Raw genomic sequence first — 57,671 nt, 5'->3', positions numbered from 1 at the left:
GTTTAAAATGTTCGACTTGCTTAGAGTGTGTTTAAAATTTGACTATTGCGCGGCAAACGGCCATAAAGAGAACCTGCCTTCGCACTTTTCTCACCTTCGTAGCGCTGCCACGGGGCCCAAAAACTGCTTGGCAGAACCTTGCTCTAGCCGTTTTCGGCCAGTAAACCCAAAGTCTAAACATGCTCTTAAAAACGGTCACTTGCGCCACAAAGTTACCGCCGTGAAAGGTACTGGATAAATGCTCTTCGTTGCCACGTGAAACGGCTGCCTGTTGTGTTGTACAGGCAGCCGTTTTACGTGGGTTTTTAAGAAAACAGCCTTGAAACCGAAGCGTTAGTCAAGATAACCTTGCGCCCGCATCCAGTCATCGTTGTAAATCTTGGCCAGGTAACGGGTACCATGGTCGGGTAATACCACTACCAGGGTATCGTTTTCGGTGAGGTGCTCGCGGGCGTATTCCAGTGCGCCGTGTACCGCAGAGCCAGAAGACCAGCCCACAAAAAGACCTTCTTCCTTGGCCAGGCGGCGGGTCATCACCGCACCGTCTTTATCGCTTACTTTGATGAAAGTATCAATTAAATCGAAGTTCACGTTTTTGGGCAGAATGTCTTCACCAATGCCCTCGGTGGCGTACGGGTAGATTTCGGCCTCGTCAAAAACGCCGGTCTCTTTGTATTTCTTGAACACCGAGCCGTAGGTGTCAATACCCACCACTTTGATGTCTGCCTTCTGCTCTTTCATGTATTTGGAGATGCCGCAGATGGTACCGCCCGTGCCCACGCCAGAGGCGAAGCAGGTGATTTTACCATCAGTCTGTTTCCAAATCTCGGGCCCGCTGGTATCATAGTGGGCGGCGGTGTTGGAGAGGTTGTCGTACTGGTTGGGGTAGAACGAGTTGGGAATCTCCTGGTTCAGGCGCTTGGCCACGGAGTAGTAGGAATCTGGGTGCTCAGGGGCCACGTTGGTAGGGCACACCATTACCTCGGCCCCTACGGCTTTCAAGATGTCAATCTTCTCCTTGCTCTGCTTGTCTGACATGGTGAAGATACATTTGTAGCCTTTGGCGATGGCGGCCAAGGCCAATCCCATCCCGGTGTTGCCCGAAGTACCTTCAATGATGGTTCCGCCCGGTTTCAGGATGCCCGCTTTCTCGGCGTCTTCCACCATGCGCAGGGCCATCCGGTCTTTCACTGAGTTGCCCGGGTTGAAATATTCTACTTTCGCCAACACAGTGGCTTTTACTCCGTCTGTGACGCTGTTCAGTTTTACCAATGGCGTGTTGCCAATGGCCTCTATAACATGATTGAAATACATACCTTATCTCTTGGTGGTTGACTCTTGGAATCAGGCACAAAGGTAACCAAAAATTTAAGACCTGCCGGACAAGGTGGCTGCCAACTGATTACCACCGCGGATCATAGAAACTGGTGGTGTCTCTGAAGAAACGATTATACCGCAGGCGCGCCTGCCGGATGGAATCTTGCCGCATCATAATGCGCTCCAGCTCTTTCTGGCGCTCGCGCTCTTCCATGAGCTTGGCCACACGGGTGCGCTGCCTGCCTTCCTTGGAGAACTGCTCATACAGGAAACTGAGGGGACTGGTAATAAGGTCTGGGGGCGTAGGCGGCCCCGGCGGAATGATGATGCGCGGCACGGTCACGTTCATTCTGGGTTTGGGCGGCGCAGGCCGGGGTTTCATGTTCCGGAGCACCCGGTCAACTTTCTCGGGCGACAGCGGCGACACCCTCACTTCCCGCAGTTGCACGCTTTCCTGTTGCAGCAAGATGTTCACCCGCAACTCAGTGACGCTGCGCAAGGCGGGCACGTAGATTTTCTCGGCAAACCCCAGCGCCCTGAACACCACCGTATCTGCCGATGAAATCCTGATCCGGAAGGCTCCTTTTTCATTGGTGGCCTGGCCTTCGCCGGTGCTTTTAAGGTACACAGACGCGCCCGCAATGGGGGCTTTGGTATCTTCCCGCAACACCTGCCCGCTCACCCAGATATTGTGGCCCGTGGTTTGGGCAGCGGCCTCTTGTAGCCCCAGCAGGCTTACCATCAAAAAGAATATAAAGCAGAAACGCTTACTCATAGAATACCAGAAGGGCAGAAAGGGCCATGAAAAAGGCTTGCCTTTCTTACGGGCAAGCCTTTCAAAGATAATGAGAGAACGGTTAGTTCTCCAGTTTTATTTTAGTATCGCCGGACTTGTACTTTACCTCGTCCTTCTCGCGCTTCAGTTTGGCGTCATCGGTCTTTATCTTAGACTCACCAGGCTCTTTCTTCACTTTAACATTGTCAGTTTTGAGTTTGGATTCGTCCCCGTCTTTCTTCACTTTGATGTTATCGGTTTTGAGTTTAGACTCATCCCCGTCTCTTTTCACTTTGGTGTCGCCGACTTTCAGTTTGGCCTCATCGCCGTCTACTTTCAGCTTAGAACCGTCCTGCGCTTTGTATTTGGCCTCGCCGCTGTAATATTTCTGACGGTTGGCCTCGTACATTTTGAATTGCGCCGGAGTCAGGAAGCCTTTTACTTCCATGTCTACGTTGGAGTTGATGGACTCTATCTCACTATAATATTGCGTGGGATAGTCTTCGGGGTAGCCGGTTACCTCTACCGAACCTTGTACGGCCATGCCGCTGTCTACCACGTTCTCTTCGTCCACCAGCAAGTCATTGCTGTCTGCGGCCATACCGGCACTCTGGTTGGTGCTACTGAAACGGGTTTCCAGTTCATCCATCATGCGGGCGCGGTTGTACATCACGGTTCTAATGCGGGCCTGGGTAGCCTCGTCTAAGCTCAGATCCTGCGAGATTTGGGAAGACACGCGGGTTGCCCTCTCCCGTGACTCCTGCTCATAGTTGTAAACCGTGGAAGAATCATTGGTTTCGCCGGAGGCGTTGTCTGGCGTGCTGCTGTCGTTTTCGTTGGTTTCAGTGGAGGTGCCTCTGTCTTCACTGCAAGCGGAGAAAGCCAGGGCTCCTGCCGCCATCATCATGAACATGTACTTTTTCATAGTCTTATTTTTTGTTGGAACAGCGCGGCCAAGTAACTTGGCTTGTTCCCACCGTTTTACGGCGCCGTTTATGGCAGGTTTTTACCAAATTGCACTTAAACCATAGAACCCTGCGCAACAAAGCCGCTGCCTGCTGCTTTCTGAAATGAAAGATTCCTGCTTTTGGGCTGTTTTCGCAAAAACAGCCCAAAAGCAGGAATTGTACTCTGACTGAAAAATTCTGGGAAAGAAATTTAAACCATCCGCCACAGAATGGCTTATTAGCCTCTCTTGAATTCAAATACCGTGATCTCCGGCAAGAAGCCTACGCGCCCGTGGTAGCCCAGAAACCCGAGGCCCACGTTCACATACAGTAGCTGCCGCCCTTTTTTGTAGAGCCCGGCCCACTGTTTGTACACGTACTGCACCGGGCTCCATTTAAAACCGGGAATGTTCACGCCAAATTGCATGCCGTGCGTATGGCCAGAGAGCATCAGGTCAATGTCAGGATATTTAAGGGTTACTTCGCCGTCCCAGTGCGAAGGGTCATGCGAGAGCAGAATCTTCACCGGGTACTGCTCTGTACCGGCGTAGGCTTTGGACAGGATTCCGTACTTGGGGAAGTTCATGCGATGGCCCCAGTTCTCAACGCCCAGCAACGCAATCTGCTGCCCGTTCCGTTCCAAGACGCGGTGCTCGTTCAGGAGCAGATCCCAACCGGCGGCGCGGTGATGTTGCTTAAGGGTGTTCAGGTTCTGGATTTTCGCCTCACGGCTGCCCCAGTTTACATAGTCGCCGTAGTCGTGGTTGCCCAAGATGGAAAAGACACCGCTGGGCGCTTTGATTTTCGCCAGCGTTGGGATATACGGTTCCACCTCAGAAGCCACGTTGTTGACGATGTCTCCGGTGAACACCACCACATCGGCGGCTTGTTTGTTAATGAGGGCCACCGCTTTCTCCAGCGGCTCGCCAGAATGGAAACTCCCCGCGTGCATGTCGGTGATCTGTACCATCTTGAACCCGTCAAAGGCGGGCGGCAGATTGGGAAGCCTGATGGTCACTTTCTTTACCTGGTAGTCATACGCGCCCTTCACCATGCCCCAGATAAGCGACGCGAACGGAAGCGCGCCCATCACCAAGGCCAGTTGGCTCATGAATTTATGCCGAGACACATCAAACTTAGGTTGCTCCGGCCCGCGCACGGTGTTGGAAATCCACTGCACCAATCTTACCAGGTCATCCAGGAACAGGAACAGCACCACCACCAGTTTAGAGACAAACAAGATGAACAGCACATTGGCTACCTGCATGCGCACCGGGTTTGGGGCCGAGCCTCTAGTAAGCAAGGCCAGCAGCAGCGTACCTAGGGTAAAAAGGCTGACGGCCCAGTAAAGCACATAAACCGCCTTTCGGGCACCGGGCGCAAAACTGGTCGTCGCGGTACGCACGGCCTGGAAAACATAGATATCTATTACTAAAACGAGTACTAACGTGACAACCAGTCTGAGCATATATTTTTTAAGGCTGAAGGAAGGCAGCAAATGTATGTTGCTACAACGGAAGGTTTACGGGAAATTGTAAGGCTCAGGTGAACTTATTCTTACCCATGGCACTTGTATCTCAAAAAGTAGCCTTATTCCCGGAAAATAACCCTAAAACGCATGTCTGTTGCCTACGCTCCCGCACCGCTTTCCATCAAGTCCTGGGCCGAAGAAGACCGCCCGCGCGAGAAACTCCTTCTAAAAGGCCGCGCCGCCCTCTCAGACGCTGAACTGATTGGTATCCTGATTGGCTCTGGCACGCCCAAGCTCAGCGCGGTGGACGTGGCCAAGTTAATCCTGAACGCGGTAGACAACGACCTAAACGCGCTGGCCCGGCTTACGGTAAAGGAGCTGCAAAAGCACAAAGGCATCGGCGAAGCCAAAGCCATTTCTATTGTGAGCGCCCTGGAACTGGGCCGAAGACGCAAAGAGGCCGCGCCCGCCGTAAAAACCCGCATCACCTGCTCCACAGATATTTACGAGTACATTCGGCCGCACCTGCTGGACTTACCGCACGAGGAATTCTGGATTATCCTCCTCAACCGGGCCAACACCATCATGAAGAAAATCCAGATCAGCAGTGGCGGCGTGGCCGGTACCGTCGCCGATCCCAAACTGATTTTCAAGCACGCCCTGGAGAATCTGGCCAGCGCCATTATCCTGGTGCACAACCACCCCTCGGGCCAACTGAAACCCAGCGCCGCTGATATTTCCCTCACCAAAAAGCTTCAGGAAGCAGGCAAGGTACTGGACTTACCCATTCTGGATCACTTAATTTTCACCGACAACAGCTACTACAGCTTCGCCGATGAAGACTTGCTTTGATGGTTGGTTGTAGCGGCGTTACCCTGTAACGACGTTACGGTGGCTCGTTTTTGGCCTACTTTTAGAAAAAGAGGCCTAAAATGCTTCCTTTCTTCATCTTATCAATTTCTTTCCGACCTTTGCGGGCTCAAAGCCTTAGTTCATGAAAGGATTCAAATACATCATCATTATTGGCGTGCTGCTCATTGTGGGGTACTTAATGAAAGACCTGTTCTTCAACGATGAGAGCTACAACCAAGCCGTCCTGAAATACCGGGAAAACAAAGACCTCACGTTTAGAAGCCTCACCCGCTCTCCCCTGCCAGATTCGCTGCGGCGCGCCTTCAACAAACTCACCTATTTTGCCCCGTCGCGGGATTTTGAAATCGCCGCCGATTTCACGCCCGAGGAACACGCCGAGCCGGTGGCCATGCCCATGACCACCGGCACGCAGGAACCTTACTTTGTAAAAGGGAAAGCCTCCTTTGAACTGAACGGCCAGGAACACACGCTCACCTTGTTCCAGAAAGCCGGTTCGGTGTCAGACACGCTGTTCATTCCTTTCACTGACCAAACCAACGGCTTCGAAACCTACGGCGGCGGCCGCTACCTAGACGCTATTCCCAACGGCCAGACCATTGTGCTGGACTTCAACAAAGCCTACAATCCCTTCTGCGCCTACAACCCCGAGTTCGCCTGCCCCATGCCCCCCGCCGAAAACCGCCTGAAAATGAAAATTCCGGCCGGAGAGCAAGCGTTTGCGAAGTAAACTTCGCGAGTCCTGAGTCTTGAGTCTTGAGTTCTGAGTGAATAAAGAATAACAAAAAGCGCTGGCACGAGTCAGAGACTCGCGCCACGCAGCGAAAACGGGATAGCTGATTGGTGAAGTCTGCTACTCCGTCAACCGCTTTCCCACCACCCCGCCCTTCGGGCACCCGTCCTAAACCAGGAGGGGAGTTTCTTTATCCGCCATCGCTATACCGCTTGCACGGCAAGCGTTTTAGGGCTGTTTTTCCAAATTCAGGCCGAAATCGCGTTTCTTTCCTTTTCGGGAAGTTCTGCTGCCGCCTACAAAAAATCACTCCTTTCCGCCCATGTTTACCAGTTTTTGGTAATTTTGAAAATTGTAGCCGCAAAACGGCTTCGGGTGCGGCGTGGCTGCACCTGTCCTTACTTTGATTTAACACCATGCGCATTTCCCTTGATTGGCTGAAGACCTTAATCGCGATAGATAAACCCGCCCCGGAAGTGGGCCAACTCCTCACCAATGCCGGTCTGGAAGTGGAAGGCATTGAAACGGTAGACGTGGTGCCCGGCGGCTTGCAGGGCATGGTCATTGGCGAGGTACTCACCTGCGCCAAACACCCCGATGCCGACAAATTGAGCGTCACCACCGTAGACACCGGCGAAGGCGAACCCAAGCACATTGTGTGCGGCGCGGCCAACGTAGCAGCGGGCCAGAAAGTAGTCATTGCCACCGTTGGCGCCACCTTGTACCCGGCCGGCGGCGAACCGTTCCAAATCAAAAAATCTAAAATAAGAGGCGCGGTTTCAGAAGGCATGATTTGCGCCGAAGACGAAATTGGCCTGGGCACCGACCACTCCGGCATTCTAGTGCTGGACACCGATTTGCCCAACGGCACTCCGGCGGCCCAGTATTTCGGGTTGGCGTCTGATGAAGTGTTTGAGATTGGCTTAACCCCTAACCGCGCCGATGCGGCCTCGCACCTGGGAGTAGCCCGCGATTTGCAGGCTTTATTGAAGACCCCGTACCAACTGCCTGACCTTTCCGGGTTCACCGTAGCCAACACCAACCTGCCTATCTCGGTGGAAGTGGAAAACACCGAGGCTTGTCCGCGCTACGCGGGTGTGAGCCTCTCGGGCGTGACCGTGCAGGAATCGCCGAAGTGGTTGCAGCAGAGATTACGGGCTATCGGCTTGTCGCCGATTAACAACGTGGTAGACGTGACCAATTACGTACTGCACGAGCTAGGCCAGCCCCTGCACGCCTTTGACGCGGCAAAAATCAAGGGCGGCAAAATCATCGTGAAGAACGCCGAAGCCGGAGCCAAGTTCACCACCTTGGACAGCGTAGAACGCACCCTGCGCACCGAAGACCTGACCATCAGCAACGCCGAGGAACCGATGGTATTAGCGGGCGTATTCGGAGGTTTGCAGGCGGGTATGACCGAGGCAACAAAGAACATCTTCCTTGAAAGTGCTTACTTCGCTCCGGCCGGTATCCGGAAAACCTCACAGACACACGGCATCAAAACTGATTCCTCTTTCCGGTATGAGCGCGGCACTGACCCTAATATGGTCATCACAGCTTTGAAACGGGCAGCGTTGCTCATTCAGGAAGTAGCGGGCGGCGAAATCTCTTCGGAGATTGTGGACGTGTACCCTACGCCAGTAGAGCCTACGCAAATCAGGGTGAGTTACGCGCGGGTGCACCAATTAATCGGGCAACACATCGGCGAAGCCAGAATCAAAGAGATAATGACCGACTTGGGTATTGGCATTAAAGAGGAAACCTCTGAGGATTTATTGCTTTCTATTCCGCCGCACAAGGTAGATGTGACCCGTGAAGCCGATGTGGTGGAAGAGGTGCTGCGTATCTACGGGTACAACAACATTCAGCTGAGCGAGAATTTGGCGGCGAGTTTCCTGGCTAAATTCCCGAATCCTGACCCCGAGGTAATCACCAAGCGGATTGCTGATTCTCTGGCGGCCAACGGGTATCTGGAGACTATTACCAACTCGCTCACCAACTCCAACTACTACAAAGACGCGGAAGGCAACACCCCGGCCGAAATGGTGCCTATTCTGAACTACAACTCAGAAGATTTGGATGCCATGCGCCTGACGCTGGTGTATTCGGGCTTGGAGGTACTGCGCCACAACATCAACCGCCGTCAGCGTGACCTGAAGGTGTTTGAGATTGGCAAGACGTACCGCAAAGACGGCGAGAAATACAAAGAGAACAACTACCTGGTTCTGTTCCTAACGGGTAACCGCGCCGCCGAAAGCTGGCAACAGGCTACGGCCAAGGCATCTTTCCATGACTTGGCCGGACAGGTGCAGCAGGTCTTGACGCTTTGCCGTCAGCCTACCTTCACTACCCAACCCACCCAGCATCCGTACCTGGCCGGGGGCGTTACTTACCAGAAAGGCGATGTGACCTTAGGCCACATCGGGCTGCTGAAAGAGAGCGTGTGCAAGCAGGTAGATGTGAAAGAGCAAGTGTGGTACGCCGAGCTGAACTGGGACTATCTGCTGCGCAACTACAAAGAGAAACTGGTGTTTGAAGAACTCTCCAAATTCCCGGAAGTGCGCCGCGATTTATCTTTGGTGGTGGAAAAATCCGTATCTTTTGACCAAATCAGGCAGGTAGCCCAGCGGGTAGAAAGGAAATTGCTGCAGGAGGTGAACGTGTTTGACGTGTACGAAGGCGACAAGATTGAAAGCGGCAAAAAAGCCATTGCCATCAGTTTCACGCTACAGGACAAGAACCAGACCCTCACCGACAAAGTGATTGATTCTACCATGAGCCGCCTGATGCAACAGTTTGAGCACCAATTAGGAGCCGTAATCCGGAAGTAAGATGTCTGACCAATCCTATCTGCAACAGATACAGTCCATTGAGGGCAAAGTGCACCAGCTGGTACAACAGTTCCAGGCAGAGCAAGAACGGCTTCAGGCAGCCCACCAGGAAATAGCGCGCCTCCAGCAAGTGATTCAAGACAAAGATGCTGAGATAAAAAACTTTCAGAATCAAGATAATATTAGTAAAATTGTACAAACCATAGCAGTAGACACCACCAATTCAACGGAGTTGAAGCTAAAAATAAACGAGTACTTGCGCGAAATTGACAAGTGCATCGCTTATTTAAGAGATTAGGAAACGGGCTGGCTGGTTGCGGTTGTTTGTTCTCATTAATTTATAGCGTGCTTGCACGCGCATATACCAATTTAGAACCTTAGGCTTGTGATGCGGATTTTTTACATTTTCACTACAACGCACGGCAACCTGTCAACAAACAAACGCGCCACGGCAGCACTAAAAGCATTTGGGCATGAGTGAGTTATCTATACGAATCAAGATAGCCGACCGCGAATACCCAATGCGGGTAAACGAGGACGAAGAAGAAAGGCTACGGCAGGCCGGGAAATACCTGAACGAACGCATCAGAATGTTCAGAGAGCAGTTCGGGATTCATGACAAGCAGGATTTGCTGGCCATGATTGCCCTGGAAACCGCCGCCGACAAAATAAAAACGGAAGATACTTCCGTTGAAACCCAACAAACGTTGGAACAGAAACTCTCTTCTTTGAACCAACTGCTCTCATCTCTGCAGCTCGGATAATTCACCGTCCGCTCCGCTTCTTGAGCTTATTTTGGCTTTGCTTTTGTAAGTGAAATAGGCTAGGCAAAGGTTCTGCGGTAGCATTTTTAGAGTCTCGTAGTGGTACTACGGGACGAGAAAAAGGCAAACGCAGGTTCTTTGATTAGCCTGTTGCAGCACAAAATCAAAGGTAAAACAAGCTCTAAATTGGCACGGTGTTATTGCTATACTTAAACCCTTTAAGTTATAGTATATGACTCTTTATATCATTTTAGCAGCCGTAATAGGCGCCGGCATAGGCTTCTATGCCGGCCGCGTGCTGCTCCTGAAGCTGTTCAAGGAACAGGAAGAACAAGCCACTGAGCGCGCCAAGCTCATCATCCGCGAAGCGGAAGTAAAAGCCGAAACCCAGAAGAAAGACAAGATGCTGGAAGCCAAGGAGCATTTCCTGAAGCTGAAAGCAGAGCACGAGGAAGAGGCCAACCGCAAGAAGAACATCATCATCCAGAATGAGAACAAGGTAAAGCAGCGCGAGCAGTTCATTACCAAGCAGCAGGAAGACCTGAAGAAAAAAGAGCAGGAAACCGACGCCCTCAAAGAGAAACTGAACCAGCAACTGGACGGCTTCAACAAGCGCAAAGAAGACCTGGAAGCCCAGTTCCGCGACAAACAAGCCAAGGTAGAGCAAGATCACCACGAAATCCTGAGCCGCCTGGAGCGCATCGCTAACCTGAGCGCCGAAGAAGCCCGCGAGCAATTGGTGGAGAACCTGAAGTCAGAAGCCTCTACCCGCGCCTCTTCCTACATCAAAGACATTGTGGCCGAGGCCAAGCTCACCGCTACCAAAGAAGCCAAAAAGGTAGTGATTGAGACTATTCAGCGCACCGCCGCCGAGCACGCCATTGAGAACTGCGTCTCTATCTTCAACATTGAGTCAGACGATATCAAAGGCAAGATCATCGGTCGGGAAGGACGTAACATCCGGGCCCTTGAAGCAGCCACCGGCGTGGAAATCATTGTAGACGACACCCCAGAGGCGATTATCATCTCTGGTTTTGACCCGGTACGACGTGAGATTGCCCGTCTTTCTTTGCACCGCCTGGTAGCCGATGGTCGTATTCACCCGGCCCGCATTGAAGAGGTTGTTTCCAAAACCAAGAAAAGCATTGAAGAAGAGATTGTGGAAATTGGAGAACGTACCGCCATTGACCTAGGAATTCACGGTCTGCACCCAGAACTGATCAGAATGGTGGGCCGTATGCGCTTTAGGTCTTCTTACGGCCAGAACCTGTTGCAACACTCCCGCGAGGTAGCCAACCTTTGCGCCACTATGGCCGCCGAATTGGGGCTGAACGTGAAACACGCCAAACGCGCCGGTCTGTTACACGACATCGGGAAAGTCACCACTGAGGAACCGGAATTGCCGCACGCCATCATTGGTATGCAACTGGCCCAGCAGTACAAAGAACACCCAGACGTGTGCAACGCCATTGGCGCTCACCACGACGAGATTGAGATGACGGCCATGATTTCGCCCATCATCCAGTCCTGTGATGCGATCTCCGGCTCCCGCCCTGGCGCCCGCCGCGAGATTATGGAGTCGTACATCAAGCGTTTGAAAGAACTGGAAGAAACCGCTCACTCGTTTGACGGCGTGAACCAGTGCTACGCCATCCAGGCGGGCCGCGAGCTCCGCGTGATGGTAGACGCCGAAAACGTCACCGATGAACGCGCCCAACAGCTTTCTTTTGACATCTCCCAGAAGATTGAGAAAGAGATGCAATACCCCGGCCAAATCAAGATCACGGTCATCCGGGAAATGCGCTCGGTATCGTACGCCAAGTAGTTTCTAGTTGTTAGTTATCAGGTGTTAGCTTTTTGTTTCAAGGCTGATTTCTGAAAAATAGGTTAAAAAGCCCCTCTGCTAAAATGTAGAAGGGCTTTTTAGCTTATGGATATTTTATGTAGGGCAATCTCTAGTGGTTGCCCTAACGGTGATAGCAGCAAAGGGCAACCCACCAGGGATTGCCCCTGCAGGAATTTAGGAAATTGCCTCAAACTAAAAACGCCCCTGCACTTAAAGTGCAGGGGCGTTTTTAAGCTCATTTCAGGAAAACAGGTTCAAAACCGTTTACCTCTTTATGATCTCGCCTGGAAGGCGTTCAGCATCCAGAGGGTTTTCTCCAGGGTATTCAGGTTATCGCTGATGAGGCTTTGGGTTCCTTCGTCGTCATGCTCGGCGGCCAGGGCCATTACCTCGCGCTCCAGTTGAATAATCTGCCCAATGTTCTCTACGGTGGCGCCAACGGTGTCTACATCAGAGGAAAGGTTCTTTCTCTCCTGCACGGTAGAGGTTGCCAGAAAGTCTGAGAAACTGTGCAGGGGTACGTGGCGCAGGGTTAAGATGCGCTCGGCAATCTCGTCAATGGTTTCAAAGGCAGCGGTGTACAGTTCTTCAAATTTCGCGTGCAGCGCGAAGAAGTTGCCGCCTTTGATGTTCCAATGGAAGGCCCGCAAATTCTGGTAGTACACGTGGTAGTTGGCCAGCAGTTCATTGAGTTTAACCGCCAGCTCTTTGGTGTCTTTGCGCTCCAGTCCAAGTTCGTTATGTGATTCCATAGTGTTTGTATTCTTTTTAAAGGTACGTTCTGCCTTCCCATACGGGAAAACCGGGGCAAATGGTTAAATTGATTGCATTGATAATCTTCTTACAATTATCATCTATATCTATTACCTTAGCCTAAGCTTAGTTTTAGGTCTGTTTTCAAGAAAACAGCTTAAAAACGGCCTGCTCCTTGGGGCCTTACCTCCTTCTGAAAAGGAGCAAAATCTTCGTTTACGAGCCGTTTTCAAGAAAACAACCCCAAAAAGCACCGTACTTCATTCTCTCAATCATTCCTTCCAAAATGACCCTTACCCAACTGGAATACCTGCTTTCCGTAGACACGTACCGGCACTTTGCCACCGCCGCTGAGAAATGCTTTGTGACGCAGCCCACTCTGAGCATGCAGATTCAGAAACTGGAAGAGGAACTGGGCGTGCAGGTATTTGACCGCAGCCGCGTGCCCGTAAAACCCACCGAACTGGGCAAAGAAATCATTGCGCAAGCCCGGGTGGCGGTGGCCGAGTTCAGGAAGATTGAGGAATTGGTCAACGTGCAGCGCGACGGCATTACCGGCGAACTCAGAATCGGCATTATCCCAACGCTGGCACCCTATTTGGTACCGCTGTTCATCACCTCGTTTATCCAGAAATATCCGCAGGTGCACGTGACCATCCAGGAACTGGTCACCCACCAGATTGTGGAGAACCTGCGGCTGGAATTGCTGGACGTAGGCCTGCTGGTAACGCCGCTGCACGACAAAACCATGGTAGAGGTGCCGCTTTTCTACGAGGCGTTTGTGGGTTATATGCACCCCTCGCACCCGCTGTCAAAACAAGAAACCATTACCGCCGAGTCCATTGACCCCGCCGATTTGTGGCTGCTCAACGACGGGCACTGCTTCCGGAGTCAGGTGCTGCAACTCTGCAACCGCGCCAAAGGAATCCGGAACGTACACCTGGACTACGAGAGCGGCTCGCTGGAAACCCTCAAGCGCATTGTGGAAACCCAGAGCGGCATGACGCTGCTGCCCGAACTGTCCGTCCAGGATTTGTCAGACAAAAAGAAAGCCATGGTGCGTCCCTTTGCCGAACCCCAACCCCTGCGCGAGGTAAGCTTGGTGGTGCACCGCAGCTTCCTCAAAAAACGCCTGATTGAAGCCCTGCGCGGCGAGATTGTAACCCACGTGCCAGACGGACTGAAAGAGCGGAACCCGGTGCGGGTGGTGAAGATTAAGTAAACTGTTCTCTCAATGCTCTAGAGAAATTAGGCCGTCTTGCAGATTAGGTTTGCTGAAGTGCACCATCCTTCTCCTTTCAGCTAAATTCATGAGGCATCCAGTCATCACCACTGTTTTAGGCTTGTTTTCAGAAAAACACGCCTAAAACAGTGGCGTGCTATACAATTGTTACCTTAACCCCCATTCCTTGTAAGGTCTTGGACGTGTGCTCAGAAATACCTTTATCAGTAATGATCTCGTCTATTTCCTCAAATCCACAGATGCGCCCAAAACCCCGTTTGCCAAATTTAGAGGAGTCTGCCAGCACAATGGTTTTCTGGGAAACATTGATCATCTGCCGGTTCAGGTGTGCTTCCATCACATTGGTAGTGGTTAAGCCGAACTCCAAATCAATTCCATCTACCCCTAAAAACAACTTACTGCAGGAAAAATCAGCCAAGATGCTTTCTGCGTAAGGCCCTATTACGGAAGAGGAACTTCTCCTCAATATACCTCCTAGCTGCATCACCTCCACTTCAGGGTAACGAAGTAGTTCCTGCGCCACATTAAGTGCCGAAGTAATCACTGTTAGTGTTTTGAGCAAATGTGGCTGAATGTTCTTTGCCAAGGCTAATACCGTTGTTCCAGAGGCAATTAAAATAGAGTCATTGGGTTCAATCAATTTTGCGGAGGCCATTCCAATACGGTTCTTCTCATTGATCTGAATATGCTCTTTCTCGTTCACCGGCCGGTCAATGGTGTAGGGGTTATTCTGGGTTGCCCCGCCATGAGTCCTGAAAAGCAACCCTTTGTCCTCCAGCAGCTTCAGATCTTTCCTGATGGTAACAGAAGAAACGCTGAGCTCGTCACACAGATCTAGCACGTTTACCTGTCCCTTATGCTGCAGCTTAGTGATGATATGCTGGTGCCTTTCGGTTATATTAATCATTTGCAGAAAACTTAAAACAAAACGAAACAAATAAAACCCTTCTACACTGATAAGACAAATTAAAACTAATTAACTACTGAAACCAACTGTTAGAAGAACATCATCCACCAACTTCTACCCCACCTTCACCAACTCTAGCTACAAAATGTTGCAAAGATCTTAATCCTCCTCCATTTTAATGCACTCACGCTCAACAGAACCCCACTCCTAGGAAAACTTTAAAAGTTAGTCACAAAAGTATGAAGCCAATCAATCAACTGGTTAGTGACCAGTGTTCTAACTTTTTCAGAACCTTCTCTTCTCCTCATTCACTCTCCCTTCATGAGACTATATCTTCTCTAAAAGTCTGGATTCAATATGCTAATAATAGCAATTCTACTCTGTTATTTGAAATTTTAACAAAAAGTATATCTCCAAAATAAAATATTTTACCACTTTCATTTGTTTTTAGCAAACAAGTAGCATATCTTTAAAACGAAAGAAAAAGAAACATCATTACCATTAACCGCAAACCACTTGAAAGGAAAAGAATCTAAAAATTTGTTTTTTAAAAGAGATAAATTCCTGCAGGAAGTTGAAAACAAAGCTACTGTATGGGACATGATCGTCATTGGAGGCGGTGCCACAGGCCTAGGAGTAGCCCTAGACGCTGCTTCGCGTGGTTTCAAAACGTTATTATTAGAGCAAGCAGATTTTGCAAAAGGCACTTCCAGCAGAAGCACCAAGTTAGTACACGGTGGAGTCCGGTACTTGGCCCAAGGTGACATCAAGCTGGTATATGAGGCTCTTTATGAGCGTGGGCTACTGCTACACAATGCCCCGCACCTGGTAAATATACAGTCTTTTGTGATCCCTAATTATAGCTGGTGGAATGAGATAATGTACGGGGTGGGCCTAACCGTATATGATTTAATGGCCGGCCGCTACCGCTTCCACAAAACCACATTGCTTTCAGGCAAAAAAGTAGCCAGGCTGTTACCCAACATTCAGGTAAACGGGCTAAAAGGAGGCGTCCAGTATTTCGACGGACAGTTTGACGATGCCCGCCTGGCCCTAAACCTTGCCCAAACCTGCGCCGAACAAGGAGGCGTCTTATTAAACTACATGCCAGTAGTAGAACTCCTGAAAGACAGCAAAGGCAAAGTAGCAGGGGTAAAAGCAAAGGATCTGGAATCTGGGCAAGAGTACCAGCTAAAAGCCAAAACGGTGGTAAACGCCACCGGGGTCTTTGTGAATGAGATACTGCAGATGAATGCCCCAACGCAACAACCGCTGGTACGCCCCAGCCAAGGCGTACACGTGGTATTAGACAGTTCTTTTCTGGAAGGAAACAATGCCCTTATGATTCCCAAAACCCCAGACGGGCGGGTTCTATTTGTCGTGCCTTGGCACAAACACCTGTTAGTAGGCACCACAGATACCCCTCTGAACCAAAATAGTCTGGAGCCTATGGCGCTGGAGCAGGAGATAGATTTCATTCTGGAAACCGCCGGGAAGTATCTGGTTCGCAAACCAAGCAGAGCCGATGTTCTTAGTGTCTTTGCCGGATTACGCCCCTTGGCCGCCCCCACCAAAGACACTAACAGCACCAAAGAGATCTCCAGAAGCCATAAACTATTGGTTGCTCCCTCAGACCTTATCACCATTACCGGCGGCAAGTGGACAACCTACCGCAAAATGGCTCAGGACACAGTAGATAGGGCTATAGAATTAGGGATTCTGCCCAACAAAACGTGCGTTACCGCCTCTCTGAAGATTCACGGATACGAAGCCCCACAAACGAACTCTGAGCACTTGACAATATATGGATCAGACAAAACCTTCATCCAGGAATTAACAAACAGGTTCCCTGAACTAAGCCAACCATTGCACGAGCGGTTTCCTAACATTGCGGCTGAAGTAATTTGGGCCGTACAAAATGAAATGGCCAGAACCGTTGAAGACGTTTTGGCCAGAAGGATGCGTATTCTGTTCTTAGATGCCCGGGCTGGCATTGACATGGCCTCCAAAGTGGCACGTCTGATGGCAGAGGAACTAGGCTACGGCGAAGAATGGCAGCAGCAGCAAATAAGAGATTTCACTTCCTTGGCCTCCAACTATCTCCTTGAACCTTATACTCCTGCTTCGGCCGGCAAAACCCCAGCTCAATACATTAGCTTCAAAAACTAAAGACAATGGCAAAATTTATACTTTCCTTTGACCAAGGCACCACTAGTTCCCGCGCTATTGTATTCAACCAACAGGGGAATATTGTTTCCTTAGCCCAGAAGGAATTTAACCAGATCTTTCCTCAGCCCGGCTGGGTGGAGCATGACGCCAGTGAAATATGGTCAACCCAGGTGGGGGTAGCCGCTGAGGCCATGTCTAAGGTGGGCTTGCGGGCAGAAGACATTGCCGCCATAGGCATTACTAACCAACGGGAAACCACCGTCGTGTGGGACCGCAGAACAGGAGCTGCCATCTGCAACGCCATTGTCTGGCAGGATCGTCGAACCGCCGCCTATTGCGACAGATTGAAAGAACAGAACCTGGAGGAAATGATCCAGCAGAAAACAGGCTTAGTGATTGATGCTTATTTCTCCGCCACCAAAGTAAAGTGGATCCTTGACACCATACCCGAAGCCAGAAAAGAGGCAGAAGCCGGGCACCTGGCGTTCGGCACTGTTGACTCTTGGCTTATCTGGAATCTTACCGGAGGGAAAGTGCATGCCACAGATGTCACCAATGCTTCCCGTACGCTTCTGTTCAACATCCACACGCTGGATTGGGATCAGGATCTCTTAGACTTGTTTGATATTCCCGCCAGCATGTTACCCAAAATAACCTCCTCCAGTGAAATAGTTGGCGAAACTTCCGCCTCTCTGTTTGCCACCCGCATTCCCATTGCAGGTATTGCCGGCGACCAGCAGGCGGCTTTGTTCGGGCAGATGTGCACCAAGCCCGGCATGGTGAAAAACACCTATGGCACTGGCTGCTTCATGCTGATGAATATTGGCGAAAAGCCCATCCTGTCTACCCATAAACTGGTTACCACTGTGGCTTGGAAGATCAAAGACCAGGTACATTATGCATTGGAAGGCAGCATTTTCATTGCAGGGGCAGTTGTGCAATGGCTACGTGACGGCCTGGGCGTTATCTCCAATTCTGCCGAGGTGGAGGCGCTCGCTCAGAAGGTAACCAGTAGTGAAGGAGTTTATTTTGTTCCTGCCTTTGCCGGATTAGGAGCCCCGCACTGGGATCAGCACTCCCGGGGTACTATGGTAGGCATGACCCGTGGCACCACTTCAGCGCACATTGCCCGCGCCGCCCTGGAAAGCATTGCCTATCAAACCATGGAAGTATTAAGAGCCATGGAAGCCGATGCTGGCATAGAGATAAAAGAGCTAAGGGTAGACGGCGGGGCTACAGAAAACAACCTACTCATGCAATTCCAAGCCGATATATTAAGTGCCCGCGTGGTGAAACCTGCCATTACAGAGGTAACAGCTATTGGGGCAGCGTATCTGGCAGGACTCGCCACTGGTTTCTGGAACAGCGTGGAAGAGATCCAGGAACAATGGGGAATCAATAAGAGCTTTGAAGCAACCCCAGATCAACCTACTGAAGCTCTAACGGAGGGCTGGTTCCGGGCTGTCCGGGCCGCCAAAGTTTGGGCCCAAGATAGTCAACCAGAACAAATCACCTCATTAACCTAACGCATCCATGTCAGCATTTACGGCCGAAGTTATTGGGACCATGTTTCTGATTCTCTTAGGGGGAGGCGTAGTGGCCAATGTGATTCTGAAAGGCACCAAAGGGAACAACAGCGGATGGATGGTTATTACCACCGGCTGGGCTCTGTCTGTTTTTGCCGGAGTAGTGATTGCCGGCCCTTACAGTGGTGCCCATTTGAATCCGGCCGTTAGCATAGGCCTGGCAATTGTGGGCAAGTTCGCCTGGAACCAGGTTGGCTTGTACGTTGCAGCCCAATTATTGGGGGCCATCTTGGGAGCCTTCTTAGTATGGCTTATTTATAAGCCTCATTTTGAGGCTACCGAAGATCCATTGGCTCAATTGGCAGTATTCAGTACCGGCCCTGCTATCCGCCACCCTATCGCTAACTTGTTCAGTGAAGCAGTAGGTACTTTTGTTCTCATTTTCGTGATCCTTTATATTACTGAGCCAGAAATGGGTGACCAGAAAACGCCTATCGGCATGGGTTCACTGGGTGCTCTGCCAGTTACTTTCTTAGTATGGGCTATTGGCTTGTCGTTGGGGGGCACCACCGGTTACGCCATCAATCCTGCCCGTGACTTAGGGCCCCGGATCGTGCATAGCCTGATTCCTCTAAAGAACAAGTGCCAAAGTGACTGGCACTATGCCTGGATACCAGTGGTGGGGCCTCTTGCTGGTGCAAGTTCTGCCGCCGCTTTGTATTTGCTTCTACAATGATCTATCGTCTTGAAGGCAAAGCCCAGCCTTATGTTAGGCTTTTGTTAAGCCAGCCTGCAAAAAGCTTCATTACTCTAAAAGTACTGTAGTTTTGGATCAGTGACAAAAGACAAATTGATACAATAGGTCATAATATTGCCCCTTACTTTAGATACACTTGATAGCTAAACTTCTACTTTGAAAACTATAGATAACAACACCTCTTCTTCGACTGCATCCACTAAAAGGAGCATTTTTGCGCCTGCTCCTCACATTGAGGAACTTCCCTTGCAACGCATAGACCCGGAGTACAAACGGCTACGGTTCCAGGTTTTCTTGGGAATATTCCTGGGCTATGCTGGCTACTATCTGGTGCGCAAGAACTTCTCACTGGTCATGCCTGATTTTGTGGCTCAGGGATACTCTAAAGCCGATTTGGGCTTTGCGTTGTCTGGCGTATCTATTGCTTACGGCCTCAGTAAATTCCTGATGGGTAACGTATCTGACCGTAGCAATGCCCGGGTATTTTTAAGTGTGGGGCTACTGCTATCGGGGCTGATCACTATTGTGATGGGGGTAGTACCATTTGCGACCAGTTCCATCCTCATCATGTTTGTGCTCCTGTTTCTGAACGGCTGGTTCCAGGGCATGGGTTGGCCACCCTGCGGCCGGGTAATGGTGCACTGGTTCTCCACCAAAGAACGCGGCACTAAAATGTCTATCTGGAACGTGGCCCATAACGTGGGGGGCGGCTTGGTAGGCCCAATTACCATTGCGGCCGTCGCCATCTTTGGCACTTGGCAAAGTAAGTTCTACTTCCCCGGCATGATTGCCTTAGGCTTTGCCGCCCTTGCCTACTTACTAGTCCGTGACACCCCGCAGTCATGTGGTTTGCCCACCATTGAAGCCTACAAAAATGATTACCCGGCTCACTATTCTGCACACCAGGAACAAGAATTAACTGCCAAGCAAATATTCTTTGAGTACGTGTTCAACAACCGCGTGCTCTGGTATATCGCTTTTGCCAATGCTTTTGTGTATCTGGTGCGCTATGGCATTTTGGATTGGGCACCTACCTATCTGGAAGAAGCGAAAGGCTTCTCTGTAAAAGAAACCGGTTGGGCCTACTTTGCCTATGAGTATGCGGGCATCCCAGGCACTTTGCTGTGCGGCTGGATCAGTGATAAAGTTTTCAAGGGCCGCAGGGCTCCGGCCACCATCATTTACATGGTACTGGTATTGGTAGCAGTATTGGTGTATTGGAAAAACCCACCTGGCAATATAGCCATAGACAACATTGCCTTGATTTCTATTGGATTTTTGATTTATGGCCCGGTCATGCTCATTGGGGTGCAGGCTCTAGACTTGGTTCCAAAAAAAGCTGCTGGGACAGCGGCTGGGCTAACGGGCCTGTTCGGCTACTTGGGAGGAGCGCTTTTCGCCAATATTGCAATGGGTTTGATTGTAGATAAGTGGGGCTGGGATGGAGGCTTTATTTTGCTGGTTGCTGCCTGCCTTTTGTCAATTGTCTTCACAGCCTTTACCTGGAAGAGAGAGAAACAACACCTTAATCTTAGATAGACCTAACCATCTGTTTCACAGCAACATACTAAACGCACATGAAAACATTTCTACAACCATCGTCGCAACTTAGGCATAGCCTGAGTAAAGGCATATTACTTGGCTCCTGTCTTCTGTTCTTCGGTACAGAAGTGCTTGCAAGCTCAGTAGAATACGTTGCATATTTACAGCAAACTACCCAACAAGCACAAGTGCCGGTAAAAGGCAAGGTAGTAGACCAGACAGATGGCTCCGCAATGCCTGGAGTAACTGTTTTTGTAAATGACCAGGCAGTAGGTATGACCAACGTTGATGGCACCTTTCAGGTAAGCGCCGCAACAGGTGCCACTCTGTCTTTTACATTTATTGGGTATCAACAGCAAAAATTGGTTATCACTAAGCCTGAAACTAATCTTACCATTAGGTTAGCAGCTGATGCCACACAAATTAACGAGGTAGTGGTCACTGCCTTGGGTATTACCCGTGAACAGCAAGCCTTAGGGTATTCTACTGCCACAATACAAGGGGAAACCCTGACAGAAGCTATGCCTAATAACTGGACAGACGCTTTAACCGGTCGTGTCGCTGGTCTAAACATGGTAAAGTCTGGCGGTGGCCCTACTGGTTCCAATAGAATTATTTTGCGGGGCGAGAATGATTTGGGTGGTTCAAGTGAAGCTTTGATTGTGGTGGATGGGGTGATTATCAATGGTGGCAGTGGCCGTGCAACTGGTACCGGAAGCACAGCTTACCTTCAAAGCGATAGCCCTGTAGACTTTGGAACAAACTTAAATGACATCAACCCAGAAGACATTGAAAGTGTAACGGTTCTGAAGGGGCCGGGTGCCACTGCACTGTATGGTTCAAGAGGGGCAAATGGCGCTGTCATCATTACTACCAAAGATGGAAAGCCAAGAGTAAAAGGATTAGGCGTCTCTTTCAATTCTAACTTCTCTTTGGAAACTATTAACCGCTGGCCAGACTACCAAAATGAATATGGGCAGGGAGATGAAGGGGTTAATTACTACTCTTACAACAATACCCTAGATGGTACTAGCACACGTAGTACCAGTTCTGCCTGGGGTGCCAGATTTGATGGTCAAATGTTCTATCAATATGACCCGGCAACCCAAACAACTGGTACAGAGCGTACTCCTTGGGTACCTTATAAAGATAGCCGCAAAGACTTTTTTCAGACGGGAAAAACCCTCACCAATACAGTTACATTGGATGGAGGTACAGCCAAAACTGCTGTTCGTTTTTCACTGACCAATGTTTCCAATGACTGGATAATTCCAAATACAGGATATAAAAGAAACACAGTGGCTTTATCTCTTAATCAGAACGTAACAGATAAGCTTAAGATTTCCAGCAAGATAAACTATACAAACAAATACAGTGACAATTTACCATCAACAGGGTACAACAATCAATCTATCATGTATTGGGCCACGTTGCAGGTTCCTAATGGGAACGTTGATTGGTATAAAGATTACTGGAAACCTGGCCAGGAAGGAATTCTTCAAAATTACCCGTACAGCAGCTTGATTGACAACCCGTACCTGATTGCCTATGAAATGCTGAATAAATCTAACCGGCACTCCATTACAGGTAACATCCAGGCTACATATGATTTCACCAAGGAGCTAAGCTTGATGGTACGCACTGCCATGGACTTTTCCTATGAGCAGCGTTCACAACGTCGGCCTAAAGACACTGAGAAGTACAAAGAGGGTATGTACCGCGAGCAGAACATCTTCTCCCAAGAAATGAACTATGACTTTTTGCTGAGGTACGGCAGAAATCTAGGCGACAGATTTGAGGTCTCTGCATCATTGGGAGGCAGCAAAACCAAGAACCGATATGTCAAAGATGAGCTAAGAGCCGAAAGATTGATCTTCCCACAAGTATATAATTTTGCTAACAGCCGAGATGTACTGTTGAATTACCCTTACCGTTCAGACGTGGAAATGAATGGTATTTATGGATTAGCAACAGTTGGATTTGATGATTGGCTGTTTGTGGATTTGACTCTCCGGAAAGACTGGTCTAGTACTTTGGCGTCAAGAGGAAAAGATCTGCCCGAGATAAAGCCCTACCCTTCTGTTAGTGTAAGTACCATTTTGTCTGAGGTGATCCCTATGCCTGCTTCAATCTCCCTGTTAAAGCTACGTGGTTCATGGGCAGAAGTAGGGAGCGGCGGAATGAACCCTTACTATACAACCTTTGCCTATGAAGTTGCCACTGGTTTCCCTTCAGGCTTATCAAACCCTAGTGCAATACCTAACGCGAATCTTTTACCCCTGAGAACTGAAAGCGTGGAGTTTGGTTTAGATGCCCGCTTCTTTAAAAGCAGAATAGGGCTTGATGTTGCCGTTTACCGGAACAACACAAGAGATCAGATCCTACGGGTACCTATTGACAGATCTTCAGGCGCTAATTACCAAATTCTGAACGCCGGGTTGGTGAGAAACCAAGGAATTGAGATACAGGCCAACGGCTCTCCTCTTAAAAGCAAAAATGGATTGAACTGGAATATGTTTGCTACTTATTCAGCAAACCGCAATACTGTTATTGAACTCTCTGACAGCTTAACTACCTACCAATTACAAAGAGGGCCAGGAGGACGTGGCTCTGTGGAGGCAACGCCAGGTGGCACCATGGGTGACATCTATGGCAGAGGGTACCTTCGTGCACCAGACGGCCAGATCATCTATGAGAATGGCTACCCTGTGTTAACCAATGACATCATGTACTTAGGAAGAGCTGTACCAAAATGGAAAGGGAGCATTGGCCAAGAATTCAGATATAAGCAATTCCGTCTGAATATCTTATTTGATGGTTCATTTGGTGCCAAAGCTTATTCACTTACCCATGCTACCTTGGCAGAACAAGGTAAAACCAAAAATACTTTACCAGGTCGCTACAACGGAATAATTGGTAATGGGGTGATCCAGAATGGAGACGGTTCTTTCAGACCAAATGATGTTGTGGCAGAGAATATCTGGACATATTACACTGCCCACTTTGGCCGTGACAACGTGGAAGGAAACTTATTCAGTACAGACTTCATCAAGTTACGCGAAGTTCGTCTTGATTATACATTACCAACCAGCTTTATCTCCAAATTAAAATTAGAGAAAGCTTCTATTGGTATCTATGGCAGAAACCTTTGGATCATCTCAGACTGGCCTGCCTTCGACCCTGAATTCGGAACATTGAACAACGGTACCATTGATGCGGGCTATGAATTAGGTCAGTTCCCTTCTACCATGACCACAGGTGTTAACCTGAACATTAGTTTCTAAAACATTAGACAAAATGAAAAAGATAAAATTAATAGCACTCTCTCTTCTAACGGTAGTGGGCATGTCTACGCTCAACTCCTGTACAGAGGATTTTGAGGAACTGAACACCAACCCTAATACTAGTCCATTTGCCATGCCAGAGTCATTGCTGGCCCCTGCATTAACAGACATGGTAAAACGCAACTTAGACCGGGCACTGCGTCTGAACAATGAACTTATGCAAGTGCATGTTGCCCGTTCAGATAATGATGAGATTCACCGGTATGTGGTTCGGTCTGCAGAAGCAGACTACATGTGGAACAACTGGTACACCCAGATCACAGACTTCAAAGACATCTATAGTAGTGCGGAGGTGTTATCCAGAACCTATCCAACCCAAGCTTACCATAAGACTTTTATGGGTGTAGGGTTAATCTGCGAGGTTTGGGCTTTTTCACTGTTAACAGACATGTATGGTGATATTCCTTATTTTAACGCTAACAAGGTAAAAGAGGGGATTTTAATGCCTGCCTTTGACAAACAAGAAGCCATCTATGCCGATTTATTCCGGAAGTTGGAAGAAGCCAACACGCTTCTATCTGTAACTAATGGAGATTTCCCTTCTGAGTTAAAGCCATTAGACCCATTGTATAATGGTAGTGCAACCAACTGGCGTAAATTTGGCAACTCATTGTATTTACGGTTACTATTAAGAGTATCTGGCAAACCAGATAAGATAATAAACAATGAGATGACAGCGGCTGAAAAAATAGGACAGATGGTTGATACCAGCCCTGCTACCTATCCTATTATTTCAAGTAATGCAGAGTCTGCTATTTTGCGGTTTACTGGCACCGCCCCTTATCAATCTCCTTTCCAGACCGTACGGGATGCTGACTGGAATACTGCCCAAAATCTGGCTGAGTTTTTTGTTAATAACCTAAATGAATGGGGTGACCCGCGTATTACCGTTTGGGCAACCTTGAGAGAAGGCCGTTATGCAGGAATACAAAGTGGTTATGAAACAGGTAGGTTACCGGCTGCCCAGTCTTCCTATCTCCCTGCTTTAAGAACTAACCCTTTGTTAGGGAATATCCTGAACTATCCTGAGGTGCAACTTATATTGGCAGAGGCTGCGCTCAAAGGATATATTGCAGGCAGTCCTAAAACCTATTATGAAACTGGCGCTACCAATGGCATCACCCTTTGGGGGCTAACAGTACCTGCTGGTTATTTAACAAATGAAGAGGTAATGTGGGAAGAAAATTATGAATTTGAAAAGAAGATGGACTTGATCCACCTTCAAAAATACTATGCCCTCTTCTTTACTGATTTCCAACAATGGTATGAGTACCGCAGAACAGGGCACCCGGTTTTACCTATAGGCCCCGGCGTACAGAACAATGGTCAAATGCCTTCTCGCCTTAACTATCCGCTATATGTTCAGAGCCTAAACCGCGAGAATTATTTAAAGGCGGTGGCAGACCAAGGGTCAGATGATATCAACACTAAGGTGTGGTGGCAACAATAGACCTTGCCTATAATTCTTGGATCAATTGAAATCCATCATTAACATTCTATTAAAATGAAAAACAAGATATTTCAGCTTTTCGCTTTCGTATTGGGAGCATTGGCCTTCTCTTCCTGCATGGAAGAAGATGAAAATAATGCCATTGGGCAGCCAAGCCCTTATATGTCTGTGGCAGATGTTAGGGCACTGTATAGGGGCGAAGATGTACAACTAACCACAGACAAAATGGGAGGAGCCCATCAAGTGGTAGGGGTTGTCATCTCTGATCCAGCATCAGGCAATTTCCCTGCTGGTCAGGTTGTCATCCAGAACAGCAGGAGAAGGCTAACCAGGGGAGTTATCCTTGACTTTGGTTCTGCAACTGCTCCATTTGTCATAGGTGATTCCGTTGTGGTAAATACAGAAAGTGCCACCTTAACGAGTGTGAACGGTGCGTTACATATCAAAGGGCTTTCACTTGCCAGTGTAACAAAAGCTAAATCTGGGATAGAAGTTACGCCCCGCGTAGTGAACCTGGAAGCGTTAACCGCTAAGCCAGGTGAGTATGAAGGCACATTAGTGAGAATTGTAGCTGGTAATGCCACGCCAACCCCTGGCCGCTCTGCTAAATACAGCGGTGACAAAAAGTTGACGGATGGTAATGGCAACAACATCATCCTGCATACAGAACCAACTGCTTCTTTCGCAAATGAAAGGTTATGGGCAAGCGCCACCTATACTGGCGTTCCATTGATGGGGATAGACCCTCAAACACAGGAACCCACCGTCTTTTTTTCATTACGTAGTATTAACGATGTAGAAGACCCAAGTGGCCCGTTATACCCAGGTTTCCCTGAAGGATTTAATGATCCTAGCTTGCTTAAAGATAGCTACAACATGAACCCTTTAAGAGGGGTAGTAGATAACACGGTTAATTTTAGTACAGGCTCCTGGAAGCTTTTCTACTCAATTGTTGGACAAACACCAGGTAGAGATAGATTTACGGGTACTTGGGGTATTAGAATGCAGGATAACCGACCAGAATCGCAGAGCCCTTATGTGCAGATGAATTTTGATCTGCCAAACGGCGCATCTAAAGTAACCTACATATATGGAGCCTACTACACAGATGCCTCTAGCACTTGGTGGATTGAATATTCACAGGATCAAGGTAAAACTTGGAAACAAGTAGGCCCTACCATGACAGAAGCTGGCAACTGGACTAGAACAGCAACTGTGTTGATGGATATTACCGGCCCGGTTCGCTTTAGATTATTTAAAAAGGGCTTAGGGGCCACACAAGCCCCTAATATCTTCAACGGTCGTTTTGCCTTTGATGATTTCGCTATCTACTCCAACACTGAATGATTTTTTTAAAGAGAGTGCACCATTTATCATAGGATAGATGGTGCACTTTTCATTTTGCCAGAAGCTACTTAAACAGGATTAGAGAGTTATTATCTGCCTCGTTCCATCATATTGTACTTTCTGCTGTTGCCTTGGACTCAACAGGTTTCCTCATTTTCACGGTACCACATTGATTAAGTACACTTGGGGCAATGCTCATTAGAGCCTGCTTTTCTAAAACTAGGCCTTAAACGGCAATGCAATGGTTAGAAAACAAGAGGACATTTTTTATTGGCTGGAACCTTCCAACACCGGTAAGTTCATCTTACTTCTAGCGATCTCTATTCCCCTTTTTATTGCTTCTCACAAGGGCACGGCGCTATTTAATTCAATCTAGAAACAACATTTATAATATGAAGCTGTTTAGAGTTTTTCATTAACCGGCATTTAAAACAATTCCTCTGGGGCAAGCGTCCGCTTATGCCCTTACTTTTAGGCTACTTTTATGAAAATAAGCCAAAAACGAGAGGTTTATCAGTACACTGCCGCATACAGATGCTTGTACCGTCGTTTTTAGGCTAATTTTACAAAAACAGACGTAAAACTCTAAACAGCTTCTATCAGAAAATATACCATGTTTAAAACAAAACTTGCCTTCCTTTTACTGCTGTTCGCGTTTTCAGCCTGTAAAACGGAAGATGATCCAGTCAAAAGCGAGGGAGTTACCCCATACTCTGCTTCGTTAAATGACCTCATCTTCACCAAGCTTGACCAGGTAGGAAGCGGGATCACCTCTCCGGTCATTATGGATAGATTGGTTTCCATGATAGACGCTGCGCCAGAGCAATCATCTTTACACCTGAGTATTTTCGGATTCACCCACAGTGGCGTCATCAGTGCCTTAAAAAGAGCCAGTGAGCGGAACGTCAACTTACACATAATGGTAGACATGAGCCGCGAGGAAACCCAGGCTGAAAACCCGCCTACCGTAAATGAAATAAGGGGCTTCCTTAAGCCTAACTCAGAAATAGTGATTGTCACCAGTGATGCGGGCGGCTCCTCTATCAACCACAACAAATTCGTGATTTTCTCTGAGTTGAATACCCCAGACGGAAAGGCCGAGAATATGGTATTCCAAACATCCCACAACTTCACAGAAGCCGATTCAAAGAAGATTCAGGAAGCCACCGTTCTGTCCAATAAAGGATTGTACCAAGCATACCTCAGCTACTGGAATGACATGAAAGCCAAGGCTGCCAGCGGCATGAAGAACTTTGAGTACCGCGAGTTTGAAGACCCAAGCGCAGGCATCACCGCTTATTTTTTCCCCAAAAGAAAAGATGGCAAAAACTACGGTACAGACACCGTCATTGATATTTTAAACCAGATCACAGAGCCCTCTACCGCCCTCATTAGAGTAGGCATGTCAGACTGGAGCGCCGCCCGCATGAATGTAGTAGATAAGTTGGAAAGCCTTATTGACCAGGGTGCAACCGTAGAGGTGATTGCCAAAAGCACCGCCGCGCCAGAAATACAGGTGGCGTTAAATGACCTCAAAAAGAAAGGCGCCTATATCAAAATCTATAATCTCACCTTGTCTAACCAACTCAAGATAAATAACCACTCGAAGTTCATGCTCATCAAAGGAAAGGTGAAAGGGGAGCAGGCCACACTGGTATTGACAGGCACTCACAATTATACCGGCAATGCGGTGTATTATAACAACGAGGTAATACTCTTATTTAAGAACAACAAACCATTCTTTGACTCCTTCATGACTTATTACAATGAAATGAAGAAACTTCCGGGCATAGTTAAATAAGCCCAGAAATCAATTTAGCATTGATAAATCCTGAGATTTCTGATTAGTGGCTGTTTTGGTAAAAACAGCCACTAATCAGAAATCTATATTCTTATTCATAAAGTTGCGCCTTCCGCATCGGGACTAGTAATTACAGACTTACCATGAGTACCCTAACACGCAAAGCAGTCCTTCTTTTCACCCTTTGCCTTCTCACCTGGCAGGGAGTCACCGCCGGAACAAAGGAGCCAGCCGGTAATAACCAAAACGACCAGGAAAAGGCCACGTATGCCTTGATCAAACGGGTGCTTCCCAAGCACGCGAACCAGTTCAAAATCGCTTTCATCCCTAAAGACGGCGACAAGGATGTCTTTGAGTTGGAAGGCAGGAAAGGCAACATCATTTTGCGCGGAAACAACGGCGTTTCCATTGCGAGTGCCCTTCACCATTACCTCAAAACCTACACCAACTCGCACATCTCCTGGAACGGCTCCAACCTGAACCTTCCTAAAAAACTACCGGCGGTGACGCAGAAGGAACGCAAGGTCACCCCTTACAAATACCGTTACTACCTGAATTACTGCACCTTCAACTACACCATGAGCTGGTGGGATTGGGAACGCTGGCAGTGGGAGATTGACTGGATGGCCATGAACGGCATCAACATGCCGCTGGCGGTCACGGGGCAGAACTCCATCTGGGACCGGGTGTACAAGAAAATGGGCTTCACCGACAAAGACTTAGCCAGTTTCTACAGCGGCCCCGCCTACTTCAACTGGTTCTGGATGGGCAACCTGGACGGCTGGGGCGGCCCCCTGCCGCAGTCCTTCATGCAACGCCACGAAGACCTGCAGAAACAGATTCTGGCGCAGGAACGCGCCTTGGGCATGACCCCTATCCTACCCGCCTTCACGGGCCACGTGCCGCCTTCTTTCAAAGATAAATTCCCCAACGCCAAACTGAAGAAGACCCGCTGGCAAGGTTTTGAGGAGGTCTATATTCTGGACCCTGATGACGAAATGTTCACCACCATTGGGAAAGAATTCATCCAGGAAGAGATCAACACCTTCGGGACAGACCACTTCTATTCAGCCGACACTTTTAACGAGAATACCCCGCCCACCAACGACTCTACCTACCTGAACGACATCAGCAAGAAAGTCTACCAGTCCATGGCGGCGGTAGACCCTAAGGCCACCTGGATCATGCAGGGTTGGATGTTCTCCTACTCCGCTAAATTCTGGCAACCCACCCAGATACAGGCCCTGCTCAATGCCGTGCCCCATGACAAGATGATTGTGCTGGACCTTTACAGTGAAAGCAAGCCTGTCTGGAGCCGCACCGACGCTTACTACGGCAAACCCTGGATCTGGAACATGCTCCACAATTTCGGGGGGAACGTAAGCATGTACGGCCGCATGAACAGCGTGGCCAACAATCCGGCCACCGCATTACAAGACCCTAAATCCGGGAACATGCTGGGCATCGGCTTAACCCCAGAGGCCATTGAGCAAAATCCGGTCATGTATGAACTCATGCTGGAGAACGTGTGGCGCAGCACTCCTATAGACCTAAACACTTGGCTGCCCAATTACGCTCAAAGACGTTACGGGCAGAAAAATGCGGCCGCTGAAAAGGCCTGGGAAATCTTGCGGAACACGGTGTATGATGGCGCTATCAAATCCGGGGGGCCAGAGTCCATCATCACCGGGCGGCCTACCTTTAACAAGAAGAACCGGTGGACGGACACTGACAAAGCGTACCGCCCCGCAGATCTGATTCCCGCCTGGGAAGCCCTGCTGGCGGCCTCAAAAGAACTGAAGAACAGCGAAGGTTTCAAATATGATTTGGTGGATGTCACCCGCCAGGTGCTCGCCAATTACGCAGACACCCTGCAACAGCAATTCGCGCTGGATTACAAGAACAAAGACACCGTGGCGTTCAGAAAGCGCAGTGAGCAGTTCCTGATGGTCATAGAAGACATAGACCGGTTACTAGCCACCCATGACGATTTCCTGCTGGGGAATTGGCTCAACGCCGCGAAAGCCTGGGGTAAAACCGAAGAAGAGAAAAAGCTCTTCGAGAAAAACGCCCGCAACCTCATCACCCTCTGGGGAGACAAGAACAGCGTGTTGCATGATTACTCCTGCCGCCAGTGGGCCGGCATGCTCACCGGGTTCTACAAGCCCCGCTGGAGCCAGTTCTTCACGCATGTGAACGCCGCCATGGCCCAGGGTAAAACGATGAGCCAGAAAGAGTTTGATGAGAAAAGTAAAGGGTGGGAATGGCAATGGGTCAACAGCAACGAGCCTTACGTAGACAAACCCAAAGGCAACTCCCTAGAAGAAGCCAGAAAGCTCTACCAGAAATATCAGCCGTTTCTGAAAAGCCAATACGCTCTGCTTTAACTGGGTTTACCTTAAAACGCACTAGAAGCAGTGCAAGAAAAAAGAACGATACCACCGGCGAAAACCAAGGCAAAATCTATGTTTCCGTTTTAGAGCTCTTTCCCAGAAAACGGCCCCGAAACGAAGCATAACCTTTGTACGCCAGACCTCCCTTACAAATAACAAAATTCAGTATAGTAGCCCCCCGTTTACTTAAAACAGATGAAAAGAAGATCCTTTATCCAGAGCCTGCTGTTTTTCTCTGGTGGTCTGGTTTTAACTGGCCCCAGTGTTTTCGCCGGAAACAAAAAAGGCAAGCAAACCTTAAGCGGCACGGTGCGGGCGCAGGGCAAGAAACTGGCGAATGTGGCGGTCTCTGACGGGTTCACGGTAGTGAAAACCAACCGGCGCGGCCAGTACGAACTTCCCTTCAACCAACAGGCCAGGTTCGTTTTTGTGTCTATCCCGGCGGGGTATGCGTTCCCCCAGGAAAAAGGCCTGGCCAAGCATTATAAGCCCATCACCCAAAACCAGAAAGCCACCTATGATTTCGAGTTGGCTCCCTTGTCTCAAGACGATAAAAAACACTCCTTCCTGATTTGGGCAGACCCCCAGATCAGGACCAAGGAAGATGTGGCGCTCATGATGCAGGACTCCGTGCCCGATGTGCAGAGACTGGTGCAAAGCATGGGCCAAGACACCCTGTTGCACGGCATTGGCGTAGGCGACCTGGTGTGGGACAACCACAAGCTTTTCGCAGATTACAACAAGGCGGTGGCGGCCATGGGCATTCCGTTCTTCCAGGCGCTGGGGAACCATGACATGGATTACCGGTTAGGCGGAGACGAAACCTCAGACGCCACCTTCCAGAAGACGTACGGCCCCACCTTCTACTCCTTCAACCGGGGCCAGGCCCACTACATCGTGCTGGATGACGTGCGGTACCTGGGCACCGAACGGGACTATGACGGCTATATCTCAGAGCAGCAACTGAACTGGCTGAAAGAAGATTTGCGCCACGTTCCCAAAGACCACCTCGTGATCATCAATGCACACATCCCCATCTCCAACCACGTCAAGAACAGAGAGGATTTGTTTGCGCTGCTCAAAGGCTACCAGGTGCACATCATGACCGGCCACACCCATAACAACTACAACATGATCAGAGAGGGCATCTACGAGCACGTGCACGGTACCGTGTGCGGTGCCTGGTGGTCTGGCCCCATCTGCACCGACGGCACCCCCAACGGATACGGCGTGTATGAGGTGGAGGGCAACGAGCTTAAATGGTATTACAAGCCCACCGGCAAAGACAAGTCTTACCAGGTGAAGGTACATGTGGAAGAACTCACCAACCAGAAACGCATGATCGCAAACGTCTGGAACTGGGACTCGGCCTGGAAAGTAGAATGGTATGCCGATGAAAAGTACATGGGCACCCTGCAAAGCACCAAAGGATTTGACCCTGAGGCCGTACGCACCATGCAGGGAGAAAAGCTGCCCGCCCGCCGCGCGTTTGCCGAGCCCAGCAGAACAGAACACCTGTTCATGGCGCACTTCGGCCCCGAGGTCAAGAAAATAAGGGTGGTGGCCACAGACCGCTTCGGGAACAAATATGAGAACACGTCTGGGTAGCAACGCCCGGCTTTATCAATGCTTTCGCTTGCCATGAATAGATATTTCCCTCTCTGTTTCCTGCTGCTGGTCTTCTTCTCAAGGCCAGCGCAGGCGCAGCAGAACACAAAACAGATCTTCATCCAGACAGACAAGGTTACCCTGGGCTTCACCGTGGGGAAAAACCAGAAGCTGTACCAAAGTTACCTAGGCGAAAAGCTGGCAAACAGCCAGGACAATGGCCTGCTCCCCGCTACCCGCCATGAAGCCTATGTCCCGGCCGGTACAGACAACCTGTTTGAGCCTGCCATCAGGATGGTGCACACAGACGGGAATCCTTCGCTGGAACTGAGGTATGACAAGCACACCACCCAGCAGCAAGAGGAGAATGTCACGGCAACGGCTATCCACCTCAAAGACCCCAAGTATCCGGTAGAGGTCATCCTGCACTTCAACGCTTTCCAGAAAGAGAACATCATCAAGACGTGGACGGAGATCCGGCACAAGGAAAAGAAGCCGGTAGTGTTGAGCAACTTTGCCTCTGCCATGCTGCATTTTGATGCCCCCAACTACTGGCTCTCCCAGTTCCACGGCGATTGGGCCGGAGAGATGCAGCAGCAGGAAAGCCAACTTACCAGCGGCATAAAAATCATTGACAGCAAGTTAGGCACCCGGGCGCACAAGTACCAAAGTCCCACTTTTCTGCTAGCTCTAGACAAACCCGCCGGCGAAAACCACGGCGAGCTGATTGCCGGCACCCTGGCCTGGTCGGGCAATTTCCAGTTTGCCTTTGAGTTGGATGAGCAGAATTCCCTGCGGATTTTGGCCGGCATGAATCCCTACGCCTCTGAGTATCGGCTGGAGCCGAACAAGCCTTTTGTGACGCCCGCGTTCATCTTCACCTATTCCCGAACCGGCAAAGGGCAAGCCAGCCGCAGTTTCCACCGTTGGGCCCGCAACTACGGCATCCTGGACGGAAACAAACCCCGCCTGACGCTGCTCAACAACTGGGAAGCCACTTTTTTTGATTTCGATGAGAAGAAGCTGGTAGGTTTGTTTGATGGTGCCGCGCAACTGGGTGTTGACCTTTTCCTGCTGGATGATGGCTGGTTCGGGAACAAGTACCCGCGCAATGATGCCAAAGCCGGTCTAGGCGATTGGCAGGAAAACAAAACCAAACTCCCCAGCGGCATCGGGTATCTGGTAGAGGAGGCGGAGAAGAAAGGTGTGAAGTTTGGCATCTGGCTGGAGCCGGAAATGGTGAACCCCAAAAGCGAGCTCTACGAGAAACACCCCGACTGGATCCTGAAACTGCCCAACCGCGAGGAGCATTATCAGCGCAACCAGCTGGTGCTGGATTTGATCAACCCCAAAGTGCAGGACTTCATGTACAACCTGGTGGATGATCTGCTCACCAAAAACCCGAAGGTGGCTTACATTAAATGGGATTCTAATCGGTCCTTGACCAATACCTACTCCCCTTATCTAAAAACCGAGCAGTCAAAACTGTACATTGACTACGTGCACAGTTTGTACAAGGTACTGGGGCGTATCCGGCAGAAATACCCGCATTTGCCTATTATGCTCTGCTCCGGCGGCGGTGGCCGGGTAGATTACGGTGCGCTCCCCTTCTTCACGGAGTTCTGGCCCAGCGACAACACCGATGGGCTGGAGCGGGTCAAGATTCAGTGGGGCTACTCCAACTTTTTCCCGGCCATTGCCATGTCCAGCCACGTGACCTCCTGGGGCAAACAATCGGTGAAATACCGCACCGATGTGGCCATGATGGGGAAACTGGGCTATGACATTCAGGTGAGCGAGTTCAATGAAAAGGATCTGCAGTTCAGCAAACAGGCTGTGGCCAATTACAAACGGTTAAGCGACGTGATCTGGTTTGGGGATCAATACCGGCTGGTGTCGCCGTATGACGAAGACCGCGCGGTGCTGATGTACGTGAGCGAAAACAAAAGCAAAGCCGTTCTCTTCTCTTACAATCTGCAGACGCGGCACCGCGACCGGTTTACCCAGATTAGGTTAGAAGGGCTTGACCCGCAGAAGAAATACATGGTGCAGGAAACCAACCTGTACCCCGAGACCAAATCTTCCTTCACGGCCAACGGCAAAACCTATTCCGGTGATTACCTCATGAAAGTGGGGATTGCCGTATCGCCTACCACTGCCCTTACCAGCGCCGTGTTTGAGATCGTGGAGAAGCCTTAACCAAGCATCCGGAGTTCATAAGAATTAATGTTAGAATTGATCCCCAAATACCATGAATAAACTAGTTTCCGTTATCCTGCTCAGCACCGTTTTAGCGGCGGGCTGCAAGAGCTCCCAATCCATGACCCAACAGCTTCCCCCCTTGCCCGTCTTTGACACCGAAGGACACCGCGGAAGCCGCGGCCTGATGCCCGAGAACTCCATCCCGGCCATGCGCAAAGCCATTGACCTGGGCGTGACCACCATTGAGATGGACTGCCACGTCACCAAAGACGGCCAAGTGGTGGTCACCCATGACCCGCACATCAACCTGGCGTACGCCCGCACGCCAGACGGCCAAGACATCCCCAAGGAAGACGCCAAAAAGTATGCGGTTTACCAAATGGACTATGCCCAAGTACGCGAATTTGACTTGGGCACCAAGTTCTACAGCAACTTCCCGCAGCAGCAAAAGCTAAAAACCTACATTCCGCGGCTCGCCGATCTCATAGACTCGGTGCAAGCCTACCTGAAAGCCACGGACAAACCGCAGGTTTTCTACAACATCGAGGTAAAATCCAAAGCAACCGGCGACAACAAACTGCACCCAGACCCAGAGGGTTTTGTGAAGGCCATGCTGCAGGTGATTGAACAGAAAGGCATTGCCCAGTACGTGATCATCCAGTCGTTTGACCCGCGCCCCCTGCAGGTACTGCACCAGAAATACCCGCACGTGCGCGCCTCTTTGCTGGTAGACAATACCAAATCTGTGGAAGAGAATTTGCAGGGACTGGGGTTTGACCCGGTGGTCTACAGCCCCAGTTACAAGTTGGTCACCGCTGAGCTGGTGAAGAAATGCCACGCCCGCAACATCAAAGTGATTCCCTGGACGGTGAACTCTCCCGAGGAAATTGCCCGCCTCAAAGCCTTGGGGGTAGACGGCATCATCTCAGATTACCCTAATTTGTTTGCCCAGCAGTAACTGAAAGCAGCGCTGTTTTAGGCCTGTTTTGGTCAAATCGGCTCAGAAACGGAAATCTACCTACACAAAATTCTTCTCACCAGTAAACTACCCCGCATGATGAAGTTGAAAGTATCCCTTGTTACTGCCCTGTTCGCCTTGCTCTCCTTTTCCCAGGCACATGCGCAAACCGCCAAGTATGACAGTACGTACCGCCCTGCCTCCTATGAGCTGCAAGTGAAGCAATTCCGGTCTTTCCCTAACTCCTCCAATGATATTATTTTCTTGGGCAACAGTCTCACGGCGAATACAGAATGGGCCGAGTTGCTGGGGATGCCCAACGTTAAAAACCGCGGCATCTCCGGCGATATCACGTTTGGTGTATTGGAGCGGCTCGATGAGGTCATTGAAGGCAAGCCGACCAAGGTGTTCATTTTGATCGGGATTAATGACATCTCCCGGAACGTCCCCGATCAACTGATTTTGGGCAATTACCAAAAGATGATCTCCCGCATCAAGGCGGGGTCACCTAAAACCAAAATCTACCTGCAAACCCTGCTTCCGGTAAACAATACCTTTGACAAGTTCAAGAACCACTACAACAAAGATGAGCACATCGCGGCCGTGAACCAGGGTCTCCGGGCGTTGGCCGCCCGCGAGAAAATCACGCTCATAGACCTGCACCCCCACTTTCTAGACAAAGACAACCGATTGGTGAAAGAATACACCCATGATGGTTTGCACTTAACGGTAGCGGGCTACCAAAGATGGGTGGAGGTATTGAAAAAAGGCAATTACCTGTAAGCATCCTCCCCATGGCTGCCCAAAACTCATCTCCCTTCCATGGAGAAGAGATAAACTCAAAATGGGGGCTGTTTACAACCAGAACTGGTGATCCGGAAGTCGAGCGGGAGTTGAAGAATTTAAAAAATACAGGCTATTTTTTTGATTATCGTTAATTAACCGATTAACTTAAATCTTTCAAATGCTTCTCCCCATGCGTTTCGGGAAAGAAGGAAAAGAAGACAAAGGCGTGGCGGAAAATTGCTTCACCCCGGCCCAAAAAGGCCTGGAGGATACCAAACCCTATGACAGCAAGAACTATAAGCCTTGGTACAGCAGTAAGTTCAAGAACATTCAGGAGGTAAGCCAATACTGGTAAACCAATTACCAAGACTTGCAGCAGAAATCTGGTCTCTCCCGGGATGCTTTTTACGCCAGTACGTTGCCTCCTGAAGTGATTGAGGCCGTAGCCGCCAACCTCCCCATTATCAAATCACCAACCGTTCTACGCCAGTACGACGGACGGCTTTGGAATTGGGAAGGTTGCACCGATGTGAAAGGATGCTGTGCCGGAAGCTGTACCCACGTTTGGAACTATGCCCAGGCGATCCCGCACCTCTTCCCTTCTCTGGAAAGAAGCTTGCGCCATACGGAGTTTTGCGAAAACCAAAGCGCCGAAGGTTATCAGGGATTCCGTACCAATTTACCTATCACTCCACTGGAACACGATTTCCATGCCGCCGACAGTCAGTTGGGAGGTATCATGAAAGTGTACCGCGAGTGGCGAATGAGTGGTGATACCAATTGGCTGAAAAAGATGTACCCCATGACCAAGCAAAGCCTGGACTGGTGCATCAAGACCTGGGATCCGCGTAATGCTGGTATCATTGAAGAGCCCCATCACAACACCTATGACATCGAGTTCTGGGGGCCGAACGGAATGATCACAAGTTATTATCTGGGTGCCCTGCAAGCCATGGTAGAAATGGGCAAAGCCCTGAAGAAAGATGTTTCCTCGCACAAAGACCTTTATGCCAAAGGGAAAAAATACATTGAAACGGAACTGTACGATGGCGAATACTTCATCCAGAAAATCCAGTGGACGGGTTTGAAGGCCGCTGATCCGGTAAAAGCCTCTGAAATATCAATTGGCGGCGGCTATTCAGATGAAGCCCTGGCTTTGTTACAGAAAAAGGGCCCCAAATATCAGTACGGTACAGGCTGTATGTCTGATGGGATCTTAGGTGGCTAAATTGTCCGCATGTGCGGTCTACAGGAACCAGTAGATGCGCAGAAGACCAAGAACCACTTACTGGCGGTACATAAGTATAACCTCAGAAAGGACTTAACCGAGCACGCCAACCCCCAGCAGCCTACCTATGCGGTCGGCAAAGAAGGTGGGCTATTGATCTGTACCTGGCCCAAAGGCGGAAAGCTTTCCCTACCCTTCTTGTACAGTGATGAAGTCTGAACCGGCATAGAGTACCAGGTAGCCTCGCATTTGATGTTACATGACCAGGTAGACCAGGGACTGTAGATTATCAGAACCTGCCGTGACCGGTACGATGGTCGGGTACGCAATCCATTCAATGAGTATGAATGCGGCCACTGGTACGGCCGGGCCCTTGCCAGCTACGGTTTCCTGGAAAGCTTAACCAGCGTGCGGTTTGACGCCGTGGATGGTACGCTGCATATAGACTCCAAAGTAGGCGACTTCACCACTTTCCTTTCCACCAACAAAGGTTTTGGCACGGTTACCCTAAAGGGTGGCAAGCCTTCCTTGAAAGTGGCTTACGGTAAAAGCCCGGTGAAGCAGGTATTAGTTTCGGGTAAAAAGGCAAAGCTTTCTTAACCCGATAAATATAACCTTCGGACAAGAATGCGCCAGAAGCTATCTCATAGAACAAGATAGCTTTGGGTGACAAAGGGAAAAGTCTCCGTTTCTGGCCTGTTTATGAATAAACAGCTCAGAAACAGAGGCACCTGCATCTTGCTAGAAGCATTGGTGAGATGGCTCTGGCTGTCTAAAGCAGTAGTGATAATCATTATAAAAAGAGGTACAAGGTGAAATTATTTCTAATGGGCGGCTTTTTAGGTAGTGGCAAAACAACCGCTATCCAGCAGGCATGCCTGCTGCTACAGAAGGAAGTGCGAGTGGGCGTGATTACCAATGACCAAGGTGTTCAGTTGGTAGACAGGGCCTTTCTCCAAAACATGGAAGTACCACGCGTGAGGTGATAAAAGGGTGTTTTTGCTGCAACTACGCAGATTTGGACAGCAGTATCCGGTCGTTGTCTGCGGAAGAACAGCCCGACATCATATTTGCGGAATCGATGGGTTCCTGCACAGACCTGATCGCCACGGTGGTAAATCCGCTGATGCAATTTCACCCCTCCCTGGAAATCGTGGTTTCAGTCTTCGCCGATGCCCGCATCTTGCTAGACCAGCACCACAAGACCAATCCGCTATTTGAAGAGGAAGTCCAATACATCTATGAAAAACAGTTGGAGGAAGCAGATGTACTGGTGGTGAACAAGGTTGATCTCCCGAACCAAGACCAACTGGGTGAGCTCAGAGCATATCTACAGAAACAATATCCAGATAACGAGATTCTTTACCAGAACTCCCTGGAGCCAGAAAATATTCAAAACTGGTTGGCCACCTTAAACAGCTTCCAGTTATCTGGAAAAAGAAGAACGCTGGAACTGGACTATGAAACCTATGGGGCCGGGGAAGCCAAACTCGCCTGGTTAGATGAGGAGGTGGAAATCATAGCCAAGGACAACAACGCCATGGATGGAGCCTTTTCTTTGATCAAGAAAATCTACGCAGGAATAAAGGTCGCTGGCTACACCATCGGTCACTTGAAGTTTCTGGTAAATGATGGGCACAAAAAAAGGAAGATCAGCTTTGTCTCCCTGCATCAGCCGGAGGCAAAATTGACTGATGAAAATTTGGGAGTCAATCGGGTGCTGCTCCTGATAAATGCTCGCGTGCAGACGGAACCAACCAGCCTGAAGCAACTCTTAGCCGAGGCGATTCAGGAACTAAAGCAGGAAACCGATTGCCAGGTGGTGGAGCGCAAAATGCTGGCGTTTAAACCGGGCTTCCCCAGACCAACCCACAGGATAGTAAGCTAAGCTTTAAAGACATGCAGATTGCCGCGAATACGGTTGTTTCCATCAGGTACAAAATGCAAAAAAGCAAGGGCGAAATCCTGGAGAATATTCTGGAGGGGTCACCAGTGGAATATTTGCATGGCGCCGGTAACATTCTCCCAGCCTTGGAAGCAGATTTAGTTGGTTTAGGCGCGGAAGACACCAAGCAGGTGTATTTATCCCGCGATGCCGGCTTTACCGAAATGGATGATGACTTCTCTTTTGACGTGGTGATTGATGCCGTGCGGGAAGCCACCGAGGAGGAAATCACTAATGGCTACCCGCATGAGGAAATTGAAATAGAAGACTGCGGCCCAGATTGTCATTGCCAGCAAAAGCCGTTTAGAATTTCACAGAGTTTGGGGCAGATGTCTTCTTAACCATGCAATTTGAAAGCTCAGTTCTAAGCTGTTTCCCCAAAAGAGGCTCTGAAACGGGAACCGCAAAAATCATCACGCTTTACAAAACCAAGAACAAGAATTCACAATCAGAACAAATAAGAATTAACCTTATACCTAACTATGAGAAAAGCGATTTTTACCTTTTTGTCCTTCTTTCTGTTCACCTATGCCTTTGCCCAGAACCGGGACAAGTTCAATGGGTTAGACATGAACATGGGTAACCTTTCCCGGTTATCAGACGCCAAGACCCGCTCCATCAGCCCCGAGAATTTCACCGGTGCCAAAGGCAAAGGCGGCATGGCCGACCCTGTGAAAGACAAAGGCAAGCGCAATGTGGCCAATTCCTCCATCCCCGCCTCTGAACTGGGGCAAGGCTGGAAAGTAAACCCTTATGTAAACATCAACCCCGGCGAAACCCTGACCATTGCCGAGATGGAAGGCCCCGGCGCCATTCAGCAGATCTGGATGACCCCTACCGGCAACTGGCGCTTCACCATCATGCGCATTTATTGGGATGATGAGAAAGAGCCGTCGGTGGAAGTACCGGTGGGCGACTTCTTTGGCATAGGCTGGGGCGAATTTGCTCCCTTGAACTCGCTGGCCATCACCGTGAACCCCGGCAGCTCCTTTAATGCCCTTCCGGAAGAAGTGCAGAATCACCATGGAAAACACCAATAAGACTGCCGCCATGGCTTGTACTACCAGGTGAACTATGTGCTGACCGACGTTCCAAATGATGAAGGCTACTTCCACGCCCAGTTCCGGCGCAACAACCCTACCACCAACCACCTGCACACCCTGGTAGAAGGCATCAAAGGAAAAGGGCATTATGTGGGAACGTACATGGCATTTGGGGCCAATAACAACGGCTGGTGGGGCGAAGGTGAAGTAAAGTTCTTCCTGGATGGCGACAAAGACTTTGCCACCATTGTAACCACCGGCACCGAAGACTATTTCAACGGCTCCTACAACTTTGAGAACAAGGCAACCAAACAGTATCAGGAGTATTCCACTGCTTATGCTGGTCTGCACCAGGTAATCAGACCAGATGGCTGTATAAATCCCAGCAGCGTTTCGGCATGTACCGCTGGCACATTCTGGATCCATTTCGGTTTGAGAAAGACCAGAAAGTAACCGTCCAGGATTTAGGCTACCGGGGTGCCACCAGGCCCTATTTACCGCAGAAGTCAGACATTAGCACCGTTTCCTACTGGTACCAGACAGAACCCCATGCGCCCTTCCCTAAACTACCAAGCCAGAGCGAACTGGAAGTAAACTAATCAGCCTTACCCCTGCTTTCCGTTTCAGAGCCATTTTAGAAGAAGTAGCCCTGAAATGGGTTTGGCCTACTCCAAAACAGAATTGTAGAGGAATCAAGGCGGATACCTGGTGTGCAAGACCGAAATACTGATTTGAACAGTGTCAGTTTTCATCCACTTGCCAAACAAAAAAGGCGGCCCTTTGCAGGGCCGCCTTTTCTATATAAGACAGGGTTTGCTTACGCGTTGTTGGTAGCTTCGCCTTGTAATACACGTACCATGGTCTCGCCAATCTCGGCGGGTGAGTCTACTACGTGGATGCCGTTTTCGCGCATGATGCGCATTTTAGCGGCGGCGGTGTCATCGGCTCCGCCGATGATGGCACCCGCGTGGCCCATTCTACGTCCGGCCGGAGCGGTTTGGCCCGCGATGAAACCAACCACTGGTTTCTTGTTGCCGGTGGCTCTGATGTACTCTGCGGCTACGGCTTCGTAGTTCCCGCCAATTTCACCAATCATCACAATGGCATCGGTCTCTGGGTCTTCCATCAGCAGTTGTACGGCGTCTTTGGTTGGCGTCCCGATGATGGGGTCACCACCAATTCCGATGGCAGTGGAAATACCCAAACCGGCTTTCACAATCTGGTCGGCGGCCTCATAGGTCAACGTACCAGACTTGGAAACGATCCCGATTCTTCCTGGCTTGAACACGAAACCGGGCATGATACCAACTTTCGCCTCGCCTGGCGTGATCACACCTGGGCAGTTTGGCCCGATTAAAGTAACCGGCTTGTTTTTGAGGTAGTTTTTAGCGGCAACCATGTCTTTCACCGGAATTCCTTCGGTGATGGCCACAATCACTTCGATCCCGGCATCGGCGGCTTCCATGATGGCATCAGCGGCAAACGCCGGTGGCACGAAAATGATGGACACGTTGGCCTGGGCTTTCTGCACGGCCTCGGCCACGGTGTTGAACACCGGACGGTCTAAGTGGGTGGAACCACCTTTGCCCGGGGTTACGCCACCTACCACGTTGGTACCGTATTCAATCATTTGCTGTGCGTGGAAAGAACCCTCTGAGCCGGTGAAGCCCTGCACAATCACTTTGGAATCTTTATTTACTAAAACACTCATGTGTAGTGGATTATGTGAAAGATGTACGCTCTCGTTTAAACTGTACGCAAAAATAGGCTTTTTTGCCGCCCATCCAAACTAAGAATTCCCGATAAGGCCCGTGGGTATGACAATCCGTTTCGGGGCTGTTTTCTGGAAAACAGGGGTAAAACAGCGCTTCACCTCTTCTTCGGCATGCCAAGTAAAAAGGTTTTTCGCTATATTAAAACAAAAAAGCGCCCCATGCCTCTGCCCCGTGTCCTAAGACCTTGCCTTGCGTTTCTGCTGTTCACCTGCGGTCTGCTGCTTACCTATACGGGTGCTACGGCTCAACGGAACCTGACCAACAGCCGCACTACCAGCTACTACACGTACATCTACAAGATTACGAACGCAGAGGCGAAACAACTGTATGAGAAAGGGATGCAGGCGGCCCGGGAGAGCTTTTTCCATACCAAGGTAGATTCCTTTCCTACGCAGTTGACCTATCAGAAGCGGTTGACTCAGGGACATTACCTGTACACCTACACATCGGGGCCAGATTTGGAGTACTCGCTGCACAGCAAAACCAATGCGCAGGTGCAATTGCTCAAGAACCACGTAGACTTGGCGGCGGTGCTGCACGACTCGTTGGGTAATCTCATCAGCAATGCTCTGGTACAGGTAAACAAGAAGAAAGTGCCGTTTGATGCGGCCACCCAAAGCTACCGCCTGGCCAAACACAAAAAGAGCGGGTTACTTTCAGTGACGCAGGAGGGTTTTACCTTTTATGTGCCCTTGGCGACTGACGCCCAAAGGCTGCCCTACCCTACTCCGCTTTGGAAAAAGATTGTATTCCGTAAACCTTTGTATTATGTCTGGCAGCCCTTCCGGAATATTGTCCAGAGCCTGACGTACCATGAGCCGCAGGGCTTGGTACGAAGCATATTTTCCATTTTTGACCAAGACTACCGCGACAACTATGGAAATCAGAAAAACAAACCTAGGGGTTATTTAGCCCTGAACAAGCCCATGTACCGGCCCAATGACACGGTGCGCTATAAGGCTTTTCTGGTGAAGAAAAACGGAAAGCCTTACCGAAAACCTTTGATAGCGGAGGTTAATGGCAATAGCAAAACCAAAAGGGTAGGCGCCTTGAAACCCTACCGCCCGGGCGCCTACGAAGGTGCATTCGTTCTTCACGATTCCCTCCAATTTAGGTTGGACACCTATGTGAATCTGAACCTAATGCGGGAGAAAAAATGGGACGATAAAAGAATCATCAACTCCCAGTTTAAGTATGAAGACTATGAACTGAAGGAAAACACCTTCACCCTTCGGCTAGAACACAAAGAACACTTTGCCGGCACCACCAACCAGGTGGTGGTGCGTGGGGCAGACGCCAACGGCCTCACCTTGCCCGATGCCCGCGTGGAACTGACGGTGCTCACGCGCCAAATCAGGCAGACCAAAGAAGCCGTGCAGTTTATCCCAGATACGCTTTGGGTGCACCAACAGCCACTGGAAAACTCGGGGGAAACCACCATCAAGCTTCCGCCTACTATTTTCCCGAAGGCGAAGATTGTATACGAGGTACAAGCCGCGTTCCTGAACTCTAGCAATGAACGCACCGAGAAATCGGCTAACGGTACTTATTCCTTTGAAGAAGGCCATCTGCTGCTTACCCTTAAAAATGACAGTGTGTTGGCCCAATACCTGGAAGGCGAAAAGTCACTCCCCAAAGCGGCCACGCTGGTTCTCAGGGATGAAAAGAATAAAAAGCTCCAGACGCAGAAAGTACAGCTTCCGGCGCTTCTTCCGTTGCAGCCGTATGCCCGCGACTATGAAATTTCTACCGGAAACCTAAAAGCCTCTTTATCTCTTAGAGACGAAAGTGCCAACTTTCAGTTTTTCTCAGACCGAACCGCTGATTCCCTTTTCCTCACCATTGACAACCCCAGAAAGCTGCCTTTCTGGTACTTCATTTACCGGAACAACCAACTTATTGACCGTGGACAGGACACTACTTCGGCCTGGTACTACACCAGAAAAGCCAGCAACGAAGAGCCGTACTACGCATCGGTGCAGTACGTGTGGGGCGGTCAGGTGCAGAGCAATGAGTACAATGCCCCTTTCCGGAAGCGGGAGCTTGACATTACGGTCAATGCTCCCGCCACGGTGTACCCCGGTCAGCAAACCAACCTCACCTTGGAGGTGAAAGACGCGAAAGGCAAACCGGCGCCTCACGTTGACCTCACGGCCTATGCCCTTACCTCAAAATTCAAGGCCGCTTCGCCACCTAATGTGCCATTCTTTGGTTCCTACCAAGGCCGGAAAAACAGGCGTTCCTTCAAAATAGCAGATACTCCCGACAGAGGCAGTCAGTTACTGCACTGGAATACCTGGCGGCAGGAAATGGGACTAGACAGCCTTTCCTATTATCAGTTGTTGTATCCCGCGCAGGGAATGTTCACTAATTATGCCGCCTCTAGTGACAGCCTTACCCAGTTGGCGCCCTTCGTGGTAGACTCGGGCCGGGTGGTGCCGGTGCACGTCATCTACCTGAACCAGGTACCCGTGTATTTCTCCGGCACAGATGTGGTGCCGCCCTACTCCTTCCCCGCCGACAGCGGGTACCATCACCTGAAACTTCGCACGGCCAACCACCTCATCACGTTAGACAGTGTTTATCTGAAACAAGGGCAGAAACTCATCCTCAGCATTGACCAGAACAAGCTGCCGCAACAGTTACAGGAGATGGAGAAAGGGCGCTTCACCGCTTCAGAACAAGAGACGCTTACCCAATACCTGGTGCCGGTGGAGCAGAACTTCTCCTCTGGCCTCTCCTACTTGAAGCAAGGCCGCCTGGTTCAGTTTCTGCCCAACAGCCACCAGCCGCGCGGGTATTTCACTCAGAAAACCAGAGGCAATATCCTGTTAACCGGCCCCTTTAAGCCCGATGTGATGCAGTTTCACACTTTGGGCAGCTTTACCACCAACTTCACCCCAGAGCCCAACTACACGCACCATTTTGAGCCTGGTTTGCTGAAACTACGCGAAAAACCGACGTTCCCGGGTAGAGTGCTACTTTCAAACAAAACAGACTCCTACGTACTCGCCCTCAGTCGTTTAGCCGAAATCCCTTTAACGGAGGCCAGCTTATTGAAGCAGTGGGAGAACACACAGTACCAGTTCTGGCTTTCGCACCTCCTGAACCAACCGGAATACCGCACCTTGCCGGGCTACGGCCGCTTGCAATGGCACCTGGATTCAACTTTCCAGATGAGCCCGCAGGTTCTTTTCCTCTACGCGCCAGATGCGGCCACCCACCAGGTCTCTATGTACCGCGGAAGTCTGGCACAGCTACATCAGGTGTACCCCGGTGAATATCAGTTCACGTTGGTGTTCCCCGACCAAAGCCATCTCAGCGCACGCATTACCGTGAAGCCCGACGGCGTGCTGCGCCTCAACTTCACCAAGAGTCAACTGCAGAAGCCTGCCCCAGAAACCAAGGCGTTGGAAAAGTATCTCCAGAACAGCGTGGAAAGAGCCATGCAAAGCGCCACCACCACCGCTCCGCTTCCCAAGCCCGTTTCCCCCAATGTTCCCTCGGTCTCCTACAGTTATTCCGGGGGCTTTTCAGACCAGGTGTGGGGCCGGGTGTTGGACAAGGAAACCGGAGAACCCATGCCTGGAACCACGGTGCAGGTAAAAGGCACGAGCTCGGCAGTTGCCACAGATGTAGACGGAAGGTTTACCATCACTACTCCAGCCAACGCTATTCTGGTAGTATCTTTTATTGGGTATGTGAGCCAGGAAGTCCCGGTAAAAGGCAGCAGCCGAATTGAGATAAAATTAGCCTCCGATGCCAGAGCCTTAAGCGAGGTAGTGGTGGTTGGCTATGGGGCTCAGGAAAAGAGGGAAATGACTTATTCTATGGCAGTCGTGCGTTCTGAACTGAATGGCAGAGTAGCAGGACTAGTTGTTGGAAATCCTGGCAGCAGCATCAATATCCGAGGTGTTTCATCTATTCAAGGCAATAACCAGCCGCTTATCATAGTAGACGGCGTGCCGTTCAGCGGCAATTTAGGAGACATTTCCGCTAGCTCCATTGCCTCTACTACCACCTTGAAAGATGCGGCTGCCAAAGCCATTTATGGTTCCGCAGCGGCAAACGGTGTCATTATTATCACCACCAAGAAAGGCAAAGCCGATGCCGAGCAATCCTTGATGGCTGGCGCCGAGGCAGACGCTACCTCCTCCATCCGAAGCTACTTTTCTGATTACGCTTTCTGGCAACCGCGCCTGGCTACCGACAAACAAGGCAAAGCCACGTTCCCGGTCACGTTCCCCGGCGATGTGACCAGTTGGAAAACCCACGTACTGGCCATGGACGGAAACAAACGCAGCGGCACCGCCAGCACTGAAATCAGGTCTTTCAAAGCTATGATGGCAACGCTGAGCGGCCCCCGTTTTTTGATTGAAGGGGATAAAACGCAAATCATCGGCAAGGCCGTGAACTACTTGCCAGATACGGCATCGGTGCAGACCACCTTTGCCTTCAACGGCCAGACGCTTAGGCAACAAAACCTGAAACTAGGCCGCGTGTTCACCGATACCGTGCTGGTGCAGGCCCCGGCGGTAGCACCAGACTCGGTGGAATTGCTTTTCTCTTTACAGCAAGGGGCGGGTTTCTCAGACGGCGAACGGCGGTACATTGGCGTGTACAAAAAAGGCGTGCTGGAACGGAAAGGCCAGTTCCTCTCCCTGCCGGTTGATACCTCGCTGACCCTCACGTTTGACCCCGCCAAAGGCCCGGTGCATTTCTACGCGCAGAGCAATCTGCTGCAGGTCATGCTGGACGAGATTAACGCGCTCCACCGCTATGAGTACTGGTGCAACGAGCAGGCCGCCTCTAAACTGAAGGGACTGCTCTGGGAGAAGCGCATTCAGGCAGCGCTGGACAAACCCTTTGAGCACGAAAAGATGGTGCGCCGCCTCATCCGGCACTTGGAGAAAACCCAGCAGCAGGACGGAACCTGGAGTTGGTGGGAAACCGGCCCCGCCTACATCTGGATAAGCCACCACGTAACCGAAGCCCTGGTCATGGCCCAGCAGGAAGGTTTTGCCACCAGTTTCAAAAAACAGCCCTTAATTGACTACCTCACCTATCATGTTGAAAAGAAAGATGCGCCAGACAAGATAAGAGCCCTGGAGATACTACAGCAGTTACAAGCCAAAGTAGACTTTCCGGCGTACGTGTCCAAAGTGGAGAAACAGCCCAAATTATCTCTGGAAGAACAGTTCCGCATCACTAGGCTTCGGCAGAAGTTAAACTTGCCTGCACCGCTGGATACACTTCAGAAATACCGCCACGCCACTATGCTGGGTGGTGTGTACTGGGGCAAGGAACGAAGCAGCCTCTTTGACAACCACATCTCCAATACTTTGCTGGTCTACGAAATCCTGAAAGCCGCCGGTGGGCATGCCCGTGAACTGCTTAAGATACAAGCCTTTTTGCTCAGTGAACGGCGTACCGGCCATTGGCGCAACACCTTTGAATCTGCCCGCGTGCTGGAGACCTTGTTGCCAGATTTGGTAAAGGAGAAAGGCGTTGCGCCCGAGAATAATTTGGTGCTCACGGGTGCCCTGAACACCACTCTGCGCCGTTTTCCGGTAGACACCACCTTTATTCCTACCCAGCCGCTCACGCTGCGCAAACAAGGTTTATTGCCGCTGTATCTCACCGCTTACCAGAACGAGTGGATAGCCCAGCCGACCCGGGTAGACAAGGACTTTGTAGTACGCACTTCCTTCGCCAACACCAAATCGGCTCAAGCTACTTTAACCGCGGGCAAACCGGTAGAACTGAAAGTGGAAGTAGACGTGAAAGCCGATGCCTCCTACGTGATGATTGAAGTACCTATTCCGGCCGGTTGCACCTATGACGCCAAATCCAGTTGGGGCCGTAACGAGGCGCACCGCGAGTACTTCCGGCACAAAGTGGCTATCTTCTCCAACCACCTGAGCAAGGGCAGCTACACCTTCACCATCCAACTCCTCCCCCGCTACAAAGGCACCTACACCCTGAACCCCGCCCGCGCAGAATTAATGTATTTCCCTACTTTCTTCGGGCGGGAAGGCCTGAAAGAAGTGCAAGTGAAGTAAGGGAGTTCTGAGTCTTGAGTTCTGAGTCTTGAGTCGGATTCAAGCCATTCTGGCGCAAGACTCCAGTCTCGTGACTTGGGATGAAGCGAGTCTCCAGACTCGCCGGACCCACGAATGATATTGCTGTGCGTAGAGTTAGCGTCAGCGCTCTACGCACCAATGGATAGCCAATCTCCTGATTGGCGAAACGGGAAGGTTGTTGGCACAGACGCTCGCAGGTCTTTTGAAAAATTTCCCTCTTACTTTAGGAGGTTTTCCGAAGGACGAGGTCGTAAACTAGCAGTCCCCTTATCGCGGCTCCGCAGCGAGGATAATCTGGAGACTATCCATTATCCGTAGACACGAGTCTGGAGACTCGCGCCAGAGGTGTTTTGAAGCTGCTCTCCTGAATTCAGCCCCAAAACCCAACCCCCGTCCACCCAAGCCCCGGAACTTCAGAAAACACTCGCGCCTTCCCGCCGTTTACTAAACCATAAACAACTGCCCCGGGCACTGGTTTATACCACCTAACCCTGCGAACCATGAAGATTGGATACCCTTGCGTGAATGAATCTCTGGACTGCACCTCGGCCACCACGTTCCGGTTGGCGTCTTACAGTGAGGAGCGGCTGGTGCAGACCGTGGAAAAGAACTTGGCCTGTCTGCGCCGTATTCTGGAGTACAACCTAGAGCACGGCTTCCTGTTCTTCCGGATGAGCTCTGAGTTGGTGCCCTTCGCCTCGCATGAAATCAACACCTACAACTGGCAGCAGCATTTCCAGATGACGTTCCGGCGCCTGGGCGATTTCATTAAAAAACACGGCATGCGCATCTCCATGCACCCAGATCAGTTTGTGGTGCTCAACTCGCCAGATGAGCGCATTGTGCGCAACAGCATCGCGGAGTTGGTGTACCAGGCTACGGTGATGGACTTGATGGGGCTGGACTCCACGGCCAAACTCCAGATTCACGCGGGCGGCGTGTACGGCGACAAACCCAGTGCCCTCAAACGCTTCATCCAAACCTACCAGACTTTGCCCGAGAACGTGAAAGCGCGCTTGGTGGTGGAGAACGACGACCGCCTCTACAGCCTACGCGATTGCCTGGAACTGAACGCCGAGACGGGTATCCCCATTTTGTTTGACAACTTCCACCACGAGTGCCTGCACCACGGGGAGCCCATGGCCGAGGCCCTGCAACTGGCCGCCGGTACCTGGCACCCGCAACACGATGGCGTGCTCATGATGGATTACAGTTCCCAAAGCCCCGGCGACCGCAAAGGCAAGCACGTGACCAGCATTGAAACCGATTTGTTTCGGGAGTTTCTCACCCATTTGCACGGATTGGACGTAGACATCATGTTGGAGATCAAGGACAAGGAAGCCAGTTGCCTGCGCGCGCGCCAGGTGCTGGAAGAGTTGGCCCTGGTCTGATGCTGTTTTAACCCTGTTTTCCAGAAATCGGGGTTAAAACGCAATTCATCTTTTGCAGAAGCTACCTCCGTCCGCCACTCCTTACCTTTAAGAACGCTGACTTAGATTATACATCCCCCATGAAAACTCTAGTACGGCTCTTATCTTGTTGCACCTGTCTTGTTATGTCCCTTTTCGCCGCCAGTTGCCAGTCAGACAAAGAATCTTCCACCCAACCCACTGCCGTCATCCGCCAGAAAATGGTGTTGGAGGGAATTCCCTCGGCCTCTGGTATTGAACGGGTGGGCAATCAATACTACGTCATCGGGGATGATTCGCCTTACCTGTTCACGCTGGATGAGAAGTTCAAAGTAGTGGCCAAAACACTTCTTTTTGAAGGCAGCACGGTGGTGGACGGACGAATCCCTAAACCCGTGAAACCAGATTTGGAAGCCATCACCCAGCTCACCATAGAAGGCGGGCAGCCGTACCTGTTCATTGTGGGCTCCGGGGCAACGGAACCCCGCAACATCGGTTTCCTGGTTCCGCTAACCCGAAAGGGCCTCGGCAAACCCGTCGCCATCAACCTGACGCCGCTCTATGACCATCTGCGGGCTAATAAATCTGTCACCGGGCAGGCGGCCTTGAATATTGAGGGCCTGGCGGCCGATGAGGAATACCTGTACCTCTTGCAGCGGTTCGCGCCGGGCGGGCAGAATGTGCTTATCACATACACCATGGAATCTATGGTGCCTTTCCTGCAGGGAAAAGGCCCGGCCCCCAAGCCTTCTGGCATACAGAACTGGGCCCTGCCAGATTTGGAGCAGATTAAAACCGGTTTCTCGGGCATGACCACTGCCCTGGGGGGCCGCATGCTTTTCACGGCCTCCGCTGAGGAAACGCCCAACGCCGTGTTAGACGGGGAAATCTACGGCAGCCTGGTGGGCTTGCTACAGGCGCATACAGATGCATCTTCCCAACCCGCTAAACCCCAGGTGGTGGTGCCCATCACCGAGCAGGACGGCAGCGCCTACAAAAGCAAGATCGAGTCCATCTGCATCTCGGGGCAAGACCGCAGCGACCTCACCGCCGTCGCCGTGGCCGACAATGACAACGGCCATTCTGAGCTGATCGTGCTAAAGTTCAGATGGTAAAAGGAAACCAATTGTACATGGAGAGGGCTGCGATGATTCTTCATCGCAGCCCTCTCCATGGATGGCTATATCTTATTATTTCCGCCGCACGCGCATTTTTTTCCAGTACACGGTATTGGACGTTTTCACTTCCACCAGATAGGTCCCCGTTCCCAGCTTGCCAATGTTCAGGGGAGCCGCCAAGGTGTGGTCGCCGGCCGGAATGGATTTAGTGTACAGCACTTTCCCGGCGTAGTTGGTGAGTTCCAGCACACCGCTTTCGGGCATGTCCTGCTGGAAAGAGAGCAGAAAGACGTCTCCTTTCTTGTCCTGGGGGAACAGGTCAATGCCAGACAAGGTCTCGCGCCTTACGGGTGTCTCTTTGCCTGCGTTGGCCATGGCCAGCACGGTGCCTTTGTTAGTATCCAGAGGTTTACCCTGGGCGTTCGCCGAGGCTCCGGTTATTGTTAAAATCCCTGCCAGTAACAAGGCACCAACTGCGTTAATTTTCATTTCCATACGGGATATCATCAGTTATATTTAGAACGGCTCCTGCCGTGAAATCCGTAATACATATACCGTTCCAAAATTGAAGCTTCCCAGGAAATTTACATTGAACTTGTTTAGTCTAGTACAAGAATAGACAACCTAGCCGCCATTGTTGGTGTTCTCACCAACAATCCAGATGCAGGCGCCTTTCCGCTTGCTGGTGAAAACACGCAGCAAGGGCGAAAGTATTTTACTTTGGCTTAACTAAACAGGTTCATTCTCTTATGCAGCTTGGAAGAAGCAATCAGACGCTCCAGAAAGATGCACCTCCGTTTTAGGGCTCTTTTGCAGAAAACAGGCCCTAAACGCGAAAACCTGTGAGGTCTTGGAGACCTCACAGGTTTAGAACCAACTGGCGCGAGACTCCAGTCTCGTGCCTGGGGATGAAGCGAGTCCCCAGACTCGCCGGAAGCCACCAGCAAAGTGCGTAACATCAGTCACCAAGAAAAGCGCTGCCAGCCGCCACCCTAGGCACGCTTCGTTTCAGGGCTGTTTATCCGGAAAAGAGGCCAAAAACTCTTGGCGGGCTTGCTCCAAGGCATGCAGTAACCGGGTGCGCTGCTCTAACAGGCTTTGCAATACGGTTGACCGACGGTAGAACAGCGTGAAGAAGATCCAGTTACGGCGGGCTACCTGAATGCGGTGCCAGTAGTGCAGCACAAAGAAACCGGTCACGGGCAAGGCCACCAGATACCCCACCAACGCCCCTCCTGAGAGGCCTAGCCAGGCATGCACGGCCCAGCCAATGAGGGCGTAGAAAACAGGGAACGTGAACATGCCAATGGTCATCATGATGGGGGCGTAGAACTCAATGTCTTTGGTGAGCGCCCGCGCCACCTTGGCTGGCAAAAAATACGGCAGGTAATTATGAACCACCCCGAAGAGATAGAAAGGGAAGCCTACCAGCAGATAGAGAAGGGTCTGTACCGTGCCCCAGGCCACCTCGCGTCGCCGGGGAATCCGCTTGAAGGCGTCTGGCACCAACCCTACGCTTTCTAAATGCTGTAGGTATTCCTGCAAGTCGGTGCGTAGGTGGTGGATGCGTTCGGGCTCGCGGGACTCAAAATATTTGATGCTCTGTACAATGCCTTTGGTAATCAGGAATCGTTCTTCGGGCTCAGACTCGGCTAGGTCCAGTTCTTTCACCAGTTTGTCTTGGTACACGGCTTCTACCTGGCGGGTGAGGGCGTCTTCTTCCTCGGTGTCGGTGTGGATGACCAGGGCTTCCAGGCGTTCCTTCAGGTGGTCGGTGAGGGCGTGGGCGGCTCGGAAGGGGTCTTCGGCGTACGCCGCTTGGAAATCTTTGACCTGGATGGGCTCGCCCACATTCACGAACACGTCGCTCCGGAACCGGGACGGGTCTGAGTAGTTGACGCCCACGGGAATGATGCGCAACCCCAGGTTGAAGTTGTGCTGGGCCTCGGCCCCCAGGCCGATGCGGGCGGTGCCGGTTTTGAGCGGACGCAGGCGGCGCTGCATGAAACTGTTGCCCTCGGGGAATACCATGAGCGTGCCGCCCTTGCCCAGGAACTCGTAGCATTTGGCAAACGTGGCGTCGTTCTGGGCGGTGCCGCCGTCGCCCACGTCTTCGCGGCGGTACACCGGTATCATGAACAATCTATGGAAAAGCCAGCCCTGGAGGCCCGGTTTGAAAAAGCTGCTTTTGGCCAGGAAATAGACGTTCTGCTTCATGAGCGAGGCCGTAACCACGGGATCCATGAGGGTGTTGGGGTGGTTGGAGACCACGATGAGCGGCCCTTCAGAGAACAGCAGGTGCCGGTTGTTCACCGTGAAACGCCGGAAGAACACGCGCAACGCTACCTGAAACATGGTCTTGAGCAGAAAGTACAGCATAGAATGGCCCTGGATTAAGGAAGGAAGCTACGCATTTTCGGCACGATTTCAGAAAAACAGGCTTAAAATAGCGTAAGCGGCCCACGGAAAGCACCACCAACCAGTGTTGCTGCCCGAAGCCAGGTCTATTTTTCATTGTTTTTCAGAAATTAAGCCGCTAAACGGAGAACGTTTTCTAAATTGGGTGACCGCGTCTTTCCGCATGGCGGCAATGTGCTCTTCTTTGTCTCAGAGGAAACGGTTTAGACGTAGGTACAGAAGAATTCTGCCAACAGACACATACCTTTTGCGGAAATGCCTAAATTTGTAAGGAAAACCAAGTTACCGCTGCTCGCCAGCTCCCTAATTCACACAAAATGACAAAGACTTTCTTTGAGGAAATAAACAGTGATTTCCCAACCGGCGTGGCGTTCAAGAATGTCAACCTTAAAAAGAAAGTCATTGCTTACTTTGCCAATACCGGAAACGCCACCATTGCCGAACTGGGCAAGGAACTGAACCTGAGCGTGCCCAAGATCACGAGTCTGCTCAATGACCTCATCCAGGACGGGCTGGTACAAGACCACGGCAAAGTGGATTCAACGGGCGGCCGAAAACCCAATGTCTACGGCCTGGCCCCAGATTCGGCGTTCTTTCTGGGAATTGACGTCAAAATCAACCACATCAACATAGGCCTCACCGATTTCCAGAAAAACCTGATCAGCGATTTTGAGAGCTACCCCTACAAGCTGTCCAACGACAAGGAATCTCTGGACGAACTCTGCCACATCATCAACAACTTCATCGCTGATTTACCTATTCCCAAAGAGAAGATTCTGGGCATCGGCATCAACCTGTCGGGCCGCATCAACTACGCCAAAGGCTATAACTACAACCTCTTTGATTTCCATGACGCGCCGCTAAGCAAAGTCATTGAGCAGGAGATTGGCATCAAGGTGTTTCTGGAGAACGATTCCCGCGCCATGGCCTACGGCGAGTTCTGCTCTGGCGTGGTAGATAACGAGAAAGATGTCCTTTTCCTGAACCTGGACTACGGCATTGGCATGGGCATGATCATCAACAACCAGCTGTTCTACGGCAAGTCTGGTTATTCTGGCGAGTTTGGGCACATTCCTATTTTCCAGAACGAGAAGATGTGCAAATGCGGCAAAAAAGGCTGTCTGGAAACTGAGGCCTCGGGCTGGGCGTTGGTAGAAATGTTCAAGGAAAGCATGGAAGCCGGCGCTTCTACCATTGTCTCCCAAAACAACATTCATCCCGAAGACCTGCTCTTGGACGATATCATCAATGCCGCCCACAAAGACGATGTACTGGCCATTGAACTGATTGCCAGAATAGGCGACAAGATTGGCCGCGGCATTGCCCTGCTCATCAACATCTTCAACCCCGAACTGGTGGTATTGGGCGGCAGCCTGGCCTCTACCGAAGACTATATCCTGCTCCCCATCAAGAGCGCCATCAAACGGTATTCGCTCAGCCTGGTGAACAATGACACCAAACTGAAGGTCTCCAAACTGGGCGAACAGGCCGGTGTGATTGGAGCCTGCCTGCTGGTGCGCCACCGCTACCTGGCCCTGGAGCATAATTAAGATTGCTTTCTTAATCTTAAACAGTAAAGCCCCGTTTCAGGCCTGTTTTTCTAAAAACTGGCCTGAAACGGGGCTTTACTGTTTAAGAATTCATCCTAAATTGCTACCACGCTGAAGACGCCCACAGCCACAGGTACTCGGCTATTTTCCAGAGGCCATAGAGCAGCAGCCCGAAAAGAATCAAAAACGCGACAAGCACCCCAATGATAAAACCGGTGCCTTTGCCCTGGTATTTGCCCTCCTGGTAGTGTTTCTTTAACAGATTCACGTTCCGTTGGTTGGCCTTGTAGCCGAAGTCGAAGAGCCAGCCCACAATGGGAATACTGCCAATAATCGCATCCAGGAAGATATTCAACAGCATTCTGACCACCAGCGCCCGGCTGGCCCCGTGCTTGGCCATGGTCATGACCAACACACCCGACATGGCGAAGGAGGAAATATCGCCCACCACGGGCAGCAGCCCCATAATAGGATCTAGCCCGAAACGGAACTTCGTGCCCGGCAACTGAAACTGGTTGTCCAGTAACCGGGAGATGGACTCTACCCACTTCAGGCGTTCATCAATTGGCATAACGGGCGGTGGTGTCTGGTTCATGGCACAGGTATTTCTCCTTCATACGCAGAATCAGCCCTCGGGATTAATTTACACGTACCGCTGCAATAGGATCTCAAGCCGTTGCTATGAAATTTGGCTGCTTAGCAGATTCCTATTGGCTTAACACATTGCTTTTTGATTGATGAATGCCTCCTCCCTCCTTTTGTCATCTTGGAAAGATCTTGGTAGCAAACTAAAAAAGCCTTTGAACAAGCGCTACTGCCGTTCGCCCCCAAGATCCTTTCAGGATGACAAAAAGAGGAAGACAAAAGGGAGAAAGACTTATTTCAGAAGCTCTTTAAACAAAACAGCCCCAAAACGGAAATCCGCTTTGGGGCTGTTTTCAGGAATAAAGGTCAAAAACGCTAGATCGCGCCTTCTGCGGGGCTACCGCTCTGCAAGAACGGGTAGCGGTAATCTACCGGTGGCACGAAGGTTTCTTTGATGGTGCGGGCACTAGTCCAGCGCAGCAGGTTCAGCATGGAACCAGCTTTGTCATTGGTGCCCGAGGAACGGGAACCACCGAACGGCTGCTGTCCCACCACGGCGCCGGTGGGTTTGTCGTTGATGTAGAAGTTACCCGCTGAATGGGTCAGTTTCTTGGTGGCCAGTTCAATGGCGTACCGGTCATTGGCGAAGATGGCACCGGTGAGGCCGTAGGGCGAAGTCTCATCTACAATCTGCAAGGTCTCCTCAAATTTCTCGGCGTCATACACGTGCAGCGTGAGCACCGGCCCAAAGAGTTCTTCGCACATGGTTACGTACTGCGGGTCTTGCGCCACAATAATGGTAGGTTCAATAAAGTACCCCACGCGCTTGTCATGGTTCCCACCGGCGATAATCTCCACCGAGTCATCTTTTTTGGCGGCATCAATGTAGCGGGCCAGCTTGTCGAACGATTTCTCGTCAATGACGGCATTGATGAAATTCCCGAAATCTTCGGGGTCACCCATCTTGAAGGATTTCAGGTCTTCCACTACGTGGGCTTTCACCTCGTCCCAGATGTTGCTTGGAATGTAGGCGCGCGAAGCGGCCGAGCATTTCTGGCCCTGGTATTCAAACGCGCCGCGGGTAATGGCGGTGGCCACTTCTTTCGCGTTCGCGGATTTGTGCGCCACAATAAAGTCTTTCCCGCCGGTTTCGCCCACAATGCGCGGATAGCCGCGGTAGGTGTTGATGTGCTCGCCAATGGTTTTCCAGATGTGGTTGAACACGCCGGTGCTGCCGGTGAAGTGAATGCCCGCAAACTGACGGTGACGGAAAATGACCTCGCCCGCCTCTGGGCCGTCTACATACACCAGGTTGATCACGCCGTCGGGCAGCCCCGCGGCCTTGAACAGCTCCATGATCACGTTGGCCGAGTACACCTGCGTGTTGGCCGGTTTCCAGACCACCACGTTGCCCATCATGGCCGGAGCGGCGGGCAGGTTGGCGGCTATGGATGTAAAGTTGAACGGTGTAAGCGCAAACACGAACCCTTCCAGCGGACGGTGCTCCAGCCGGTTCCACATGCCCGGCAGTGACTCCGGCTGCATCTTGTAGATATCGGTCATGAACTTGGCGTTGAACCGCAGAAAGTCAATCAGCTCGCAGGCGGCGTCAATCTCGGCTTGGTACGCGTTCTTGGACTGGCCTAACATGGTTGCGGCGTTCATACGCGCTCTAAAAGGCCCGGCCAGCAAATCGGCGGCTTTCAGGAAAATGGCGGCCCGGCTTTCCCAGGGCATGTTGGCCCATTGCTCGCGGGCCGAGAGCGCCGCTTCAATCGCTTGCGTCACGTGGCTGGCATCACCGTAGTGGTAGTTTCCAATTACGCGCTTGTGGTCATGGGGAGGGGTGATAGGCATTAAGTTGCCGGTGCGCACTTCCTCACTCCCAATGTACATGGGAATATCCAACTGCTGCTCGCGCAGCGCTTTATAGGTGTTGAGTAGCTCTTCTCTTTCTTTGCTGCCGGGTGCGTAGCCCTTTACAGGTTCGTTTACCGGAATGGGGACATTGAAAAATCCATTGGACATACAAGTATGGGGTTAATTTCAAGTTAATGAGATGAGCAAAGGTAAAGCTTTCGGGCAAAAAAGGCTAACCTTTAGATTAGCGCAGTTTCATTTTTCCAATAGTTCTACTTCTTATTTGTCAGGTATAGGATTAACTTACTGTACTTGAA

At 50.7% G+C, this 57,671-nt stretch carries 40 protein-coding genes and 3 pseudogenes; 32 read left to right on the top strand and 11 right to left on the bottom strand.

The annotated features are described in order from the left end of the window. Positions 1-336 precede the first annotated feature (336 nt). The 4 genes and pseudogenes from HHO50_RS19590 to HHO50_RS19575 all read right to left on the bottom strand — a co-directional run. A pseudogene (locus HHO50_RS19590) lies at positions 337-1,314 on the bottom strand (PLP-dependent cysteine synthase family protein); the annotation flags it as partial. An 88-nt stretch (positions 1,315-1,402) separates the two neighbouring features. Further along, positions 1,403-2,092 (bottom strand): carboxypeptidase-like regulatory domain-containing protein, encoded by a 690-nt coding sequence (locus tag HHO50_RS19585; protein ID WP_181308695.1) that lies wholly within the window; start codon positions 2,090-2,092, stop codon positions 1,403-1,405. Positions 2,093-2,174: 82 nt separating this feature from the next. After that, complete coding sequence (locus HHO50_RS19580) at positions 2,175-3,017, bottom strand: hypothetical protein (protein WP_181308693.1); 843 nt, start codon at positions 3,015-3,017, stop codon at positions 2,175-2,177. Between the two features lie 260 nt (positions 3,018-3,277). Continuing rightward, positions 3,278-4,507 (bottom strand): metallophosphoesterase, encoded by a 1,230-nt coding sequence (locus HHO50_RS19575; protein WP_181308690.1) that lies wholly within the window; start codon positions 4,505-4,507, stop codon positions 3,278-3,280. Positions 4,508-4,657: 150 nt separating this feature from the next. Here HHO50_RS19575 and radC point away from each other — a divergent pair, with 150 nt between their 5' ends. The 6 genes from radC to rny all read left to right on the top strand — a co-directional run bounded on the left by radC (position 4,658) and on the right by rny (position 11,533). Further along, positions 4,658-5,362: a DNA repair protein RadC gene (radC, locus tag HHO50_RS19570; protein ID WP_181308688.1), complete on the top strand. Its 705-nt coding sequence runs from the start codon at positions 4,658-4,660 to the stop codon at positions 5,360-5,362. A 142-nt stretch (positions 5,363-5,504) separates the two neighbouring features. Continuing rightward, a complete protein-coding gene (locus HHO50_RS19565; protein ID WP_181308686.1) occupies positions 5,505-6,110 on the top strand; it encodes a DUF1684 domain-containing protein in 606 nt (201 codons plus the stop codon). 419 nt (positions 6,111-6,529) lie between these two features. Continuing rightward, on the top strand, positions 6,530-8,944 hold the full coding sequence (gene pheT / locus HHO50_RS19560) for a phenylalanine--tRNA ligase subunit beta (protein WP_181308684.1): 2,415 nt from the start codon (positions 6,530-6,532) through the stop codon (positions 8,942-8,944). Between the two features lies 1 nt (position 8,945). Then, positions 8,946-9,242, top strand: a complete 297-nt coding sequence (locus HHO50_RS19555) for a hypothetical protein (protein WP_181308682.1) — start codon at positions 8,946-8,948, stop codon at positions 9,240-9,242. Positions 9,243-9,417: 175 nt separating this feature from the next. Then, positions 9,418-9,708, top strand: a complete 291-nt coding sequence (locus HHO50_RS19550) for a cell division protein ZapA (protein ID WP_181308681.1) — start codon at positions 9,418-9,420, stop codon at positions 9,706-9,708. A gap of 232 nt (positions 9,709-9,940) precedes the next feature. Next, positions 9,941-11,533 carry a ribonuclease Y gene (gene rny / locus HHO50_RS19545; RefSeq protein ID WP_181308679.1) on the top strand — a complete coding sequence of 531 codons (1,593 nt, stop codon included), beginning with the start codon at positions 9,941-9,943 and terminating at the stop codon, positions 11,531-11,533. 293 nt (positions 11,534-11,826) lie between these two features. On the opposite strand, the gene HHO50_RS19540 is transcribed toward rny, so the two are convergent. Beyond that, entirely contained in the window at positions 11,827-12,306 is a 480-nt protein-coding gene (locus tag HHO50_RS19540; RefSeq protein WP_181308677.1) for a Dps family protein, read from the bottom strand. A 287-nt stretch (positions 12,307-12,593) separates the two neighbouring features. Here HHO50_RS19540 and HHO50_RS19535 point away from each other — a divergent pair, with 287 nt between their 5' ends. Further along, positions 12,594-13,529 (top strand): hydrogen peroxide-inducible genes activator, encoded by a 936-nt coding sequence (locus HHO50_RS19535; RefSeq protein ID WP_181308674.1) that lies wholly within the window; start codon positions 12,594-12,596, stop codon positions 13,527-13,529. Between the two features lie 157 nt (positions 13,530-13,686). Here HHO50_RS19535 and HHO50_RS19530 read toward each other — a convergent pair whose 3' ends face one another. Continuing rightward, positions 13,687-14,457, bottom strand: a complete 771-nt coding sequence (locus HHO50_RS19530) for a DeoR/GlpR family DNA-binding transcription regulator (protein WP_181308671.1) — start codon at positions 14,455-14,457, stop codon at positions 13,687-13,689. A gap of 540 nt (positions 14,458-14,997) precedes the next feature. Here HHO50_RS19530 and HHO50_RS19525 point away from each other — a divergent pair. From HHO50_RS19525 to HHO50_RS21635, 21 genes and pseudogenes are all read left to right on the top strand, one after another. Beyond that, complete coding sequence (locus HHO50_RS19525; protein ID WP_370457652.1) at positions 14,998-16,626, top strand: FAD-dependent oxidoreductase; 1,629 nt, start codon at positions 14,998-15,000, stop codon at positions 16,624-16,626. Between the two features lie 5 nt (positions 16,627-16,631). Further along, positions 16,632-18,152, top strand: coding sequence for a glycerol kinase GlpK (gene glpK, locus HHO50_RS19520; protein ID WP_181308669.1), 1,521 nt, complete (start codon positions 16,632-16,634; stop codon positions 18,150-18,152). 7 nt (positions 18,153-18,159) lie between these two features. Beyond that, positions 18,160-18,888: an MIP/aquaporin family protein gene (locus tag HHO50_RS19515; protein ID WP_181308667.1), complete on the top strand. Its 729-nt coding sequence runs from the start codon at positions 18,160-18,162 to the stop codon at positions 18,886-18,888. A 177-nt stretch (positions 18,889-19,065) separates the two neighbouring features. Next, a complete protein-coding gene (gene glpT / locus HHO50_RS19510) occupies positions 19,066-20,448 on the top strand; it encodes a glycerol-3-phosphate transporter (protein ID WP_219921606.1) in 1,383 nt (460 codons plus the stop codon). A gap of 38 nt (positions 20,449-20,486) precedes the next feature. Then, positions 20,487-23,735, top strand: coding sequence for a SusC/RagA family TonB-linked outer membrane protein (locus tag HHO50_RS19505; protein WP_181308665.1), 3,249 nt, complete (start codon positions 20,487-20,489; stop codon positions 23,733-23,735). 13 nt (positions 23,736-23,748) lie between these two features. After that, the gene (locus HHO50_RS19500; protein ID WP_181308664.1) at positions 23,749-25,245 is read left to right on the top strand and encodes a SusD/RagB family nutrient-binding outer membrane lipoprotein; all 1,497 of its coding nucleotides are present in this window, start codon (positions 23,749-23,751) and stop codon (positions 25,243-25,245) included. 54 nt (positions 25,246-25,299) lie between these two features. Continuing rightward, complete coding sequence (locus HHO50_RS19495; protein ID WP_181308662.1) at positions 25,300-26,592, top strand: DUF5689 domain-containing protein; 1,293 nt, start codon at positions 25,300-25,302, stop codon at positions 26,590-26,592. A gap of 613 nt (positions 26,593-27,205) precedes the next feature. Continuing rightward, a complete protein-coding gene (locus HHO50_RS19490; protein WP_181308660.1) occupies positions 27,206-28,393 on the top strand; it encodes a phospholipase D-like domain-containing protein in 1,188 nt (395 codons plus the stop codon). A gap of 143 nt (positions 28,394-28,536) precedes the next feature. Further along, complete coding sequence (locus tag HHO50_RS19485; protein ID WP_181308658.1) at positions 28,537-30,780, top strand: alpha-N-acetylglucosaminidase; 2,244 nt, start codon at positions 28,537-28,539, stop codon at positions 30,778-30,780. A gap of 201 nt (positions 30,781-30,981) precedes the next feature. Next, positions 30,982-32,394 carry a calcineurin-like phosphoesterase family protein gene (locus HHO50_RS19480; RefSeq protein WP_181308656.1) on the top strand — a complete coding sequence of 471 codons (1,413 nt, stop codon included), beginning with the start codon at positions 30,982-30,984 and terminating at the stop codon, positions 32,392-32,394. A 33-nt stretch (positions 32,395-32,427) separates the two neighbouring features. Continuing rightward, positions 32,428-34,593: an alpha-galactosidase gene (locus HHO50_RS19475; protein WP_219921605.1), complete on the top strand. Its 2,166-nt coding sequence runs from the start codon at positions 32,428-32,430 to the stop codon at positions 34,591-34,593. Positions 34,594-34,645: 52 nt separating this feature from the next. Beyond that, on the top strand, positions 34,646-35,554 hold the full coding sequence (locus HHO50_RS19470; RefSeq protein WP_181308652.1) for a glycerophosphodiester phosphodiesterase family protein: 909 nt from the start codon (positions 34,646-34,648) through the stop codon (positions 35,552-35,554). Between the two features lie 96 nt (positions 35,555-35,650). Then, complete coding sequence (locus HHO50_RS19465; protein WP_181308650.1) at positions 35,651-36,337, top strand: GDSL-type esterase/lipase family protein; 687 nt, start codon at positions 35,651-35,653, stop codon at positions 36,335-36,337. Positions 36,338-36,348: 11 nt separating this feature from the next. Next, positions 36,349-36,492, top strand: a complete 144-nt coding sequence (locus HHO50_RS19460; RefSeq protein ID WP_181308649.1) for a hypothetical protein — start codon at positions 36,349-36,351, stop codon at positions 36,490-36,492. A gap of 26 nt (positions 36,493-36,518) precedes the next feature. Then, entirely contained in the window at positions 36,519-36,695 is a 177-nt protein-coding gene (locus HHO50_RS21095; protein WP_219921604.1) for a hypothetical protein, read from the top strand. Between the two features lie 15 nt (positions 36,696-36,710). Further along, positions 36,711-37,568, top strand: coding sequence for a GH116 family glycosyl hydrolase (locus HHO50_RS21090; protein WP_219921603.1), 858 nt, complete (start codon positions 36,711-36,713; stop codon positions 37,566-37,568). A gap of 9 nt (positions 37,569-37,577) precedes the next feature. Continuing rightward, positions 37,578-37,787 carry a hypothetical protein gene (locus tag HHO50_RS21085; protein WP_219921602.1) on the top strand — a complete coding sequence of 70 codons (210 nt, stop codon included), beginning with the start codon at positions 37,578-37,580 and terminating at the stop codon, positions 37,785-37,787. A 189-nt stretch (positions 37,788-37,976) separates the two neighbouring features. After that, on the top strand, positions 37,977-38,168 hold the full coding sequence (locus HHO50_RS21080) for a hypothetical protein (protein ID WP_219921601.1): 192 nt from the start codon (positions 37,977-37,979) through the stop codon (positions 38,166-38,168). 227 nt (positions 38,169-38,395) lie between these two features. Continuing rightward, a pseudogene (locus HHO50_RS19445) lies at positions 38,396-39,456 on the top strand (GTP-binding protein). Between the two features lie 11 nt (positions 39,457-39,467). Beyond that, entirely contained in the window at positions 39,468-39,854 is a 387-nt protein-coding gene (locus tag HHO50_RS19440) for a hypothetical protein (protein ID WP_181308643.1), read from the top strand. 141 nt (positions 39,855-39,995) lie between these two features. Continuing rightward, positions 39,996-41,155: pseudogene (locus tag HHO50_RS21635) on the top strand (glycoside hydrolase family 172 protein). 218 nt (positions 41,156-41,373) lie between these two features. Here HHO50_RS21635 and sucD read toward each other — a convergent pair. Continuing rightward, complete coding sequence (gene sucD, locus HHO50_RS19430) at positions 41,374-42,267, bottom strand: succinate--CoA ligase subunit alpha (RefSeq protein WP_181308641.1); 894 nt, start codon at positions 42,265-42,267, stop codon at positions 41,374-41,376. 222 nt (positions 42,268-42,489) lie between these two features. On the opposite strand from sucD, the gene HHO50_RS19425 reads away from it, so the two are divergent. From HHO50_RS19425 to HHO50_RS19415, 3 genes are all read left to right on the top strand, one after another. After that, complete coding sequence (locus HHO50_RS19425) at positions 42,490-48,393, top strand: carboxypeptidase-like regulatory domain-containing protein (protein WP_181308639.1); 5,904 nt, start codon at positions 42,490-42,492, stop codon at positions 48,391-48,393. 521 nt (positions 48,394-48,914) lie between these two features. Further along, positions 48,915-49,805: a UV DNA damage repair endonuclease UvsE gene (gene uvsE, locus HHO50_RS19420; RefSeq protein ID WP_181308636.1), complete on the top strand. Its 891-nt coding sequence runs from the start codon at positions 48,915-48,917 to the stop codon at positions 49,803-49,805. Between the two features lie 164 nt (positions 49,806-49,969). Continuing rightward, positions 49,970-50,938 (top strand): hypothetical protein, encoded by a 969-nt coding sequence (locus HHO50_RS19415; RefSeq protein WP_181308634.1) that lies wholly within the window; start codon positions 49,970-49,972, stop codon positions 50,936-50,938. Positions 50,939-51,013: 75 nt separating this feature from the next. On the opposite strand, the gene HHO50_RS19410 is transcribed toward HHO50_RS19415, so the two are convergent. Together HHO50_RS19410 and HHO50_RS19405 are read right to left on the bottom strand one after the other, a co-directional pair. Then, entirely contained in the window at positions 51,014-51,430 is a 417-nt protein-coding gene (locus tag HHO50_RS19410) for a T9SS type A sorting domain-containing protein (protein WP_181308632.1), read from the bottom strand. A gap of 519 nt (positions 51,431-51,949) precedes the next feature. After that, positions 51,950-53,320: a lysophospholipid acyltransferase family protein gene (locus HHO50_RS19405; RefSeq protein WP_181308630.1), complete on the bottom strand. Its 1,371-nt coding sequence runs from the start codon at positions 53,318-53,320 to the stop codon at positions 51,950-51,952. Between the two features lie 356 nt (positions 53,321-53,676). Between HHO50_RS19405 and HHO50_RS19400 the strand changes: the two genes are divergently transcribed. After that, positions 53,677-54,909 carry an ROK family transcriptional regulator gene (locus HHO50_RS19400; protein WP_181308628.1) on the top strand — a complete coding sequence of 411 codons (1,233 nt, stop codon included), beginning with the start codon at positions 53,677-53,679 and terminating at the stop codon, positions 54,907-54,909. Positions 54,910-55,012: 103 nt separating this feature from the next. On the opposite strand, the gene HHO50_RS19395 is transcribed toward HHO50_RS19400, so the two are convergent. Both HHO50_RS19395 and pruA read right to left on the bottom strand, forming a co-directional pair. Continuing rightward, entirely contained in the window at positions 55,013-55,504 is a 492-nt protein-coding gene (locus tag HHO50_RS19395) for a DUF4112 domain-containing protein (RefSeq protein WP_219921597.1), read from the bottom strand. A 365-nt stretch (positions 55,505-55,869) separates the two neighbouring features. Continuing rightward, positions 55,870-57,522 (bottom strand): L-glutamate gamma-semialdehyde dehydrogenase, encoded by a 1,653-nt coding sequence (gene pruA / locus HHO50_RS19390; protein WP_181308626.1) that lies wholly within the window; start codon positions 57,520-57,522, stop codon positions 55,870-55,872. Positions 57,523-57,671 lie beyond the last annotated feature (149 nt).

It is taken from the genome of Rufibacter sp. XAAS-G3-1 (genome assembly GCF_013623775.1).
Lineage (GTDB): Bacteria > Bacteroidota > Bacteroidia > Cytophagales > Hymenobacteraceae > Nibribacter.
Note: the sequence above shows the minus strand (reverse complement) of the source record. Positions and strands in the feature narration are given on the sequence as shown.

Excerpts from the sequence above, each read along its gene's own strand:
- glpK (WP_181308669.1), top strand. The coding sequence starts at position 16,632 with ATGGCAAAATTTATACTTTCCTTTGACCAAGGCACCACTAGTTCCCGC.
- HHO50_RS19495 (WP_181308662.1), top strand. The coding sequence starts at position 25,300 with ATGAAAAACAAGATATTTCAGCTTTTCGCTTTCGTATTGGGAGCATTG.
- HHO50_RS21085 (WP_219921602.1), top strand. The coding sequence starts at position 37,578 with ATGTGCGGTCTACAGGAACCAGTAGATGCGCAGAAGACCAAGAACCAC.
- HHO50_RS19490 (WP_181308660.1), top strand. The coding sequence starts at position 27,206 with ATGTTTAAAACAAAACTTGCCTTCCTTTTACTGCTGTTCGCGTTTTCA.
- HHO50_RS19425 (WP_181308639.1), top strand. The coding sequence starts at position 42,490 with ATGCCTCTGCCCCGTGTCCTAAGACCTTGCCTTGCGTTTCTGCTGTTC.
- HHO50_RS19405 (WP_181308630.1), bottom strand. The coding sequence starts at position 53,320 with ATGCTGTACTTTCTGCTCAAGACCATGTTTCAGGTAGCGTTGCGCGTG.
- HHO50_RS19415 (WP_181308634.1), top strand. The coding sequence starts at position 49,970 with ATGTCCCTTTTCGCCGCCAGTTGCCAGTCAGACAAAGAATCTTCCACC.
- HHO50_RS19460 (WP_181308649.1), top strand. The coding sequence starts at position 36,349 with ATGGCTGCCCAAAACTCATCTCCCTTCCATGGAGAAGAGATAAACTCA.
- HHO50_RS19465 (WP_181308650.1), top strand. The coding sequence starts at position 35,651 with ATGATGAAGTTGAAAGTATCCCTTGTTACTGCCCTGTTCGCCTTGCTC.
- HHO50_RS19410 (WP_181308632.1), bottom strand. The coding sequence starts at position 51,430 with ATGAAAATTAACGCAGTTGGTGCCTTGTTACTGGCAGGGATTTTAACA.
- HHO50_RS19475 (WP_219921605.1), top strand. The coding sequence starts at position 32,428 with ATGAATAGATATTTCCCTCTCTGTTTCCTGCTGCTGGTCTTCTTCTCA.
- HHO50_RS19535 (WP_181308674.1), top strand. The coding sequence starts at position 12,594 with ATGACCCTTACCCAACTGGAATACCTGCTTTCCGTAGACACGTACCGG.
- HHO50_RS19400 (WP_181308628.1), top strand. The coding sequence starts at position 53,677 with ATGACAAAGACTTTCTTTGAGGAAATAAACAGTGATTTCCCAACCGGC.
- HHO50_RS19575 (WP_181308690.1), bottom strand. The coding sequence starts at position 4,507 with ATGCTCAGACTGGTTGTCACGTTAGTACTCGTTTTAGTAATAGATATC.
- sucD (WP_181308641.1), bottom strand. The coding sequence starts at position 42,267 with ATGAGTGTTTTAGTAAATAAAGATTCCAAAGTGATTGTGCAGGGCTTC.
- HHO50_RS19395 (WP_219921597.1), bottom strand. The coding sequence starts at position 55,504 with ATGAACCAGACACCACCGCCCGTTATGCCAATTGATGAACGCCTGAAG.
- HHO50_RS19550 (WP_181308681.1), top strand. The coding sequence starts at position 9,418 with ATGAGTGAGTTATCTATACGAATCAAGATAGCCGACCGCGAATACCCA.
- HHO50_RS21095 (WP_219921604.1), top strand. The coding sequence starts at position 36,519 with ATGCTTCTCCCCATGCGTTTCGGGAAAGAAGGAAAAGAAGACAAAGGC.
- HHO50_RS19515 (WP_181308667.1), top strand. The coding sequence starts at position 18,160 with ATGTCAGCATTTACGGCCGAAGTTATTGGGACCATGTTTCTGATTCTC.
- HHO50_RS19555 (WP_181308682.1), top strand. The coding sequence starts at position 8,946 with ATGTCTGACCAATCCTATCTGCAACAGATACAGTCCATTGAGGGCAAA.
- HHO50_RS19500 (WP_181308664.1), top strand. The coding sequence starts at position 23,749 with ATGAAAAAGATAAAATTAATAGCACTCTCTCTTCTAACGGTAGTGGGC.
- HHO50_RS19505 (WP_181308665.1), top strand. The coding sequence starts at position 20,487 with ATGAAAACATTTCTACAACCATCGTCGCAACTTAGGCATAGCCTGAGT.
- HHO50_RS19485 (WP_181308658.1), top strand. The coding sequence starts at position 28,537 with ATGAGTACCCTAACACGCAAAGCAGTCCTTCTTTTCACCCTTTGCCTT.
- pruA (WP_181308626.1), bottom strand. The coding sequence starts at position 57,522 with ATGTCCAATGGATTTTTCAATGTCCCCATTCCGGTAAACGAACCTGTA.
- radC (WP_181308688.1), top strand. The coding sequence starts at position 4,658 with ATGTCTGTTGCCTACGCTCCCGCACCGCTTTCCATCAAGTCCTGGGCC.
- HHO50_RS19565 (WP_181308686.1), top strand. The coding sequence starts at position 5,505 with ATGAAAGGATTCAAATACATCATCATTATTGGCGTGCTGCTCATTGTG.
- HHO50_RS19440 (WP_181308643.1), top strand. The coding sequence starts at position 39,468 with ATGCAGATTGCCGCGAATACGGTTGTTTCCATCAGGTACAAAATGCAA.
- pheT (WP_181308684.1), top strand. The coding sequence starts at position 6,530 with ATGCGCATTTCCCTTGATTGGCTGAAGACCTTAATCGCGATAGATAAA.
- HHO50_RS19585 (WP_181308695.1), bottom strand. The coding sequence starts at position 2,092 with ATGAGTAAGCGTTTCTGCTTTATATTCTTTTTGATGGTAAGCCTGCTG.
- uvsE (WP_181308636.1), top strand. The coding sequence starts at position 48,915 with ATGAAGATTGGATACCCTTGCGTGAATGAATCTCTGGACTGCACCTCG.
- HHO50_RS19540 (WP_181308677.1), bottom strand. The coding sequence starts at position 12,306 with ATGGAATCACATAACGAACTTGGACTGGAGCGCAAAGACACCAAAGAG.
- HHO50_RS19480 (WP_181308656.1), top strand. The coding sequence starts at position 30,982 with ATGAAAAGAAGATCCTTTATCCAGAGCCTGCTGTTTTTCTCTGGTGGT.
- HHO50_RS19580 (WP_181308693.1), bottom strand. The coding sequence starts at position 3,017 with ATGAAAAAGTACATGTTCATGATGATGGCGGCAGGAGCCCTGGCTTTC.
- rny (WP_181308679.1), top strand. The coding sequence starts at position 9,941 with ATGACTCTTTATATCATTTTAGCAGCCGTAATAGGCGCCGGCATAGGC.
- HHO50_RS19470 (WP_181308652.1), top strand. The coding sequence starts at position 34,646 with ATGAATAAACTAGTTTCCGTTATCCTGCTCAGCACCGTTTTAGCGGCG.
- HHO50_RS19530 (WP_181308671.1), bottom strand. The coding sequence starts at position 14,457 with ATGATTAATATAACCGAAAGGCACCAGCATATCATCACTAAGCTGCAG.